The organism is Micromonospora thermarum (assembly GCF_012034245.1).
Taxonomy (GTDB): domain Bacteria; phylum Actinomycetota; class Actinomycetes; order Mycobacteriales; family Micromonosporaceae; genus Micromonospora; species Micromonospora thermarum.
In genome coordinates, this window is record NZ_JAATEO010000035.1 from 1 (window position 1) to 54,148 (window position 54,148).

General features: G+C 73.5%; 46 protein-coding genes and 4 pseudogenes. 36 read left to right on the forward strand and 14 right to left on the reverse strand.

Translation table 11 applies throughout. The features are described 5' to 3' along the window. The first annotated feature begins 325 nt into the window (after positions 1-325). Together HCJ94_RS24885 and HCJ94_RS24890 are read left to right on the forward strand one after the other, a co-directional pair. Positions 326-1,024: a CBS domain-containing protein gene (locus HCJ94_RS24885; protein ID WP_168003474.1), complete on the forward strand. Its 699-nt coding sequence runs from the start codon at positions 326-328 to the stop codon at positions 1,022-1,024. A gap of 162 nt (positions 1,025-1,186) precedes the next feature. Next, a complete protein-coding gene (locus tag HCJ94_RS24890; protein ID WP_168003475.1) occupies positions 1,187-2,161 on the forward strand; it encodes a TerC family protein in 975 nt (324 codons plus the stop codon). Here HCJ94_RS24890 and HCJ94_RS24895 read toward each other — a convergent pair. Next, positions 2,142-2,873: a helical backbone metal receptor gene (locus HCJ94_RS24895; protein WP_168003476.1), complete on the reverse strand. Its 732-nt coding sequence runs from the start codon at positions 2,871-2,873 to the stop codon at positions 2,142-2,144. The two genes, HCJ94_RS24890 and HCJ94_RS24895, sit on opposite strands and share 20 nt — an antisense overlap. 216 nt (positions 2,874-3,089) lie before the next feature. On the opposite strand from HCJ94_RS24895, the gene HCJ94_RS24900 reads away from it, so the two are divergent. Together HCJ94_RS24900 and HCJ94_RS24905 are read left to right on the forward strand one after the other, a co-directional pair. After that, positions 3,090-3,959 carry a PDDEXK family nuclease gene (locus HCJ94_RS24900; protein WP_168003477.1) on the forward strand — a complete coding sequence of 290 codons (870 nt, stop codon included), beginning with the start codon at positions 3,090-3,092 and terminating at the stop codon, positions 3,957-3,959. 295 nt (positions 3,960-4,254) lie between these two features. After that, positions 4,255-5,553, forward strand: coding sequence for a hypothetical protein (locus HCJ94_RS24905; protein ID WP_168003478.1), 1,299 nt, complete (start codon positions 4,255-4,257; stop codon positions 5,551-5,553). 243 nt (positions 5,554-5,796) lie between these two features. Here HCJ94_RS24905 and HCJ94_RS24910 read toward each other — a convergent pair whose 3' ends face one another. Beyond that, complete coding sequence (locus tag HCJ94_RS24910; RefSeq protein WP_168003479.1) at positions 5,797-6,141, reverse strand: histone-like nucleoid-structuring protein Lsr2; 345 nt, start codon at positions 6,139-6,141, stop codon at positions 5,797-5,799. Positions 6,142-6,491: 350 nt separating this feature from the next. Between HCJ94_RS24910 and lon the strand changes: the two genes are divergently transcribed. Further along, positions 6,492-8,831, forward strand: a complete 2,340-nt coding sequence (gene lon / locus HCJ94_RS24915) for an endopeptidase La (protein ID WP_168003480.1) — start codon at positions 6,492-6,494, stop codon at positions 8,829-8,831. A 139-nt stretch (positions 8,832-8,970) separates the two neighbouring features. On the opposite strand, the gene HCJ94_RS24920 is transcribed toward lon, so the two are convergent. Both HCJ94_RS24920 and HCJ94_RS24925 read right to left on the reverse strand, forming a co-directional pair. Next, positions 8,971-10,734 carry a DEAD/DEAH box helicase gene (locus HCJ94_RS24920; protein WP_240944493.1) on the reverse strand — a complete coding sequence of 588 codons (1,764 nt, stop codon included), beginning with the start codon at positions 10,732-10,734 and terminating at the stop codon, positions 8,971-8,973. A gap of 97 nt (positions 10,735-10,831) precedes the next feature. Next, positions 10,832-11,290 carry a hypothetical protein gene (locus tag HCJ94_RS24925; RefSeq protein WP_168003481.1) on the reverse strand — a complete coding sequence of 153 codons (459 nt, stop codon included), beginning with the start codon at positions 11,288-11,290 and terminating at the stop codon, positions 10,832-10,834. A 123-nt stretch (positions 11,291-11,413) separates the two neighbouring features. On the opposite strand from HCJ94_RS24925, the gene HCJ94_RS24930 reads away from it, so the two are divergent. The 9 genes from HCJ94_RS24930 (at position 11,414) to HCJ94_RS24970 (ending at position 20,786) form a co-directional block, all read left to right on the forward strand. After that, positions 11,414-12,577 (forward strand): sensor histidine kinase, encoded by a 1,164-nt coding sequence (locus tag HCJ94_RS24930; protein ID WP_168003482.1) that lies wholly within the window; start codon positions 11,414-11,416, stop codon positions 12,575-12,577. After that, the gene (locus tag HCJ94_RS24935) at positions 12,574-13,179 is read left to right on the forward strand and encodes a response regulator transcription factor (protein WP_168003483.1); all 606 of its coding nucleotides are present in this window, start codon (positions 12,574-12,576) and stop codon (positions 13,177-13,179) included. The genes HCJ94_RS24930 and HCJ94_RS24935 overlap by 4 nt, the downstream gene beginning before the upstream one ends. Before the next feature lie 138 nt (positions 13,180-13,317). Beyond that, positions 13,318-13,836 carry a 2'-5' RNA ligase family protein gene (locus tag HCJ94_RS24940; RefSeq protein WP_168003484.1) on the forward strand — a complete coding sequence of 173 codons (519 nt, stop codon included), beginning with the start codon at positions 13,318-13,320 and terminating at the stop codon, positions 13,834-13,836. Positions 13,837-13,880: 44 nt separating this feature from the next. Then, positions 13,881-14,720, forward strand: coding sequence for an ABC transporter ATP-binding protein (locus tag HCJ94_RS24945; protein ID WP_205801881.1), 840 nt, complete (start codon positions 13,881-13,883; stop codon positions 14,718-14,720). Then, positions 14,717-15,604 carry an ABC transporter ATP-binding protein gene (locus tag HCJ94_RS24950; RefSeq protein ID WP_168003486.1) on the forward strand — a complete coding sequence of 296 codons (888 nt, stop codon included), beginning with the start codon at positions 14,717-14,719 and terminating at the stop codon, positions 15,602-15,604. Before HCJ94_RS24945 ends, HCJ94_RS24950 begins: the two co-directional genes overlap by 4 nt. Beyond that, positions 15,601-17,493, forward strand: a complete 1,893-nt coding sequence (locus HCJ94_RS24955) for an AMP-dependent synthetase/ligase (RefSeq protein ID WP_168003487.1) — start codon at positions 15,601-15,603, stop codon at positions 17,491-17,493. The genes HCJ94_RS24950 and HCJ94_RS24955 overlap by 4 nt, the downstream gene beginning before the upstream one ends. Then, positions 17,490-18,374, forward strand: a complete 885-nt coding sequence (locus HCJ94_RS24960; RefSeq protein WP_168003488.1) for a branched-chain amino acid ABC transporter permease — start codon at positions 17,490-17,492, stop codon at positions 18,372-18,374. The genes HCJ94_RS24955 and HCJ94_RS24960 overlap by 4 nt, the downstream gene beginning before the upstream one ends. After that, positions 18,371-19,471 (forward strand): branched-chain amino acid ABC transporter permease, encoded by a 1,101-nt coding sequence (locus tag HCJ94_RS24965; protein WP_168003489.1) that lies wholly within the window; start codon positions 18,371-18,373, stop codon positions 19,469-19,471. Before HCJ94_RS24960 ends, HCJ94_RS24965 begins: the two co-directional genes overlap by 4 nt. A 16-nt stretch (positions 19,472-19,487) precedes the next feature. Continuing rightward, the gene (locus HCJ94_RS24970) at positions 19,488-20,786 is read left to right on the forward strand and encodes an ABC transporter substrate-binding protein (protein WP_168003490.1); all 1,299 of its coding nucleotides are present in this window, start codon (positions 19,488-19,490) and stop codon (positions 20,784-20,786) included. A gap of 51 nt (positions 20,787-20,837) precedes the next feature. Here HCJ94_RS24970 and HCJ94_RS24975 read toward each other — a convergent pair. Beyond that, positions 20,838-22,379: pseudogene (locus tag HCJ94_RS24975) on the reverse strand (family 43 glycosylhydrolase); the annotation flags it as partial. A gap of 47 nt (positions 22,380-22,426) precedes the next feature. On the opposite strand from HCJ94_RS24975, the pseudogene HCJ94_RS24980 reads away from it, so the two are divergent. From HCJ94_RS24980 to HCJ94_RS25000, 5 genes and pseudogenes are all read left to right on the forward strand, one after another. After that, positions 22,427-22,732: pseudogene (locus HCJ94_RS24980) on the forward strand (ArsR/SmtB family transcription factor); the annotation flags it as partial. Positions 22,733-22,740: 8 nt separating this feature from the next. Then, a complete protein-coding gene (locus HCJ94_RS24985; RefSeq protein WP_168003492.1) occupies positions 22,741-23,193 on the forward strand; it encodes an isocitrate lyase/phosphoenolpyruvate mutase family protein in 453 nt (150 codons plus the stop codon). A 114-nt stretch (positions 23,194-23,307) separates the two neighbouring features. Then, positions 23,308-24,276 (forward strand): DUF5715 family protein, encoded by a 969-nt coding sequence (locus HCJ94_RS24990; RefSeq protein WP_168003493.1) that lies wholly within the window; start codon positions 23,308-23,310, stop codon positions 24,274-24,276. 4 nt (positions 24,277-24,280) lie between these two features. Beyond that, positions 24,281-25,891 (forward strand): asparagine synthetase B family protein, encoded by a 1,611-nt coding sequence (locus HCJ94_RS24995; protein WP_168003494.1) that lies wholly within the window; start codon positions 24,281-24,283, stop codon positions 25,889-25,891. Between the two features lie 122 nt (positions 25,892-26,013). Beyond that, a pseudogene (locus HCJ94_RS25000) lies at positions 26,014-26,588 on the forward strand (GyrI-like domain-containing protein). Between the two features lie 75 nt (positions 26,589-26,663). On the opposite strand, the gene HCJ94_RS25005 reads toward HCJ94_RS25000, so the two are convergent. Next, entirely contained in the window at positions 26,664-27,002 is a 339-nt protein-coding gene (locus tag HCJ94_RS25005) for a winged helix-turn-helix domain-containing protein (RefSeq protein WP_309227421.1), read from the reverse strand. On the opposite strand from HCJ94_RS25005, the pseudogene HCJ94_RS31555 reads away from it, so the two are divergent. After that, a pseudogene (locus HCJ94_RS31555) lies at positions 26,929-27,756 on the forward strand (PfkB family carbohydrate kinase); the annotation flags it as partial. The gene HCJ94_RS25005 and the pseudogene HCJ94_RS31555 sit on opposite strands and share 74 nt — an antisense overlap. A gap of 216 nt (positions 27,757-27,972) precedes the next feature. Here HCJ94_RS31555 and HCJ94_RS25015 read toward each other — a convergent pair. Both HCJ94_RS25015 and HCJ94_RS25020 read right to left on the reverse strand, forming a co-directional pair. Further along, positions 27,973-29,418, reverse strand: a complete 1,446-nt coding sequence (locus HCJ94_RS25015; protein WP_168003496.1) for an LVIVD repeat-containing protein — start codon at positions 29,416-29,418, stop codon at positions 27,973-27,975. 142 nt (positions 29,419-29,560) lie between these two features. Further along, positions 29,561-30,982 carry an LVIVD repeat-containing protein gene (locus HCJ94_RS25020; RefSeq protein WP_168003497.1) on the reverse strand — a complete coding sequence of 474 codons (1,422 nt, stop codon included), beginning with the start codon at positions 30,980-30,982 and terminating at the stop codon, positions 29,561-29,563. Between the two features lie 139 nt (positions 30,983-31,121). Here HCJ94_RS25020 and HCJ94_RS25025 point away from each other — a divergent pair, with 139 nt between their 5' ends. Further along, positions 31,122-31,805 carry a DUF305 domain-containing protein gene (locus tag HCJ94_RS25025; RefSeq protein WP_168003498.1) on the forward strand — a complete coding sequence of 228 codons (684 nt, stop codon included), beginning with the start codon at positions 31,122-31,124 and terminating at the stop codon, positions 31,803-31,805. Positions 31,806-31,843: 38 nt separating this feature from the next. Here the strand turns inward: HCJ94_RS25025 and HCJ94_RS25030 are convergent, their stop codons facing one another. Further along, entirely contained in the window at positions 31,844-32,143 is a 300-nt protein-coding gene (locus HCJ94_RS25030; protein WP_168003499.1) for a hypothetical protein, read from the reverse strand. Positions 32,144-32,204: 61 nt separating this feature from the next. On the opposite strand from HCJ94_RS25030, the gene HCJ94_RS25035 reads away from it, so the two are divergent. Then, entirely contained in the window at positions 32,205-33,431 is a 1,227-nt protein-coding gene (locus HCJ94_RS25035; RefSeq protein ID WP_309227422.1) for an FtsX-like permease family protein, read from the forward strand. A gap of 58 nt (positions 33,432-33,489) precedes the next feature. On the opposite strand, the gene HCJ94_RS25040 is transcribed toward HCJ94_RS25035, so the two are convergent. Beyond that, positions 33,490-34,851 (reverse strand): serine/threonine-protein kinase, encoded by a 1,362-nt coding sequence (locus HCJ94_RS25040; protein WP_168003500.1) that lies wholly within the window; start codon positions 34,849-34,851, stop codon positions 33,490-33,492. Between the two features lie 532 nt (positions 34,852-35,383). Between HCJ94_RS25040 and HCJ94_RS25045 the strand changes: the two genes are divergently transcribed. From HCJ94_RS25045 to HCJ94_RS25090, 10 genes are all read left to right on the forward strand, one after another. Next, positions 35,384-36,016 carry an RNA polymerase sigma factor gene (locus HCJ94_RS25045; protein WP_168003501.1) on the forward strand — a complete coding sequence of 211 codons (633 nt, stop codon included), beginning with the start codon at positions 35,384-35,386 and terminating at the stop codon, positions 36,014-36,016. A 16-nt stretch (positions 36,017-36,032) separates the two neighbouring features. After that, on the forward strand, positions 36,033-36,785 hold the full coding sequence (locus HCJ94_RS25050) for a hypothetical protein (protein ID WP_168003502.1): 753 nt from the start codon (positions 36,033-36,035) through the stop codon (positions 36,783-36,785). 139 nt (positions 36,786-36,924) lie between these two features. Then, positions 36,925-38,160: an ergothioneine biosynthesis glutamate--cysteine ligase EgtA gene (egtA, locus tag HCJ94_RS25055; RefSeq protein WP_168003503.1), complete on the forward strand. Its 1,236-nt coding sequence runs from the start codon at positions 36,925-36,927 to the stop codon at positions 38,158-38,160. Beyond that, positions 38,157-39,494, forward strand: coding sequence for an ergothioneine biosynthesis protein EgtB (gene egtB / locus HCJ94_RS25060; protein WP_168003504.1), 1,338 nt, complete (start codon positions 38,157-38,159; stop codon positions 39,492-39,494). The genes egtA and egtB overlap by 4 nt, the downstream gene beginning before the upstream one ends. A gap of 13 nt (positions 39,495-39,507) precedes the next feature. Beyond that, the gene (gene egtC, locus HCJ94_RS25065) at positions 39,508-40,254 is read left to right on the forward strand and encodes an ergothioneine biosynthesis protein EgtC (RefSeq protein ID WP_168003505.1); all 747 of its coding nucleotides are present in this window, start codon (positions 39,508-39,510) and stop codon (positions 40,252-40,254) included. A gap of 35 nt (positions 40,255-40,289) precedes the next feature. After that, complete coding sequence (gene egtD, locus HCJ94_RS25070) at positions 40,290-41,255, forward strand: L-histidine N(alpha)-methyltransferase (RefSeq protein ID WP_168003506.1); 966 nt, start codon at positions 40,290-40,292, stop codon at positions 41,253-41,255. Positions 41,256-41,480: 225 nt separating this feature from the next. Then, entirely contained in the window at positions 41,481-42,068 is a 588-nt protein-coding gene (locus HCJ94_RS25075) for a TMEM165/GDT1 family protein (RefSeq protein ID WP_168003507.1), read from the forward strand. Between the two features lie 40 nt (positions 42,069-42,108). Further along, complete coding sequence (locus tag HCJ94_RS25080) at positions 42,109-42,462, forward strand: DUF1622 domain-containing protein (RefSeq protein WP_168003508.1); 354 nt, start codon at positions 42,109-42,111, stop codon at positions 42,460-42,462. After that, positions 42,459-42,779 (forward strand): hypothetical protein, encoded by a 321-nt coding sequence (locus HCJ94_RS25085; RefSeq protein WP_168003509.1) that lies wholly within the window; start codon positions 42,459-42,461, stop codon positions 42,777-42,779. The genes HCJ94_RS25080 and HCJ94_RS25085 overlap by 4 nt, the downstream gene beginning before the upstream one ends. After that, a complete protein-coding gene (locus tag HCJ94_RS25090) occupies positions 42,776-42,973 on the forward strand; it encodes a hypothetical protein (protein ID WP_168003510.1) in 198 nt (65 codons plus the stop codon). Before HCJ94_RS25085 ends, HCJ94_RS25090 begins: the two co-directional genes overlap by 4 nt. A gap of 116 nt (positions 42,974-43,089) precedes the next feature. Here the strand turns inward: HCJ94_RS25090 and nhaA are convergent, their stop codons facing one another. After that, on the reverse strand, positions 43,090-44,403 hold the full coding sequence (gene nhaA, locus HCJ94_RS25095) for a Na+/H+ antiporter NhaA (RefSeq protein ID WP_168003511.1): 1,314 nt from the start codon (positions 44,401-44,403) through the stop codon (positions 43,090-43,092). Positions 44,404-44,698: 295 nt separating this feature from the next. On the opposite strand from nhaA, the gene HCJ94_RS25100 reads away from it, so the two are divergent. Next, complete coding sequence (locus HCJ94_RS25100) at positions 44,699-46,156, forward strand: tyrosine-protein kinase domain-containing protein (protein WP_168003512.1); 1,458 nt, start codon at positions 44,699-44,701, stop codon at positions 46,154-46,156. Here the strand turns inward: HCJ94_RS25100 and HCJ94_RS25105 are convergent. After that, positions 46,137-46,691: an arsenate reductase/protein-tyrosine-phosphatase family protein gene (locus tag HCJ94_RS25105; RefSeq protein WP_168003513.1), complete on the reverse strand. Its 555-nt coding sequence runs from the start codon at positions 46,689-46,691 to the stop codon at positions 46,137-46,139. The genes HCJ94_RS25100 and HCJ94_RS25105 overlap by 20 nt on opposite strands. 132 nt (positions 46,692-46,823) lie before the next feature. Between HCJ94_RS25105 and HCJ94_RS25110 the strand changes: the two genes are divergently transcribed. From HCJ94_RS25110 to HCJ94_RS25120, 3 genes are all read left to right on the forward strand, one after another. Then, positions 46,824-48,032, forward strand: a complete 1,209-nt coding sequence (locus HCJ94_RS25110; RefSeq protein ID WP_168003514.1) for a glycosyltransferase family 4 protein — start codon at positions 46,824-46,826, stop codon at positions 48,030-48,032. A 178-nt stretch (positions 48,033-48,210) separates the two neighbouring features. After that, complete coding sequence (locus HCJ94_RS25115; RefSeq protein ID WP_168003515.1) at positions 48,211-49,995, forward strand: DUF4012 domain-containing protein; 1,785 nt, start codon at positions 48,211-48,213, stop codon at positions 49,993-49,995. A gap of 13 nt (positions 49,996-50,008) precedes the next feature. After that, positions 50,009-50,614 (forward strand): hypothetical protein, encoded by a 606-nt coding sequence (locus HCJ94_RS25120; RefSeq protein WP_168003516.1) that lies wholly within the window; start codon positions 50,009-50,011, stop codon positions 50,612-50,614. An 89-nt stretch (positions 50,615-50,703) separates the two neighbouring features. On the opposite strand, the gene HCJ94_RS25125 is transcribed toward HCJ94_RS25120, so the two are convergent. Both HCJ94_RS25125 and gdhA read right to left on the reverse strand, forming a co-directional pair. Beyond that, positions 50,704-52,074 carry a hypothetical protein gene (locus HCJ94_RS25125; protein ID WP_168003517.1) on the reverse strand — a complete coding sequence of 457 codons (1,371 nt, stop codon included), beginning with the start codon at positions 52,072-52,074 and terminating at the stop codon, positions 50,704-50,706. Positions 52,075-52,202: 128 nt separating this feature from the next. After that, positions 52,203-53,540, reverse strand: a complete 1,338-nt coding sequence (gene gdhA, locus HCJ94_RS25130) for an NADP-specific glutamate dehydrogenase (RefSeq protein ID WP_168003518.1) — start codon at positions 53,538-53,540, stop codon at positions 52,203-52,205. Between the last annotated feature and the right edge of the window lie 608 nt (positions 53,541-54,148).

A 54,148-nucleotide genomic window follows, 5' to 3' on the forward strand; every position in this document is an offset into this window, starting at 1 on the left:
CGCGAACACGTACCGGGCGGCGCGCTCCCGGGTCGTCTCGTGCCGGATCTCCGCCGCCGGGGCGATGGCTTCTGCCGTCTTCCGCTCGATCGTCGCGGCCATTGTCTCCACGTCCCTTCTGGGTCTCGCACCGCGCTTCCCGGTGGCATCTCCATTGGACGGCCCGGCCACGCCCGCCGGTCAGGGTCGACCGGGCCCCACCGGACCGGGACCTTGGACCCCTTTCCGCCCGGTCCGCATGGCGGTGGAGTCCCGGTCTCGCGGCCCTGCCCCGACCGGCCGACGCGGCCATACCGTCCGAGGTGGAGACGGCAGGGAGGTCGTGATGAGGACATGGCAGGTGGGCGACGTGATGACCCGGGACGTCGCAGCGGTGGGGGAGGAGACCCCGTACCGGGAGATCGTCGACGTGCTGGTCCGTCGGGGCATCAGCGGCGTGCCGGTGATCGACGGGTTTCGTCGGGTGCTCGGGGTGGTCTCGGAGGCGGACCTCCTGCACAAGATCGAACGGGCCGGCCACCCGGACCAGCGGCGGATCTTCGAGGGACGGCGGCACCGGAGCGCCCGGGAGAAGGCGGACGCGCTGCTGGCGCGTGACCTGATGACCAGCCCGGCGGTCACGACCTGGCCTGAGGCCACCATCACCGCTGCGGCCCGGCTGATGGAGCACGAGTCGGTGAAGCGGCTGCCGGTGCTGGACGACCTGGGCCGCCTGGTCGGCATCGTGGCCCGTGGTGACCTCCTGCGGGTACATCTGCGGACCGACGCGGAGATCCGTGAGGATGTCGTGCAGGAGGTGCTGCGCCGGGTGCTCGCGGTACGGGACGGGCTGGTCACCGTCCAGGTCCGCGGCGGTGAGGTGACCCTGGACGGGCGGCTGGACCGGCGCAGCGCGGTCGAGCTGGCGGAGCGGCTGGCCGGGCAGGTGAGCGGCGTGGTGCGTGTGGTCAGCACCATCGCGTACGACGTCGACGACACCGGCCTGGTCGAGCTGGAGGCAGGCCAGGTCACCCCGGTCGCCTGATGAGTCGTGCCGGGTTCGGCGGAGCACCGCCGGACGGCAGGCCCGCCGCCTAGGCTCGGGGGCGACGACGTGGTCCGGTCCCCCCGCCGGGTACGGGGCGGAGCGGTCCTGCCCCCGTAGCCGGCGCCGGGGACGAGGCGTCACGGATGCGGGGGGCGCCGGGTGGACGGAGCGACGTTCGCCGTGCCGCTGTGGGGCTGGGCGGCGGTCGGCGCGGTCATCGCCGTCATGCTCGCCGTCGACCTGCTCTCCCACCGGGACAACCACCTCATCGAGCTGCGCGAGGCGCTCGTCTGGTCGGCGGTGTGGATCACCGCCGGTCTCGCGTTCGGCCTGGTGGTCCTGTTCTGGCTGGGCGGCGAGCCGGCGGTCGCCTACTACTCCGGCTACCTGCTGGAGAAGGCCCTCTCGGTCGACAACATCTTCGTGTTCGCACTGCTGTTCGGCTACTTCCGCGTCCCCGACGAGTTCCAGCACAAGGTGCTGTTCTGGGGCGTGGTCGGGGCCCTCGCGTTCCGGCTCGCCTTCATCTTCGCGGGTGCGGAGTTGCTGAATCGGCTGGCCTGGGCCGGGCTCGCCCTCGGCGCGTTCCTCGTCTGGACCGGCTGGCGGCTCGCCGTACGCGGCGAACCGGACGTCGATCCCGACCGCAACCCGGTCGTCCGGCTCTTCCGCCGGCTGGTGCCGACCGATCCGCGCTACCACGGCAGCCGGTTCACGGTCCGCGTCGACGGGCGCCGAAAGGCCACGGTGCTGCTGGTCGCCCTCGTCGCGATCGAAGGCACCGACGTGGTCTTCGCGGTCGACTCGGTGGCGGCGATCCTCGCCATCACCAGGGACACGTTCCTGGTCTGGACCGCGACCGCCTTCGCGGTGCTCGGTCTGCGGAGTCTCTACTTCTGCCTGGCCGGCCTGCTGCGGCACTTCGAGTACCTGCGGTACGGCCTGGCGGTCGTGCTCGCGTTCGCCGGGATGAAACTGATCCTCGCCGAGACCCCGGTGAGGGAGGTGCCGGTCTGGCTGACCCTGGCGGTGGTGGTGCTGGCGCTGGGCACCTCGATCGCCTGGAGCATGGTCGCCGCCCGGCGGGGACGCCGCCGGGCCCGCCGGGGACGGATCAGCCCGCCGGGTGGGTGACCGGCGCGGCCAACTGGGCCGCCAGGAGGGCGGGAGCCTCGGCGAGTGACGGTCCGTACCAGGTCAGGTGTCGACCCGACACCAGGGCGCACGGCGTTCCGGGGAATGCCTCCGGCCCGTCGGTGGCGGTGAACCGGTACGGCTCGTCGGGCAACACCACCAGCTCCGGCGCCCGCCCGCGCAGTTCGTCCAGGGTCGGCCGAGGGTACCGCTCGGGGTGGTCGGCGTACCGGTTGGTCACGCCCAGCCGGCGCAGGACGTCACCGGCGAACGTGTCGCGGCCCAGCACCACCCACGGCCGACGCCAGACCGGCACCACCGCCGGGCGCGGTGCCGCGTCGGCCGGCAGCGCCGCCCAGGCGCGGCGGGCCGCCACCAGCCAGTCCGGCTCGGCCGGCGCGCCCAGCTCGGTCAGCAGGTCGGCCAGCTCGGTGAGCGCCTCGTCCACGGTCCGGGGGTAGGTGGCCCGCACCGGCACCCCAGCCGCCGCCAGCGCGTCGGCGTCCTCCCGGCGGTTCTCCTCGACGTTGAGCAGGACCAGGTCGGGGCGCAGCGCGCGGACCCGGTCCAGGTCCGGGTACTTGGTGCCGCCGACCCGGGGAACGTCCAGCCCGGCCGGGTGGGTGCACCAGTCGGTCGCCCCGACGAGCAGGCCGGGCAGCGTGGACGCCACGGCCTCGGTCAGCGACGGCACCAGTGACACGACCCGCACCGGCCCACCTCCGTTCCCGTTCCGTCGATCATGCCGGGTCCGACGGCGGCGGGCCGGGTCAGGGGGCGTACCCGACGTCGCCGCGCTCGGCGCCGTCGAATCGGTGCGACCGACGGTCGGGTCCGCCGTACCGCCGACGTGCCGGCCATGATCGACCGCCTACACTCGGCCGGTCGCCGGTAACCCGGTGACGGGACGGCGAACGGAACGAAGGCGATGACGAGCGGCGGTGGCACGGACGGCGGCTGGCTCCGGGCGCTGCCCGCGGACGGCGGGCCGGCCCCGGTGCTGACCCGGGACGATCAGGTCGCGTACGGGCCGCGCCGGCTCAGTGACCTGGTGCACCGGCGGCCGCCCGGCGTCACCGGTCACCAGTGGACCACCGCCCTGCGGGAGAGCTACGACCTCGTGGTCTGCGCGGCCGGGACCGGACTGCCCACCGTCGCGGTCGAGATCGGTCCGCCGCCGGCCGCCGGGTCGCCGGCGCAGCGCGTCGCACGGCTGAAGGACGCCGTCGCCGCCGCGGTCGGCCTGCCGGTGCTGCGCATCGGGTCGCCGACGTTGCGGCCCGCCGACCACGGGCCCGGGATCGTGGCGTACGTCCTCGACGCGCACGCCTACACCAACCGGTGGGCGGGGGAGCCGGGTGTCACCGGGTTCCGGGACATCGTCGGACGGCTCCCGGACGGGCGGACCGGGCCGGTCAACGACCTCGGGGCGCTCACCCGCTCCACGGCCGTCGAGGCGTACGTGGCGCGGCGGCTGTCCGACCCGATCGTGCGCGGGCTGCACGTGCGGTGGTCCGGCGGCCCGGCCGAGGGCTGGAGCTGGGTGGAGGTACGCCCTGGCGCGGTCCTGGTGGAGCGGGTCACGGTGGCGGAGCAGCGCTTCACCTGTGGGGTCGACCCGGCGCGGCTCGCCGAGGATCTCGCCGCCCTGGCGGTCGGTGAGCGGCTGCGCACGCTGGACAGCTCCGAGCCGCCCCTGACGTCGCGGGACGACCTGCGGTCCGGGATCCGTGGGCTGGCGGCGCGCCGTGCCGAATTGGTCGACGGCTTCGCGTTCGACCACCTCTGCGTCGACTGACGTTCGACCACCTCGCGTCGACTGATCGGCGCGCCCGCGCGCCCCTTCGAAACCCGCGGGAAATTTCCCTCGCGCCGCTTGAACCATCGCCGCAGCCGTTCCGTACTCATGCGGGAATGGACAGGATCTCCCCGACCGCGTCCCCAGACGTGGAAGACGGTGCGGAAAGGGCATCGTCGGTCATCGACGTGCCACCGGTTACGGCCCGACGGTAGACGCCGGGGCGTGCCACCTCAATTCCGTCGGTCCGCCGAGGTCTCGAATCAACTACCGGATCGAGAAGGAGAGCAATTCGATGCGCAGGTCCACACGGGCGCGCCGGTCATCCGGTAACGCGCGGAGCAAGCGGGTGCTGGCTGTGGTCGGCACGCTCGCGGTCTTCGGTGGCATCGTCGCCGTGACCCAGATCTCGTCGGCCGAGGACCGGCGGTCGAACCGGACCCGGCCCGCTGCCGCCGCCTGCGTGGAGCCCAGCCCGGGTGCGACCGCGCCGAGCGGGACCGGCACGACCCGTACCTGGCAGAACGGCCGCTGGGTGCGCAACCACTGGGGAGACGGCCAGCAGTCGGTCGAGGAGTGCCAGGAGACCCGGGACGGCCAGGCTCCGGCGAACAACGGCGGCTCCGCCGTGGCCTGCCCGGACGTGGCCAGCCGGCTGCCGCAGGTGCCCGAGCGGGCCCGCGGCGAGGTGGACCGCAACCTTGCCCTGCTGCAGACCCAGATCACCGAGGCTGACCGTCGGCTCGCCGCCGAGGGGCGCCGCGGTGAGGCGTTCATCCGCAACTCGATCCTGGCCCCGCTGGCCAGCAAGCGACGGGCGACGCTGGACCGCATCACGATCGCGATCGACCGGTTCGGTCCCCGTCCCCGCGGTCTGTCCCAGCTCGCCGAGTGCCAGGTCGCGCCGACCGGAAACACCAACGACGGAAACAACAACGGCGGCGACAACGACAACGACGGCGACAACAACGACGGTGGTAACGACAACGGCGGAAATGACAACGGCGGAAACGACAACGACGGCGGAAACAACGCTCCGGGCGCCGGGCTCGGTGTGCTGGCGAACGATTGCGACGACAGCCAGCTCCAGCCGCACGACGGTTTCCAGAACGGTAACCGGTGCGTGAGCACGGCCTTCGGCGAGGTCGGCGCCGCCGCGAACAACCCCTCCCTGCTGATCACGGACTTCCCGCAGGAGGTTCAGGCCAACCAGCCGTTCACGCTCCAGGTGAGCACCCGGAACCTGGTCCGGGACCGGTTCCTCGCCGCCGGCCAGGGCGGGTACTACGTGGAGAGTTCGCTGCTCAACGGCGACGGCCTGGTGCGCGGCCACTTCCACACCGCCTGCCGGATGCTGGAGAGCACCGACGAGGCCCCGGCCAACCCGGAGGACGTGCCGGCGTTCTTCGTCGCCACGGAGGACAGCCGGGGTGGCCGGGAGGCCGACGAGGTGACCATCCAGGTCCCGGGCATGCCGGAGTCCGGCATCGCGCAGTGTGCGGTCTGGGCCGGTGACGGCTCGCACCGCGTACCGATGATGGAGCGGGCCAACCAGACTCCCGCCTTCGACGTGGTGCGGATCGAGGTCAACTGACCGATCACGGTGACGGGGCCGTCCGGGCGCACCGGGCGGCCCCGCGTCGTGCTGAGTGCGTATGTGAGGAGTGCCGGCTCGACCGACACCTCTCACACACGCACTACGCCGCGACCGTCACCGGCGGAGCCGCCGGCGCCGTGCCGGTCAGGATCCCGGCCGCCGGGAATGGTGCGGCCCGCAAATGCCGGCGGGGTCGCGCCGTTTTCGGCACGACCCCGCGCGCGGGCGGGCCCGCTCGACTCAGCGGTTCTTGTAGGCCTCCACGACCTCGACCGGGATCCGGCCCCGCTCGGAAATCTTGTAGCCGTTCTTCGCGGCCCATTCCCGGATCGCGCGGTTCTGCTCCCGGTCCATTCCGGCGCCGGATCCGGCTCCCCGTCGGGGCGCCCGTGCCGTTTCGACGCCGCCGCGGCCCATCCGCCGGCCGGCGCTGATGTACGGGTCAAGCGCCTTGCGCAGGACGCCCGCGTTCTCGTCGGACACGTCGATCGTGTACGCCACGCCGTCCAGGCTGAACTCGACGGTCCGATCGGCCTTTCCGCCGTCGAGATCGTCGGTCAGAACCGTGATTACTTTTCTGGCCATCGCCGATTACTCCCTGTGTGGGGGCGGGGTGTGTCCAAAGTTTGACGTATCCCGTGGCATAACCGCAAGAAAACGCGTCCTCCTCATTTCGGCGAGTCGGGGGAATCCCTCGCCGAAATCGACGCGCGACCGGTCGGAAACTGCCGTGCGATCAGTCCGCGAGCAGACCGGTGTGGCCAGCCAGCGCCGCGGCCTCCGCCCGGCTCAGACGCGCAGTTCGCGCAGCGACGGCCGGCAGCGAGGTCAACAGCTCCTCAGGTTCGACGTGGCTTGGGTCACACTCCGGAACAAGGGGAACGATTTGTTACTTGAGCTGGACACGCTCAACTCAACGCGATAGCAGGTGTTCGATGGCAACTCTTCCGGTCCTTCCCCTGACCGACACCGTGCTGCTGCCCGGCATGGTCATCCCGGTGACCCTCGACCCGACCACCCAGGCCGCCGTCGACGCGGCCCGCGCCACCGGCGACCGCCGGCTGCTCGCCGTGCCCCGCATCGACGGTGAGTACGGTCCCGTCGGCGTCGTCGCCACCATCGAGAAGGTCGGCCGGCTGCCCAGCGGCGAACCGGCCGCCGTCGTCCGTGGCCTCACCCGCGCCCGCATCGGCTCCGGCGTCCCCGGACCCGGTGCCGCCCTCTGGGTCGAGGCGGCCGAACTCACCGAACCCGCCCCCGCCGGCCGCGCCCGGGAACTCGCCCGCGAGTACCGGGCCCTGATGACCTCGGTGCTCCAGCAACGCGGAGCCTGGCAGGTCATCGACGCGATCGAGCGGATGACCGACCTGTCCGAGCTGGCCGACTCGGCCGGCTACGTCTCCTGGCTCAGCCTCGCCCAGAAGACCGAGCTGCTCGCCGCGCCGGACGTCACCGCCCGGCTGGAGCTGCTGGTCGGCTGGGTGAAGGACCACCTGACCGAGCAGGAGGTCACCGAGCAGATCAACACCGACGTCCGCGAGGGGCTGGAGAAGTCCCAGCGCGAGTTCCTGCTCCGCCAGCAGCTCGCCGCGATCCGCAAGGAACTCGGCGAGGACGAACCGGACGGCTCCGCCGACTACCGGGCGCGCGTCGAGGCCGCCGACCTTCCGGAGAAGGTCCGTGAGGCGGCGCTCCGGGAGGTCGGCAAGCTGGAGCGGGCCAGCGACGCCTCACCGGAGGCCGGCTGGATCCGTACCTGGCTCGACACCGTCCTCGAGATGCCGTGGAACACGCGTACCGAGGACAACACCGACCTGGCGGCGGCCCGCGCGGTGCTCGACGCCGACCACGCCGGCCTGGCCGATGTGAAGGACCGCATCCTGGAATACCTCGCGGTGCGCAACCGGCGCGCGGAGCGCAACCTCGGCGTCGTCGGCGGCCGCGGCTCCGGTGCCGTGCTCGCCCTGGCCGGCCCGCCCGGCGTCGGCAAGACCAGCCTCGGCGAGTCCGTCGCCCGGGCACTCGGCCGGAACTTCGTCCGGGTCTCCCTCGGCGGCGTGCGCGACGAGGCGGAGGTCCGCGGCCACCGGCGCACCTACGTCGGGGCGCTGCCCGGCCGGATCGTCCGTGCGCTGCGCGAGGCCGGCTCGATGAACCCGGTCGTGCTCCTCGACGAGGTGGACAAGCTGGCCGTCGGCTACTCCGGCGACCCGGCCGCCGCCCTGCTGGAGGTGCTCGACCCGGCGCAGAACCACACCTTCCGGGACCACTACCTGGAGGTCGACCTCGACCTGTCCGACGTGCTCTTCCTGGCCACCGCCAACGTGGTGGAGACCATCCCCGGCCCGCTGCTGGACCGGATGGAGCTGGTCACCGTGGACGGCTACACCGAGGACGAGAAGGTGGCCATCGCCCGGGACCACCTGCTGCCCCGGCAGCGGGAACGGGCCGGGCTCACCGCCGACGAGGTGACGGTCGCCGACGAGGCCCTGGCCCGCATCGCCGGCGAGTACACCCGGGAGGCCGGCGTCCGGCAGCTCGAACGCGCGCTGGCGAAGATCCTGCGCAAGGTGGCGGTCGCGCTGGCGACCGACCCCACGCCGGTACGCGTGGACACCGGCAACCTGGCCCGCTACCTGGGCCGGCCCAAGCACACGCCCGAGTCGGCGGAGCGTACGGCGGTGCCCGGCGTGGCCACCGGCCTGGCGGTCACCGGCGCGGGCGGCGACGTCCTCTTCATCGAGGCGACCAGCATGGAGGGCGAGCCGGGGCTGACCCTGACCGGCCAGCTCGGCGACGTGATGAAGGAGTCCGCGCACATCGCCCTGTCGTACCTGCGGTCGAACGGGCGGCGGCTCGGGCTGGACCCGAACGCCCTCGCCGGGCGGCGGATCCACCTGCACGTCCCGGCGGGAGCCGTGCCGAAGGACGGCCCGAGCGCCGGCATCACCATGGTCACCGCCCTCGCGTCCCTGGCGAGCGGCCGGCCGGTCCGCCCCGAGTTCGGGATGACCGGCGAGGTGACCCTCTCGGGCCGGGTCCTGCCCATCGGCGGCGTCAAGCAGAAGCTGCTCGCCGCTCACCGGGCCGGCCTGACCGAGGTGATCATCCCGAAGCGCAACGAGCCGGACCTCGACGACCTGCCGACCGAGGTACGCGAGGCGTTGACCGTCCACACCCTCGCCGACGTTGCCGACGTGCTCGCCCTGGCGCTGCGCCCGGCCGACCTCGACACGGAGTCGCTGGACGGGCCGGCGACGCTGACGGCCGCGTAAGTGAGAGGAAGGGCCCCCTGCACGACGCCTCGGCGTCGTGCAGTGGGCCCTTCCCCATGCCGGCTGGAGCGCAGGCGGGGGCCCTGCCGCCCGTCTCGACAACGGGAGGCGTGACGAAGGGCTCTCGCCCCGCCATCCCTCAGGGGCGCTGCCAACTGCGGTCGCGGCGCTCGCGGCGGTCACCGTCGTACCGGCGCTCACCGCCGCCGTCGGTGTCGCGGTCGCGGCGGACCGTCGCCTTGCGGCCCTTGATCGTGCTGGCGCGAAGCCCGGCGATCACCGCGTCGGCAACCCCGACCGGCACCTCCACCAGGGAGAACCGGTCGGCGATCTCGATCGAGCCGATGTCCCGTCCACTGACCCCGGTCTCGCCGGTGATCGCGCCCACCAGGTCCTGCGGCCGGACACCGGCCCGCCGGCCCAGCCCCACGAAGACCTGCGTCGTACCGGCGCCGCGGGGACGGCCGCCGCCGCGCCGGTCGCCGCGGCCCTCGTACCCCGGCCGGCCCTCCCGTGTCGGGCGGACCGCGACCTGCGGGATCTCCTCCTCCTCGTCCGCGGTGCCCGGCAACGTGGCCTCGTGCGCCAGGCGCACCGCCGCGAGCGCCACCTCCATCAGGTCGAACTCGTCGCTGAGCGACTCGACGATGGCCCGGAACGGTTCGAGGTCGTCCTCCAGCAGGCTCTCCCGCAGCGCCGCCTGCGTGAGCTCCAGGCGGCGGGTCCGCAGGTCCGCGACCGTGGGGATCTTGTCGACGGTGATCCGCTGGCCGGTGACCCGCTCGATGGTCTTGAGCATCCGGTGCTCGCGCGGCTCCGCGAGGGTGATCGCCACCCCCTCCCGCCCGGCGCGGCCCACCCGGCCGATCCGGTGCACGTACGACTCGGGCGCCGACGGCACGTCGTAGTTGACGACGTGGCTGAGCTGCTCCACGTCCAGACCACGGGCCGCCACGTCGGTGGCGACGAGCAGGTCGGCGGTGCCGGCACGCAGCCGGCCCATCACCCGGTCACGCTGCTCCTGGCTCATTCCGCCGTGCAGCGCCTCCGCCCGGTACCCGCGGCCGTTCATCGTCTCGGTGAGCCGGTCGACCTCCTCCCGGCTGCGGCAGAACACGATCGCCGCGGTGGGGGACTCCACGTCCAGCACCCGGCCCAGCGCCGCCGGCTTGTGCGCCCGCGACACCAGGTACGCGCTCTGCCGCACCCGGGGCGCCTCGCCGGCCACCGGCTGCTCGCGGGCGATGAGGATGCGCACCGGGTCGGTCAGGTGCGCCCGGGCCATCCCGTCGATGCGGCTCGGCATGGTGGCCGAGAACAGCACCGTCTGCCGCTGCTCCGGCGCGTGCTCCAGGATCGCCTCGATGTCCTCGGCGAAGCCCATGTCCAGCATCTCGTCGGCCTCGTCCAGCACCACCGTGCCCAGATCCCCCAGGCGCAGCGTGCCCCGGGCGATGTGGTCCAGCGCGCGGCCGGGGGTGGCCACCACGACGTCCACCCCGGCGTCCAGGGCGCGCAGCTGCCGGCCGATCGGCTGGCCGCCGTAGATCGGCAGGACGCGGGTGCCGAGGTCCTTGCCGTACCGGTGGAAGGCCTCCGAGACCTGCACCGCCAGCTCCCGGGTGGGCACCAGCACCAGCGCCACCGGGTCGCCGCCGGGACGGTCGTCCGGCATCCGTTGCAGCAGGGGCAGCGCGAACGCCGCCGTCTTTCCCGTACCGGTCGCCGCCTGCCCGAGCAGGTCCCGCCCGCCCAGCAGGGGAGGGATCGCCTCCCGCTGGATGGGGGTGGGCTCCTCGTAGCCGAGCGCCGACAGCGCGGCCAGCAGCTCGGGGCGCAGGCCGAGGTCGGCGAAGGCGGGCGGGTCGGTGGATGGCGCGGACGGTTCGGGCGTGGAACTCATGGGTCAAGCCTTTCATCACGCCCGCGCGCCCGTCGCGGCGACCACCGGAACCACCGGGTCGGGCTCCGCCGCCACGTGCCGGCGGAGCCCGATCCGGTCAGCGGGCGACCACCGCCAGGATGATCGTTATCCCGACGACGGCGTCGAGGACGCCGCACCACTCGGCGTAGCCGCGCGGGACGACCCGACCGGTGCGGTGGTGGACCAGGTCCCACCCGGCGTGGGCCAGCCAGCCGAGGCCGACCAGCCAGTGCGCCAGGGTGCCGCCGACGGTCGCGGCGACCACGGCGAGCGCCGACCAGCCCACCAGCCCGGCCAGCTGGAGTCGCAGGGCACCCGGCACGCTCCACTGCCGGCGGAACGTGCCGATCACGAGGTAGCCGGCGGGCAGGACCAGCAGCGTCCAGGCGGAGAGCAGGGCGGGTGAGGTCCAGTTGTCGGCCGTCATCAGCAGCGCCAGCCCGGTCGGCCAGCGGTGTGCGAGGGCGGTGAGAAGGGTCCGGCGGCGCCCGCTTCCGGGCGTCGCGACGATCTCCGGCGAAGGCTTCACTGTCATGGCCCGAGCGTCACCCGTCGGCGGCGCGGGCCACACCCGCGCGGAATCACCGGCCCGCCGGGCGGAACGCCCGGCCGTCCCGGGCGTTTCACGGGTACGGCGTCCGCGCCGCCGCGGCCTACCATGCGAGGCGTGACGAGCGATCCGGCGGTTCCCCCGGCGGACCGGCGGCTGCGGCAGGCCCGGCTCGCCACCGCGGTCTCCCTCTCCGGCGGAATGGTGGCCGCCCTGCTGCTGCCCGCCGCCGGCCTCACCCGGGAACCGGACCCCTGGCGCGTCGCCGGGGGAGCGGCGGGCCTGACCGCCGTCGCCGCCGTCCTGGTCGTCGCTCTCCGCGCCGCGGTCGGCCCGCCGGCCGACCCGTCCCGACGGCGGATCATGTCGGCGCTCGCCCTCGTCACCGCGGCCAGCGTGCCGCTGGTCGGCCCGGTCGCGGCCGGCGCCTGGCCCACCTGGGCCTGGCTGGGCGCGGTGATCGTCGGTGCGGTGCCGCTGCTCGCCCCGCCCCGCGCGCTCGTCCCGGCGGCGGCGCTCGTGCTCGCCACGTCCGCTGCCGTCGCGGCGGCCACCGGTGGTCCGGTCGGTCGGGCGCTGGTCGTCACCGGGACGGTCGGGCTGGGCATCGCGGCCGTCAACGGCTTCCAGACCTGGTTCTGGGACCTGCTGGTGCAGGCGGCGCGTGGACGCGCGGCGGAGGCCCGGTTGGCCGCCGCGCAGGAACGGCTCCGGTTCGCCGGGGACGTGCACGACCTGCTCGGTCACCACCTGACGGTGATCGCGCTCAAGGCGGAACTCGCCGCCCGGCTCGCCGGCAGGGACCCCGAGCGGGCCGGTCGGGAGGCGGCGGAGGCGCAGCGGCTCGCCTCCTCCGCCCTCGGCGAACTGCGCCGCACCGTGCACGGGTACCGCCGCGTCGACCTGGCCGAGCAGGTCGGCGCCGTGGGACAGGTGCTGACGTCGTCCGGCGTCCGGTGCACGGTCGTGCCGCCCGCGGGCGAGCTGCCCGACGAGGCGGCCACGCAGCTCGCCGCCGTGCTCCGCGAGGCCGGCACCAATGTGCTGCGCCACAGCCGGGCCGGCTGGTGCCGCATCGAGATCAGCCAGGAGGCGGACGTGGCGAGGATGACCGTGACCAACGACGGCGTCGTGGGCGGCGCCAGGCCCGACCGGCACAGTCACGGCCTACGGGGTCTCGCCGACCGCCTGTCGGCGGCCGGTGGGCAGTTGCGCACCCGCAGCGAAGGCGGAGTGTTCACCGTCGAGGCGATCGTGCCGACGGCGTCATGATCCGGGTGCTGCTCGCCGACGACGAGGAGCTGATCCGTACCGCCCTCGCCGCCCTGCTCGACCTCGAACCCGACGTCGAGGTCGTGGCGCAGGCGCCCGACGGCGCGGCGGCGGTGGCGGCGGCCCTCGCGCACCGGCCGGACGTCGCCGTCGTGGACCTGGCCATGCCCCGGCTGGACGGCTTCCAGGTGGCGGCCGAGCTGGCCCGGGCGCTGCCGACCTGCGCGGTCGTCATCCTGACCGGTCAGGGACGGCCGCCACACCTCGCCCGGGCGCTCACCGCGGGGGCCCGGGGTTTCCTGCCCAAGGGCGCGCCCGGCGGCGCGCTGGCCGACGTGATCCGTCGCGTGCACGCCGGTGGCCGGTACGTCGACCCGGCGCTCGCCGCGGACGCGCTCACCATCCCGCCCTGTCCGCTGACCGCACGCGAGCTGGAGACGCTGCGGCTGGCCGAGGACGGCTCCCCGGTCGCCTCGATCGCCCGCCGCGCCCACCTGTCCAGCGGCACGGTCCGCAACTACCTCGCCATCGCCGTGCAGAAGCTGGGCGTCGACAGCCGGGCCGAAGCCGTCCGTGTCGCCCGCGAGAACGGCTGGCTCTGACGGTGCTCACTTGATCGACTCGACGCCCCGGCATCGTGCTGTCCCGGCGCCCACGACCCCCGCCGTGCCGCCGACATGGAGTGGATCATCGTCGCCGCCGAGGGCCGCGTGGCCGGGTCGTCGGGCTAGCCTGGCGGCGTGCGTACGGTGGAACTGGCCTGCTCCCCGGAGCTGGACACCGCCGTGCGGGCGGCGTGGGGCCGGCTGGCCGCGGCCGGCCTGCCGAGCCTCGCCCGCAACACCCACCCCAGCAACCGTCCGCACCTGACGCTCGCGTCGGTGACCGGGTTTCCGCCCGGCGCGGCGGCCCGCCTGGCCGCACTGTTGGACGCGGCCCTTCCCCTGCCGGTGCGCCTCGGGGAGATCGCCGTGCTGGACGGCAGCGCCCCACTGGTGTGGCTCGTGCGCCCCGACGCCGAGCTGGTCGCCCTGCACGCCGAGGTGTGGACGGTGCTCGCCGACGCGGACGGGCGCAACCCGTGGCACGCGCCCGGCCGCTGGACGCCGCATCTCAGCCTGGCGCTGCGGTTCGGCGGCGCGGACCGGGGCCTGGCCCGCGCCGTGGTCGGCTCCGGGCAGCCGACCGGCTCGTTCGTGGCCGCCCGGAGCTACGACAGCGCCGACCGGTCCGTCCACGTCCTGTCCGCCCGGCGCTGAATCCACCCGATCCGATCTTTTGCGGCGACGTCCCACGCGGTTTAATGCTCGGTAACTTGTGGCGCACGCCACAGGTAACCCTTGGGGGCGCCGTGCTGCAGGTACGGAATCTCGAGGTCGTCTACGACGACGTGATGCTGGTCCTTCGCGGCCTGAGCATCACCGTCCCGCCCGGCGCGATCGTCGCCCTGCTCGGCGCGAACGGCGCCGGCAAGACGACCCTCCTCCGCGCGATCACGGGCCTGCTCGACATCCACGACGGCGAGGTCGCCCGGGGCGAGGTGACCCTGGACGGCGAGCCGCTGCACCGGCTGCGGCCGGCCGCGATCGTCCGCCGGGGCGTCGCCCAGGTGATGGAGGGGCGGCGCATCTTCGGCGAGCTGACCGTCGAGGAGAACCTGCGCCTCGGCGGCCACACCGACCCGCGCCGGATCCCGGCCCGGCTCGACGAGGTGTACGCGCTGTTCCCGGTGCTCGCCGACCGGCGTCGCCGCACGGCCGGCTACCTGTCCGGCGGCGAGCAGCAGATGCTCGCGATGGGCCGCGCGCTGATGGCCGGGCCGCGGTACCTGCTGCTGGACGAACCCAGCCTCGGCCTCGCGCCCCGGCTCGTCGAACAGGTCCGGGAGCTGATCCTGCGGATCAACGCCGCCGGCACCGCGGTGCTGCTGGTGGAGCAGAACGCGACCATGGCGCTGTCGATCGCCGCCCACGGGTACGTGCTGGAGACCGGCCGGGTGGTGCTCGACAAGCCGGCCGCCCAGTTGCTGGCCGACGACGACGTCCGCGAGTTCTACCTCGGGCTGCACGCCGGCGACGGGTCCGCCCGGCGGTCGTTCCGGGACGTCAAGCACTACCGGCGACGGAAGCGGTGGTTGTCATGACCGACGAGCCGACCCGGACCGACGAGCCCAGCGGGACCGGCGACCGGACCCGGTCCGACGAGCCGAGCGCGACTGACGCGCCGGTCCGGACCGACACACCCACCCGGGCCGACGAGCCGATCCTGACCTTCGACGACGTGCGGCTGGCCTTCGCCGGGGTCCGGGCGATCGACGGGGTGAGCTTCACCGTCGGCCGCCAGGAGCTGTTCGCCGTGATCGGGCCGAACGGGGCCGGCAAGACGTCCATCTTCAACGTCCTCTCCGGCGTCTACCGGCCGCAGGCCGGCCGCGTCGTCTTCGACGGCGTCGACCTGATCGGCCGCCGTCCCCACGAGATCGCCGCCCTCGGCCTGGCCCGCACCTTCCAGAACGTCGAGTTGTTCGCCAACCTCACCGTCCTGGAGAACCTGCTGCTCGGGCGGCACCACCACATCCGCTACGGGCCGCTGTCGGCCCTGCTGTGGCGGGGACGGGCCCGCCGCGAGGAACTGGCCGCCCGCGCGGCGGTGGAGGAGATCGTCGACTTCCTGGAACTGGAGCAGTGGCGGCGCATGCCCGTCGGACTGCTGCCGTACGGGGTGCAGAAGCGCGTCGAGCTGGGCCGCGCCCTCGCCATGGAACCGAAGCTGCTGCTGCTCGACGAGCCGGTGGGCGGCATGAACCTCGAGGAGACCGAGGACATGGCCCGCTACATCCTCGACGTCCGCGAGGAACTCGGCATCCCCATGGTGCTCGTCGAGCACGACATGGGCCTGGTCATGGACCTGGCCGACCGCGTCCTCGTCGTGGACTTCGGCCAGCCGGTGGCCACCGGCACGCCCGCCGAGATCCAGCACCACCCGGACGTGATCCGCGCCTACCTGGGGGAGGTGACCAGGACATGACGACCACCACTGCGCCGTCGGGGGCCACCGCCGCGGACACCGCCGGCGCCGCCGCCACCACGATCGCCTCCCGGGTACGCGACCGCGCCCGCGCGACCCCCGACCGGGTGGCCATGCGGGAGAAGGTCCGGGGCGTCTGGTCGGAGCTCAGCTGGGCGTCCTACTGGGACACCGTGACCACGGTGGCGCACGGCCTGCTCTCCCTGGGCGTACGGCCCGGCGACCGGGTGGCCGTCCTCGCGGAGAACCGGCGGGAGTGGCTCTGGACCGACGTGGCGGCCGTGGCCGTCCGCGGCGCCACGGTGGGCCTCTACCCGACCAACCCGGCCGGCGAGATCGCCTACCTGCTGGCCCACTCGGGGGCGCGCGTGCTGGTGGCCGAGGATCAGGAGCAGGTCGACAAGGTCCTCGACGTCATCGACGACTGCCCCGACCTGGAGCACGTGGTCTACCTGGAGCCGCGCGGCGTCCGGGGCCGCTACAGCCACCGCGCCCTGCTGCACTGGGACGACTTCCTCGCGCTGGGCACGGCCCACCGGGTCGCCCACCCCGGCGCGGTCGACGACCTCATGGCCGCCGCCGCCGACACCGACCTGGCCACCCTCATCTACACCTCGGGCACCACCGGCCGGCCCAAGGGCGCCATGCTGACCAACGCCAACGTGGACTTCGCCGTGCGGACGGTCACCGACGGCGCCGGCCTGGCCGACCCGCCGCCCGGCCCGGGCGACCTGATCCTGTCGTACCTGCCGCTGTGCCACGTCGCCGAGCGGGTCTTCACCACCTGGAGCAACGCGGGCGCGGGCATGCAGGTCAACTTCGCCGAATCCATCGCCACCGTGCCGGCGAACCTGCGCGAGGTACAGCCCACGCTCCTGTTCGGGGTGCCCCGCATCTGGGAGAAGATCCTCGCCACGGTCACCACGCGGATCGCCACCGCCTCGCCGCTCAAGCGGGCCGTCGCCCGCTTCTGGCTGCGGGTCTCCGACCGGATCGGCGCCCGGCTCGTCGCCACCGGCGGCCGGCACACCCCGGCCACCCGGCTGGCGTACGCGATCGGCTGGCTCTTCTGCTACCGGGCGCTGCGCGAGCGGATCGGCATGCGCCGCGTCCGGTACGCGGCGTCCGGCGCCGCCCCGATCGCCCCCGAGGTGCTGCGCTTCTTCATGGGCATCGGAGTGCCGATGCACGAGGTGTACGGCATGACGGAGAACTCCGCCGTCGCCACCGGCAACCACCCCGGGCGGGTGAAGCTCGGCACCGTCGGCGAGCCGCAGCCCGGCGTGGAACTGCGCATCGACGAGGCGACCGGGGAGATCCTCACCCGCAGCCCCGGTGTCTTCGCCGGCTACCGCGACGACCCGGCGGCCACCGCCGCGGTGCTGGAGCCGGACGGCTGGCTGCACACCGGCGACGTGGGGGAGTGGGTGGACGGCACACACGTGCGGATCACCGGCCGGGCCAAGGACATCATGATCACGGCCGGGGGCAAGAACATCGGACCGGCCGGCATCGAGAACGAGCTGAAGGCGTCCCCGTACGTCAAGGAGGCCGTGCTCATCGGCGACCGGCGCCCGTACCTGGTGGCGCTGATCGGCATCGAGCCGGACACGGTCGGGCAGTGGGCGCAGGCCCGCCGGCTGGCGTACACCACCTACCGCGACCTGACCACGAAGCCGGAGGTGGTCGAGCTGGTCCGGACGGTCGTCGACGAGGTCAACCGCCGGCACCCCCCGGTCGAGCAGGTGAAGCGGTTCCGGTTGCTGCCCAAGGAACTCGACCAGGACGACGGCGAGCTGACCGCCACCCAGAAGGTCCGCCGGGAGGCCGTCACCCGTGCCTTCGCCGACCTGGTCGACGACCTGTACGGCCCGGGCGGTGACCGGTGACCGAGCTGATCGAGAGCCTGCTGCGCGGGCTCGGCACCGGCAGCGTCTACGCCCTGCTCGCGCTCGGCTTCGTCATCATCTACAAGGCCACCCGGGTGATCAGCTTCGCCCAGCCCGCGTTCATGCTCGCCGGCGTCGTGGCGGTCACCTACCTCACCCCGGCCGTCGGCTTCTGGGCCGCGGTGCCCCTGGCCGCGCTCGGCACGGCGCTGCTCGCGCTCGGCGTGGAGCGCACCGCCGTCCGCCCGATGGTGGGGCGGCCCGCGTTCGTCGTCGCCATCATCACCCTCGGCGTGGACGTCGCCGTCCGCGTCGTGGTCAACGCGTTCATCGGCCTGGACGTGCGGCACGTCGGCGACCCGTGGGGGCTGCGCACCCTCGCCCTCGGGCCGGTGGAGATGCAGCAACGGCACCTCGCCGCGGTGGTCGCGGCGGCCCTGCTGGTCGCCGGGTTGTTCGCGTTCTTCCGGTTCACCCGCACCGGGCTGGCGATGCGCGCCGCCGCGCTCGACCAGGAGGCGGCCCTCGCGCACGGCGTCTCCGTCGGGGCGGTCTTCGCGGTCAGCTGGGCGCTCGCCGGCGGGCTGGCCGCCGTCGCCGGGACGTTCGCCGCCGCCGGCGCCAGCGTGGACACCGCCCTCTGGCTGATCGCCCTGACCGCCCTGCCGGTGATCATCCTCGGCGGGCTGGACTCGCTGCCCGGCGCGGTGATCGGCGGGCTCGCCGTCGGCGTCCTCCAGGAACTCGTCGCCACGTACGCCAACGACGTCGCCTGGCTCGGCGGCAACGTCTCGGTCATCACCCCGTACGTGCTGATGCTGGTCGTCCTGCTGGTCCGCCCGTACGGGCTGTTCGGCACCCGGGAGGTGGAAAGGGTATGAGGGGCCGGCCGCTGCTGCGCACGTCGTACGCCGAGGAACTGGCGCTGCTCGACACCCCCGCGAAGCGGGGCTGGACCGCTGCGCTGCTGGTGCTGGCCCTCGCGCTGCCCTTCCTGCTCACCGACGACCTGCTGCAACTGCTCGCGGTGTGCTGCGTCGCCGCGATCGGCGCGATCGGGCTCGGCCTCGTCACCGGGTACGCCGGCCAGGTCTCCCTGGGGCACGCCTTCTTCCTCGGCATCGGCGCGTACACGGCCGCGGCCCTCAGCGGCGACCCGGACGGCCGGGTGATCGGCCTCGGTGTCACCGACATCGCGCTCTGGCTGCCCGCCGCAGGGCTGGTCGCGGCGGTGGCGGGCGTGCTGGTCGCGCCCCTCGCGACCCGGCTGCGTGGGCTCTACCTCGCCATCGTCACCCTCGGCCTGGTCTTCATCGGCCAGCACATCTTCAACGAGTGGTCGTCGCTGACCGGCGGCGCGGGGGTCGGCCGGCCGGCGGCCACCCTGGAGTTCCTCGGGCGGCCCCTCGCCGTCACCGACGAGATCGCCACCCGCGACCAGAAGCTGTACTGGCTGATGCTCGTGCTGCTGCTGGTCTTCGCCCTCGCCGCGCGCAACCTCGCCCGCTCCCGGATCGGGCGGGCGTTCACCGCGATCCGCGACCGGGACATCGCCGCCGGCGTGATCGGGGTGAACCTGCCCCGCTACAAGACCATCGCCTTCGCCGTGTCGTCGTTCTACGCCGGCTGCGCCGGCGCGCTGCTCTACACCGTCACCGGCTTCTTCGACCCCGGTTCGTTCAGCCTGCTGCTGTCCGTGCAGTACATCGCCATGGTGCTGATCGGCGGCGCGGGCACCATCTCCGGCGCCATCGCCGGGGCGTTCTTCATCACCCTGCTGCCCCGGCTCACCCGGGAACTGCAGGCGTGGGTGCCGTTCATCAGCACCCAGCCGAACGAGGTGCCGAACGTCTTCCAGGTGGAGACGATCCTCTACGGCGTACTCATCATCGTCTTCCTCATCTTCGAACCACGCGGGCTGTTCGGTCTCTGGATCCGGGCCCGCACCTACTGGAAGGCGTGGCCGTTCTCCTACTGAACCAAGCGAGGAAGCCATGAGAAGAGCGACGTCGCGGCTCGCCCTCGGGGCGGCCGTGGTCCTGCTGGCCGGCACCCTCACCGCCTGCCGGGGCGGTGACACCGAGAGCGACGCGTCCGGGCTGAAGACCGACGTGGGCGTGACCTCCGAGCCCTGCCCGGAGGCGGTGGACAAGAACAAGGGCTGCATCTACCTCGGCATCATCTCCGACCTCACCGAGGGCCCCTTCCGGGCCCTCGCCGTGCCGATCACCGACGCCCAGAAGGCGTTCTGGAAGCGGGTCAACACGGCCGGGGGGATCGGCGACTACGAGGTGGACGTCACCCGGTACGTGCGCGACAACAAGTACAACCCGCAGACCCACAACCAGGTCTACCAGGAGATCAAGCCGAACGTGCTGGCGTTGGCGCAGAGCCTCGGCTCGCCCACCACCGGCGCGATCCTCGGCGACATGAAGGCCAACAACGTGATCGCCGCGCCGGCGGCGTGGACGTCCGGGTACGCCTTCGAGGACGTCATCATCGAGTCCGGCGCCAACTACTGCGTCGAGTCGATGAACGCCCTGGACTACGCCCGGGAGGCGTACAGCCCGAAGTCGCTGATGGCGGTGCACCTGGCCGGGGACTACGGCGACGACGCCGCCGCCGGGGTGAAGCTCGCCGCGCAGACCCTCGGGATGACCTTCACCGACGTCAAGACCGACTCGGGCGCCGACAAGCAGGCCGGCGCGATCCAGGCCATCCTGACGGGCAAGCCGGACCTGGTGGTGCTCACCATGGGCCCGGCCGACGCGGCCACCATCGTCGGCCAGGCCGTCGCCCGCGGCTTCGCCGGCCGGTTCATCGGCACCAGCCCCACCTGGAACCCGGCGCTGCTGCAGAGCCCGGCCGCCCCGGCGCTGCTCGCCAAGTACGAGCAGTCGGCGCCGTGGAACTCCTGGAGCACCGACACCCCGGGACACCGGGCGCTGCGGGAGGCGCTGCCCGGCGTCACCCCCAACGACGGCTACACCGCCGGCTGGGTGTGGTCGTACCCGATGAAGGCGGCGCTGGCGAAGGCCGTCGAGGACGGCGACCTCACCCGGGCGGGGCTGCTCAAGGCGGTCAAGTCCCTGACCAAGGTGGACTACGAGGGCATGCTGCCGGACAATGCCGGCAACTACGCCGCCGGGCCCAACGACGGGGCGGTCCGGGTCACCGCCATCTACAAGCCGGACCCGGCCGGGCCGACCGGGGTCAGCCGGGTGCGGGACCTCTTCACCGGGCCGACCGCGCAGGCGTACACGCTCGACCGGCCCTGCTACGAGAAGCTCTGACGGATGTGCGGAAGGGTCCCCTGACAACGCCAGGGGACCCTACCCTTTCTCTCAGCGGTGGAACCGGAGGTAGTCGAACTGCGCGGTCACCGTAGGCTGCGCTCCGCCGTGGGCGATCAGGCCGATCCGTGGCGTGGTGTCGGCCGGGAACGTCCACACCCCACCCCACGTCCAGTTCCGGCCGTCCCGGCTGGAGCCGGCCCGGAACTCGTGTTCCCCGGTCGCCGGGTCCACCCGGTGGGCGAGCCGTAGCCACGTCGTGGTGGCGGGCGCGCCGACGATGTTGCCGCCGTACACGGGCTGGCCGGCGAAGGGCAGCTCGTAGCCGTACTCGACCTGGCGGGTGTTCCAGATCGCCACCTGCGCGAGCCGGGCGAACCGATCGTCGTCCACGTACGCCACCAGGCCGGCCTGCTGGTAGTTGCGCACGGTCTCCTCGCCCAGGTCCAGGGTCACCTTCGTCTCGACCACGTAGTCACCGGCCGGCGCGTCGCGCAGCAGCACGCTCGCCGTGTTGCCGGTGCCGACCAGGTCGCCGCCCTGCACCGGCCAGCGCAGCGCCCCGCCGGACACGGTGGCGGCCGGGTCCTCGCGCACCCACGTCCAGCCCGCGCCGAGCCCGCCGTCGAACTCCTCGGACCAGGCCGGGAGGAGCTGCCCGGCACGCGGCTCGGGCGCCGTCGTCCGGACCGGTCGGTGCAGCCGGGCGATGCTGGCGTTGTCGAACTCGGCGTCGCCGCCGGCCGCCGTGAGCGCGAGGCGGCCGACGACCGGGCGGTCCAGCGGCAGCGTCACCGCGGCGAGCTGGTCGCCGAGGCGTGCCGGGCTCAGCTCCGCGACGAGCTGGTGCCCGCGGACCTCGACGGCGAGGTTGCCCGGGTCGGTGGCGCGCCACGCGGCGGGCAGCGGGGCGGTGGCGGCCCGCGTACCGTCGCGGGCCACCAGCCGGCGGGCCGTGGCGTCCACCGTGACCTCGACCCGGTCGCCCAGGACGATCCCGGCGGACGCGGCGTCGGCCACCCGCAGGTCGGTCTCCGCGCGTACGTCCCCGCCGACGGTGGTACGGCTGGTGAGGGTGCCGCGGCCGACCAGCCGGCCGTCGGCGGCCCGCCACCCGTCCGTGCCCTGCCACCCGGCGAGGCCGGCGTCGAACCGGTCGTCGAGTCGCCCGGTGGTGACCGGCGCCGGCCGTGGCCCGTCCGAGGGGCCGGTGCCCGCGTTCACGGTGGGCCAGCCGTCGACCCAGTCCAGCCGGTCGAGCAGCATCGGCCGCTCGTTGATGCCGAACGGCTCGTCCAGGTACGGGTCCGCCCGGTCGATGCCGTGGTAGACGATCCAGTCCTGCCCGGACAGGTCGGTGACGAACCCGTTGTGCCCGACGCCGATCCAGCGGTTGCCGTTCTGCGTGAGCACCGGCGTGCCGCCGGCCCGGGAGGCGACCAGCGGGAGCCCGTCCCGGTCGACGAACGGGCCGCGCGGGCTGCGCGACCGGCCGACGTGGACGGAGTAGCCGGTGGCCGGGCCGGCGCAGCAGTTGGCCGTCGACGCGAACAGGTAGTACCAGCCGTCGCGCCGCAGCACGTAGCTGCCCTCGTGACAGGTCGGTGCCGGGCGAAGCGTCGCCGTGCCACCATGGGCGGATGAGCACCGCCGTCAGTGGTGGTCCGGCCCTGGCCCGGCTCGCCACCCTGCTCGCCGACGACACCCGGGCCCGGATCTGCCTGGCGCTGCTGGACGGGCGGGCGTGGACCGCGGGCGAGTTGGCCCGGCTGGCCGGGGTCGCGCCCTCCACCACGAGCGACCACCTCACCCGGCTGGTCCGGGGCGGGCTGCTCACCGAGGAACGGCAGGGGCGGCACCGGTACGTCCGACTCGCCGGCCCGTCGGTGGCCCAGCTCGTCGAGGACCTGGCCGCGCACGCTCCGGCCCCGCCGGTGCCGGTCCGCCGCCCGAGGTGACCGCCGCCAAGGTGGCGGCGGTCAAGGTCGCGGTGCCCGAGCTGTTCGTCAACGCCCGTACGGATACCTGGTGGCTCGGTGTCCCGGACCCGCTGCCGGCCACGCTCCATCGGGCACGGGTGTACCGGGAGGCGGGCGCCGACGGCGTCTTCGTGCCCGGCGTCCTCGACGCGCGGACCGTCGGGGTGCTCGTCGCCGGGATCGAGGGGCCGCTGAACGTGCTGTACCTGCCGGGCGGACCGCCGGTCGGTGAGCTGGGTGCTCTCGGGGTGGCCCGGGTCAGTACGGGATCCCTGCTGTTCCGGGCGGCGCTCGGCGCGGCGCTGGACGCCCTCGACGCCGCCGTCTCCGGCCGGCCGGCGCGGACCGAACCGCCCTCGTACGCCGAGGTGCAGCGGTTGAGCCCGGTGTCCGCGGGGGAGCCGTTCGCGCCCGGGAGACCGTGCTGATTCCGTGCGGGGGAAAATAGGAGGATTGTTCGGGCTTTGGCCGCCACGCGTGATTACGGTGTTACAGAGGGTGACGTACACCGCGATGCCGTGACGCGAGAGAGGGACCCGACCATGCGCGTGCCCAGTCGAAGCCCGGGACAGCAACCCGGTCCTCCCGTCTCGCCCGCCGCGCCGGCCCGGCGGCGCGCACCCGCCGTGTCGCTCCGCCGTACGCCGGCGACCGAGCCCGACCTGGACGCGTACCGGGCGGCCGTCGCCGACCTGCTGGTCGAGATCGGCGCGCTCGCCGACGCCTCCTGCATCGCCGCCCGGCAGGTGCTGGTCGACCAACGGCTGCGCGAACCCGCCCTCGCCGCGGTGCTCGACGCCACCCCGCAGGGGCTGGTCGGCGCCCGCGAGACGCTGCTGCTCGAAATGGCCCGGTACCAGCCGAACGAGCGCAGCTCGGCCGGTGACCTCGCCGCCCTCGTTCGGATCTACCTGCTGTCCCGCATCGACGTGATGTGGTGGCGGGACGCCCCCACGTACCTCACGGACAAGCAGGTCAACGGCAGCCCGGACCTCGTCGACCTGGAGTGGCTGCGCCGGCGGGACCTGCTGCGCTTCCGCTACCAGGAGCAGCCGGCCACGCTGCTCGGCCGGGGCGTGCGGGCGGTGCGCCGCCGCGTCCTCCCCGGCGCCACCCCGCGGACGGCCGGCCTGCTGTTCCGCCGGACCCGCCGGGAGGTCGTGGCGTTGCTCAACGACATCGGCCGAGAGTTCGCCGCCCGTACGCCGGCCGCCACCCCGCCGCTGTGGGTGACCAGCCTCGTCCGCAGCGCGGAGCACCAGCACCGGCTGCGCCGGCTGGGGTACGCGGCGATGGTGCCGAGCGGGCACTGCCTCGGCTGGGCGGTGGACGTGGAGCTGGAGTGGTTCGAGCGGTTCGGGGTCCGGGACACCCTGGCCGAGCTGCTGCTCGCCCGGCAGCGGGCCGGCGAGGTCAATGTCGTCGACGAGGGCCAGGCCTGGCACCTGTGCCTCGCGCCGGCGGCACGTCAGCGCCTGCGCCGGGCGTACGAAGCCGAGATGGGGGTCTGAGCCGATGTGCGGCATCACGCTGAGCATCGGCCCCGAGGCCGACCCGGCCATCTTCCGGGGGATGCTGGCCACGCTCGAGCCGCGCGGCGAGGTGACCGAGACCCGGTACGAGAACGGCCTGCTCACCGGCGTCCGCCGGCTGCGGGTGGTGGACCGCGACCGGGCCGTGCAGCCCTGGGTGTCCGACGACGAGGCGTGGGTGCTCTGCTACAACGGCGAGGTCTTCAACCACGACGAGCTGCGGGCGGAGCTGACCGCGCTCGGGCACCGCTTCCGCAGCCTGAGCGACACCGAGGTGGTGCTCGCCGCGTACCTGTGGTGGGGCGAGGGGATGGTCAGCCGGCTGCGCGGCGAGTACGCCTTCGCGATCGTGGAGCGGGCCAGCGGCCGTGTGTACCTGGTGCGCGATCCGCTCGGCGTCAAGCCGCTGTACTGGACGCGTACCCCCGGGTGCCTGCACGTGGCGAGTGAGGTCAAGGCCCTGGTCGGGTTCGGGACCCCGATCGGCGAGGTGCCGCCCGGCCACCACGGCTGGGCGGACCCGGACCTGCCGGTCCGGCTTCGCCCGTACGTCGACCTGCTCGCCCTCGGCGACGGACTGCCGCCGGTGGACGACCCGGACGAGGCCGCCCTGCTCGTCCGCGCCGCCCTCACCGACAGCATCCGCCGCCGGGTGGACACCGACCTCACCGTCGGGGTGGTGCTGTCCGGGGGCCTGGACAGCTCGCTGGCCCTGCTCCACGTGCGCGAGATGCACCCGGACTGTGTCGCCGTCACCGTCGGCGTCCCGGAGAGTCCCGACGTCGCGTACGCCCGGCGGCTGGCGAGGGACCTCGGCGTGCCGCACGTGGTGGTGGAGCTGCGCCCCCGCGACATCCGGCTCGCGGAGATCCGGGAGGCGATCCGCGTCTCGGAGCTCACCGAGTACGGCGACATCATCAACGCGGTGGTGTCGGTGCCGCTCTTCCGGCGGATGCACGAACTCGGCGTGAAGGTGGTGCTCACCGGCGACGGCTCGGACGAGCTGTTCGGCGGCTACCCCATGTACCACCAGGTCGGCCCCGAGGCGGCCCGCCGGCTCTTCCTCCACAAGATCCGCAACCTCTTCCGTACGGAGTTGCAGCGGGTCGACCGGACCAGCATGGCGTACGGGGTGGAGGCCCGCGTCCCGTTCCTCGACCTGAGCGTGGTCGAGCTGGCCATGCGCCTGCCGGTCGGGCTGAAGATGCGCGACGGGCAGGAGAAGTGGATCGTCCGCCGGGCGTTCGCCGACCTGCTGCCGGACTACATCCGACGCCGGCCGAAGAACCCGATGTCGTACTCCTCCGGCCTGCACGAGCGTGCCCGCCTGTACAAGCCGCTCTTCGCCCGGCTGCACCGGTCCTTCCGCTACGACCTGCTGGAGCCGGTGCGCCGCGACTTCGACAGCGTGCTCACCCGCTGCGGCAACGACCTGGACCGGGCGCTCGCCGCCGGCCGGGCCCGGCCCGACTACACGATCCTGGAGCACGCCCGGGACCTGGTGGGCGCGGCGAAGTGGAACGCGGTGCCGGTGGTGCGCCGGCTGGTCGGGCCGCGCCGCACCCGGGGGGACGGCGCGCCGCTGCCGGGGTGACGGCGTGCCATTGCCAGGGGGACGGCGCGCCGCTGCCGGGGTGACGGCGCGCGCCGCCTCAGGGTCACGCGGATCCGTGGGGTTGACTCTGACACCGTGTCAGGGCCGACCGTGGAGGGACCGTGTTCGCCATCGGAGACTTCGCCAGGCTCGGCCGGGTGTCGGTGCGGATGCTGCGTCACTACGACAGCATCGGCCTGCTCCGGCCGGCCGCACGGAGGGTCGCATGACCAGCCAGGACGTCGTACTCAAGGAGATCCCATCGGTCCGCGTCGCGGAGCTGACGGCGGTCGCGCGCAGCTACGAGGCCCCGGACATCGGCCCGGTGATCCAGCCGCTCTACCCGGCGCTGTTCCGGCGGCTCGAGGCGGCGGGCGTGCCGCCGGCCGGGCCGGGCCTGGCCTGGTACGAGCCGGCCGGTGACGGGGAGCAGGTCGTCGTGCACGCCGGTGTCGGCGTCGGGGTCGACCCGGACCGGGCCCGCGACTTCGCGATCGTCGACCTGCCGGCGGCGGCCACCATCATCCACCACGGGCCGATGGACGAGGTGGAGGGCACCATGCAGGTCCTGGCCCGCTGGATCGAGGAGAACGGCTGGCGGGCGGACGGCTACGCCCGCGAGCTGTACGTGGAGTACTGCGCCGACGACCCGTCCGGCGGCGTCACCGAGCTGCAACTGCCGGTCCGCCGGGACTGACCGGGGCGCGGCCCGCCGCGCCAACGGGGGGACGCGCCGGTCCCGGCCGTTCGTGCCGGGACCGGCGCGGGCGGCTCAGGCGTTGTCGGCGTCCCCAGCGGCGCGGATCCGGGCGACAAGCTGCTCCAGCGCGGCCACCTCCGCGCGCAACGCGGCGCGGCCGGCCCGGGTCAGCCGCAGCCAGGTGCACGGCCGACGTCCCTCGTAGCCCTTGACCACCTGGAGCAGGCCCGCCCGCTCCAGGATCTGCAGGTGCCGGTTGAGGTTGCCGTCGGTCAGGCCGAGCTCGTCGCGCAGGGTGGCGAACCGGCACTCGTGCGCCTCGCTGAGCACGGTGAGGATGCCGAGCCGCACCCGCTGGTGGACCACGTCGTCGAGGGCGGTCGCCGGGTGCGGGTGCTGCCCGTCAGTCACGGGCACCACGCCGGGTGGCGGCGAGGCTGACGGCGGCGGTGACCAGCAGCGGCAGGGCCATCAGCACAACCAGGCCGTCGCGCTGGCCCAGCTCGGCGCGGACGTGGGCCTGCTGGCCGTGGCCGGCGACGACGAGGTCGGCGAGCGGTTGCTCGCCCAGGCCCGGGCCGACGGGATCGACGTCGGCACGGTACGGCGGCGGCCGGGCGTCCGGACCGGACTGATCGTGGACGTCGTCGACGGGCGCGGGCACTGGCGCTACCTGGAGGACCTGCCGGACGACGTACTCGTCACCCCCGACGACGTGGCGTGGGCCGCCCCCTCGCTGCGTGCCGCGCGGGCCGTCCTGGTGCAGCTCCAGCAGCCACCGGTGGCGGCCCTGGCCGCGGCGCGTACCGCCCGCGACGGCGGGGCGATGGTCGTCCTCGACGGGGCCCCGTCCGACCCGGCCGCCACGGAGGACCTGCTGGCGCTCGCCGACGTGCTGCGCGCGGACGCACAGGAGGCCGAACAGATCACGGGCGACCGGCCGGAGGACGCGGACGCCGGGCTCGCCGCCGGCCGGGCGCTCGTGAGCCGCGGTCCCTCCCTGGCGGCGATCGAGGTGTCCGGCGTCGGCAACGCCTTCGTCTGGCCCGACGGCGAGCTGTTCGTGCCGCTGAGCGAGACACCGACCGTCGACAGCACCGGTGCCGGGGACGCCTTCGTCGCCGCGCTCACCCAGGCTCTACTGGCCGGCGAGGCGCGGGACCGGGCCGCCCGGCTGGCGGTGGCGGCGGCCGGCGCCACGGTGGGACACCCCGGCGGCCGGCCGGCACTGGACCCGGACGCTATCCGGGAGCAGCTCGACCGCATCCCCACCTGGACCCGGGGCGGCAGCCGTCGGTGCGGCGGGTCGCTCGTGACGGCGACGGCCGGACGCGACCGGGCCCGGCCCCGCGAGGGGAGCCGGGCCCGGTGGTACGGCTGGCTAGCCGCCCAGGTAGCTGGGCTGGGTCTGCACGTTCAGCTCGCGGTAGCGGACCAGGTTCGCCGTCCAGGTACGCCAGTCGGTGAGCTTGAGGACGTCCAGGCCCTTCACCATGTCGTTCGAGTAGATGTAGCCGTTGTACCAGTACGCGGACCAGGTGCCGCCGCCGGTGAGGCGCTCCGCGTTCAGCGGGCCCCGCTCCCAGTACGCGATCTCGCGGGGGTTGGCCGAGTCGGTGAAGTCCCAGACCGAGATCCCGCCCTGGTACCACGCCTGGACCATGATGTCCCGCCCGAACACCGGCACCAGCGAGCCGTTGTGCGCCACGCAGTTCTCGGTGTCGGCGTTGGGCCGCGGGATCTTGAAGTAGCTGCGGAAGACCATCGTGCGGTTGTCGCCGCGCCCGACGATGTCGTAGACCGCGTCGGCGCCGCGGTTCGGGCCGACGGTCTCGTTGCAGGTGGCGGCGCCGCCGCCACCCAGCTCGTCGGTGAAGACCACCTTGGTGCCGGCGTTGTTGAACGTGGCCGAGTGCCAGAACGCGAAGTTCACCGTGTCCCGGACGCGGTTGATTACCCGGGGTGCCTCCCGGTTCGAGATGTCCATCAGGATGCCGTCGCCCATGCACGCGCCGGCGGCCAGGTTCTTCGACGGGTAGACGGTGATGTCGTGGCAGCCGCTGGTCGCCGACTTCTGCCCCGGCACTCCCTCGAAACCGCCGTCGGGGAACAGGTTCGGCACGGCCACCACGGCGGCGTCGGTCGGCGACGTCACCGGCACCTTGATGATCGAGATGGAGTCGTGCGGCCGTGGGCAGCCGACGTACGTGTCCGACGGACCGTACGACGACACGTACACGTACACCGTGCGGCGGTCCTTGCCGGGCACGAGGGTGTGCGTGTGGGAGCCGCACGCGGTCTGCACGCTCTTGATGTAGCGCGGGTTGGCCTTGTCGCTGATGTCGAAGATCTTGATGCCCTCCCACCGCGTCTCGGTCGACGGCACTCCCGTGCTGGCGCAGGAGTCGTCGCTGCGGGGCGAGTCGGTGGAGAGGAAGAGCAGGTCACCGTGGACGGAGATGTCGTTCTGCGACCCGGGGCAGAGCACGCGCGACACGACGGTCGGCGCGGTCGGCGTCGAGATGTCGTAGACGACGAAGCCGTTGTAGTTGCCGGCGAACGCGTACCGGCTCTGGAAGGCGAGGTCGCTGTTGGTGGCGTCGAGCGGCGCCACCTTCGGCAGGTTGGCGACCTGCTTCAGGTTGGGACTGCTCCGGATCTCGTCGACACCCGGGATCGTGTCCGCGGTCTCGACGGTGCCGGACGGAGCGGTCGCCACCCCGGCGCTGCCCGGTGGGGCGGCGATCGTGCTGGCGAGGAGGAGACCGGCCGTGGCGAGGCTCAGGATGGTGAGCCGTCGGGACCGCGGCGAGGGGAATCTGATCATCGGCGGCGCCCTTCGCAAGGGGATGATGATAGGGCCACACCTTACCGTCGACTGACCGTCATCGATAGAGCTCGAACGCGACCGGGCCCGGCCCCACGAGGAGGGCCGGGCCCGGGGTGCTCCGGTCAGCTCCGCCGGAACATCAGTAGCTCGGCTGGGTCTGCACGTTGAGCTCGGTGTAGTGGTGCGTCTTCGCGCCCGGGATCGACTCCTGGTCGATCTCGATGACGTCGAAGCCCTTCTGGATGTCGCTCGAGTAGATGTGGCCGTTGTAGTAGTACGCCGACCAGGAACCGCCGAGGATCCGCTGGGTGGCGGAGAGCGGGCCCCGCTCCCAGTAGCCGATCTCCGTCGGGTTGGCCGAGTCGGTGAAGTCCCAGACCGAGATGCCGCCCTGGTACCACGCCTGGACCATGATGTCGCGGCCGGGTACCGGGATCAGCGAGCCGTTGTGAGCGACGCAGTTCTCGGTGCTGGCGTTCTCTCGCGGGATCTTGAAGTAGCTGCGGAAGACCAGCTTGCCGTCCACGATGTCGTAGACGGCGTCCGCACCCCGCTTCGGCCCGATGGTCGGGTTGCAGGTCGCGCCACTGCCGCCGCCGAGCTCGTCGGTGAAGACGACCTTGGTGCCGGTGTTGTTGAACGTCGCCGAGTGCCAGAAGGCGAAGTTCACCGTGTCCCGGACCGAGTGGACGACCTTTGGCGCCTCCCGGTCGGAGATGTCCATCAGGATGCCGTCACCCATGCAGGCGCCGGCGGCCAGGTCCTTCTCCGGGAACACCGTGATGTCGTGGCAGCCGCTGGTGTTCGTGTACCCGCCCTCGGGGAACAGGTTCGGCATCGCCACCACGGCCGCGTCGGTCGGCGACTTCACCGGCACCTTGACGATGGAGATCGAGTCGTGCGGCCTGGCGCAGCCGACGTACGTGTCGCTCGGCCCGTACGAGGAGACGTAGAGATAGACCGACTCCTTGTCCTCCGCCGGCACCAGCGTGTGCGTGTGCGAGCCGCAGGCCGTCTGGACGGACTTGACGTACTCCGGCTTCACCGGGTTGCTGATGTCGAAGACCTTGATGCCCTCCCACTTGGTCTGGCTGGAGGGCACGCCCGTGCTGGCGCAGGAGTCGTCGCTACGGGGCGAGTCGGTGGACAGGAACAACAGGCTCCCGTGGACGGAGATGTCGTTCTGCGAGCCCGGGCAGCGCACCGTCGACATGATCTTCGGTGCGGCCGGGTTCGCGATGTTGTAGATGGTGAAACCCTCGTAGTTGCCCACGTAGGCGAACGGTCCGCTGAACGCGATGTCGGTGCCGAACGCCGCCTGGGTGTCGAACGGCGCCTGCTTCGGCAGGTTCGCGATCAGCCGCATGTTGTCGCTGCTGGAGATCTCGTCGACGGCGAGCTGGGCGGTGACGGCCTCCACAGTGGCCGCCTGCTCGGCCGCGACGTCGTCGGGTGCCGCCTGGGCGCCGGGGGCGCCCGCGACGGTGGCCACGAGGAGACCGGCGGCGGCCACGCCGGCGAGGCGGCGTCGGGCCGGTCTGGGTACGGAGACACGGATCATCGGCGAGTCCCTCCGGAAGGGGATGATGATTCACATCACACTACTGTTTGCTAGAGCAACTTCTATGTGAACCAGATCACATTTTGCGTCCGTCGCCAATGGATACGATCGCCATGGCCTCGACCTTCAGGGGGTATCGATGACCGTGCGAGGCAGATGGGTGCTCGCAGCCGTCACAACGGTGGCTCTCCTCCTGGTCGTGGCCGTCGCATTGCTCCGGTCGGGGTCCGGCGCGGACCGCACGCCACCTGCGCCGAAAGCCGCGACCGCATCGAGCGACAGCGATGGGCCGTCGGTCGTCGTGCCCGGTCGGCCGGGGGAGTCCGCCCAGGTGCGACCCGCCGACGAGGTGCGGGCGACCGCGTCGCCGGCGCACAACACGATGGACGCCTGGTTCGTCCGGATGATGATCCCGCACCACGCCCAGGCTCTGGAGATGGCCGCGCTGGCCCCGGAGCGGGCCGCCGATCCGCAGGTGAAGGCCCTGGCGGACCGGATCCGGGCCGGGCAGGGACCGGAGATCGACTACCTGCGCAGTTGGTTGCAGGCCCGCGGGCTTCCGGCCGAGGTCGCCGGTCACGACCACGGCACCATGCGGGGCATGCAGTCGCCCGAGGCGATGCGACGGCTCGCCGACGCCCGGGGCGCCGACTTCGACCGGCTCTTCGTGCGGATGATGAGCGACCACCACGCCGGGGCGGTCGAGATGTCGACCAACCTGCTGAAGGTCGGAGCCGAGCCCATGCTCCAGGAGTTCGCGAACTCGGTCGCCGTCGAGCAGAACGTCGAGATCAACCGGATGCGGGAGCTGCTCGCCTCCTGACCCCCGGCCGCCTGATGGGCCGGCCGGGCCGCGGGACGTCACCGCGTCGGCACGCGAACGGGCCCGGCCCCGTGCGGGGGCCGGGCCCGTTGTCGCCTCCGGTCAGTCCGGTACGCGTACTGGGTCTGCGCGTTGAGCTGGTTGACGCGCCGCGACTTCGCGCCGGGGATCGACTCCTCGTCGATCTCCAGGACGTCGAAGCCCTTCTGGTCGCAGGAGTAGACGTGGCCGTTGTACCAGTACGCCGACCAGGTCCCGCCGAAGGTCAGCTGGACGTCGGAGGCCGGACCCCGCTCCCAGTAGCCGACCCTCCGGGCCGGGTGGCTCCGGCTGGCCACCGGCGCACTGGTCCTCGCCGCCGGGATCGCCGCACTGGTCGCCGCGGCCCCCGCGGTCCAGGTGCCGCTGGTCGCCGCGGGCGGAGTGCTCAGCTTCTTCGGCATCGTCCTGTTCGGACCGGTGCTGGTTCCCGCCCTGGTCCGGGTGTTCGGTCTGCCGGCACGCCGGCTGTTCGGGGCGACCGCCGGTCTCGCGGTGGCGAACGCCGTCGGCAACCCGCGCCGGATCGCGGCGACCGCGACCGCGCTGGTGATCGGCATCGGACTGGTCTCCGCCTTCGTGGTCGGCGCGCACAGCACCAAGGCCGGGATCGAGCGCAGCGTGGACGCCGAGATCGGCGTGGACTGGCTGGTCACCGGCATCGGTGCCCCGTTGCCCGCCGCGGTCGTGGGCGAGCTGCGCGCACGGCCGGAGCTCGCGGTCGTCCACGAGCAGCGCAGTGCCCTGTGGTCGGACGTGGAGGTGCGGGCCGCGCATCCCGCGCTGGTCGGCCGGACGCTGACCGGCGTGCTCGCCGGCGACCCGGACCGGCTCGGGCCGGGCATGGCGCTCGTCGGCCGGGAACTCGCCGAGGCGCGGGGGTGGACGGCCGGTACCGCCATCACCGTGCGGGACCGGCCGCTGCGGGTGGCCGCCGTGGTCACCGACGACGGGCCGGCCTTCGCGGGCAGCCCGGTGCCGGCCGGTCACGTGGTCCAGGTCGTGGACGCCGACTTCACCGCCCTCTTCCCCGACGTGCGGGGCGTCCTCGCCGAGATCGACCCGGCCGACGGGATCACGCCGGACCGGGCGCGGGCGGCGATCGAGGCGGTCGTCGTGCGGTACCCGACGGTCAACCTGATGGACCAGGGCGCGTACAAGAAGATGCTCACCGGCACGGTCGACATGCTGCTCGCGATCGTCACCGGGCTGCTCGGCCTCGCCGTGGTGATCGCGCTGGTCGGCGTCGCGAACACGCTGTCGCTGTCGGTGGTCGAGCGGACCCGGGAGAACGCCGTGCTGCGCGCGGTCGGGCTGACCCGCGGACGGATGCGGGCGATGCTCGCCGTCGAGGCGGTGCTGATCTCGCTGGTCGGCGCCGTGCTCGGGGTGGGCCTGGGTGCCGCCGTGAGCGCGGCGGCGATGGCCCTGCTGAGCCGGATGAGCGACGGGTTCTCGCTGGTGCTGCCGCTGGGCCAGCTCGGGCTGATCCTCGGCGTGGCGGTGGTCGCCGCGCTGGCCGCCTCGGTGCTGCCCGCCCGCCGGGCGCTGTCCCGGCCGGTGGTGGAGGCACTCGGCGCCCAGTGACGCCGCCGCGCTGGCACGAACCTGGTCGGCGGTGCCGTCACGTGGCGGCACCGCCGGGTCAGGTGGCCGGCTTCGCCGGCTCCGTGGTGGTCGGGTTCGGGAGCGGCGGCGTCGTCGTGGGCGTCCCCGGGTCGCTCGTGGTGGGGTCGGGATCGGGCGTCGCCGGGTCGGACGTCGGGGCCGGGGTGGCCGGCTGCTCGGCGGTGGGGCTCGGGTCGCCCGTCGGCGTCGCGGTCACCGACGGCGACGGGCGGCCGGTGGACCCGGCCGGCCGGTAGGGGCGCTGCGGAGCGGAGGACGTGGTCTCCGCCGGCAGCACGGGCACCGCCGCGTCGCCGGTCCCGTCGTCGGCCGGCGTCGTGGCCTCCGGCACCTTGACCGCCGGAGCCTCGGCGGCCCCGCTGATGCCGAGCGCCGCGGCCAGACCGGCGGCTGCCACCAGCACGGCGGCGGCCGCGCCGACCAGGGGGCCGCGCCGGCGTGCCGGCGTCGCGGCGGCGGGTGCGTCGGTGCGGGTGGTCGGCCCGGCGTCGCGCAGTGCCGCCGCGCCGACCGTGCCCGCCGCGGGCACCAGCGCGGTCGCCGCCGACGGGTCCGACACGGCGGCGCGGGCCGCCGCCGCCATGGCCGCGCCGCTGCTGAACCGGTCCGCCGGGTCCTTGGCCAGGGCCCGGGCGACCAGCGCGCGGACGGCCTCGGGGATGTCGTGGGGCAGCTCCGGGGGCTCGTCGTCGAGGTGCCGGACGGCGACCTGGAGCGGGTTGTCACCGGTGAACGGCGGGCTGCCGCTGAGGCAGCAGTACGCCACCGCACCCAGCGCGTAGATGTCGGTGGCCCCGGAGACCGGACGACCGGCGGCCTGCTCGGGCGCCATGTAGAGCGCGGTGCCCGGGACCGCGTTGGTGCTGGTGATGCTGGTTACGTTGGTCGAGCGGGCCACCCCGAAGTCGACCAGTACGACGCTGCCGTCCTCCTGCACCAGCAGGTTGCTGGGCTTGACGTCGCGGTGCACGATGCCGTTCTTGTGCGCGGCGTGCAGCGCCTGCGCGACCTGCGCCACGATCGACATGGTCTCGGCCACGTCGAGGCGGCCGGCGGCCTCGATCCGTCGCGACAGCGGCTCGCCGGTGACGAATTCCATGACCAGGTAGTCGGCGCGGCTGCCGTCGTCGAGCTGGTCCTCGCCGTAGTCGAAGACCTGGACGATGCCCGGGTGCCGCAGCGCGGCCATGATCCGCGCCTCCGCCCGGAACCGGGCGATGAAGTCGGGATCGGAGACGAGCGCGGGCAGCAGCACCTTGACCGCCACCTGCCGGCCCAGGACCAGGTCGGTGGCACGCCAGACGTCACCCATGCCGCCCGTGGCGACACGCTCGTCCAGGCGGTACCGACCGCTGAGCACGACCTCCGATGACAACACAGCAATACCGTACCCAGACTGGGCACGGTCGGCTCGCCGTGGCCGGCGGGCGCCGCCGGCCACGGCGACGATCACGCAGCGCCGGGTGAACGGCCGGCTCCGATACGCTGTCACCGGCCGGCTACCGTGGGTCACGGCAATCGGGCCGTCATTGCTTTACGCTGGGCAAACGTCACCTTCGCCCGGTCCTGTTGCAGGGGGAGCGTCTGCGGGGGCCATGGCGTTACGGCGACGCGCCAGCTGATCGTCTTGATTATTCTCACTCTTTTCCTGACCTCGGGCGACTTGTCCGATCGGCCCACGACTCCTAGCGTTGGCCCGACTCGGGCCCACATGACGTCGTCGGCGGCGGTACGCCGACGGCCGGGCCGTCCTGGTGGAGGCCAGGGGAAACGGTCGGGCCGTCGCGGCCCTGGTGTGATCAGGTCAGCGGGGGGCTGAGGGTGCGGGATCAGGTCCGGCTGCCGGACCGGGTTGAGGTCGCGCGCACGGGCGTGTGCCGGCTCGGTGCGGCCGAACGGAAGCGGGCGGCGTGACCGGTGAGCTGAACGAAGCCGTCGTCGCGGCGCAGGCCGGGGACGAGCAGGCCTTCCGTTTCCTCTACCGCAGCCTCCAGCCCGGTCTCCTGCGCTACCTGACCGCCCTGGTCGGGGCGGACGCCGAGGACGTCGCCTCCGAGACGTGGCTGCAGGTCTCCCGCGACCTGCCCACCTTCACCGGCGGCGAGTTCCGTGCCTGGACGGTCACCATCGCCCGGAACCGGGCGATGGACCACCTGCGCCGGCAGCGCCGGCGTCCCTCGCTCCCCGTCCCCGTGCAGGCGTTGAGCGACCTGGCCAGCGACGCGGACACGGCCGAACGGGCCGGCGAGTCCATCGGCACCGAGGCGGCCCTCGCGCTGATCGGCACGTTGCCGCCCCGGGAGGCGGAGGCCGTCCTCCTCCGGGCCGTCCTCGGCCTGGACGCCGAGACGGCCGGGCGGGTGCTCGGCCGGCGCCCCGGCGCCGTCCGGACGGCGGCCCACCGGGGACTGCGCCGGCTCGCCGCGCTGATGGAACGCCGTGGCGAGGGAGGGCCGGCAACCGCCGCCGACGACGCGACCCCACCCCGCCCCCGAGACGTGCGGCGTCGGCAGACGCCGCACGCTGAACCGGCGGACGGTTGACGTGAGGGGATTCAGGATGTTCTTCCGCCGCTCCGCGCGGGCCGACCGGGCCGCGCTCGACCGGCTCCTCGACGCCGCCGCGACCGACCATGTCCCGGGTGCCGGCACGGAACCGTTGGCCCGGCTCCTGTCCGCCGCGGCCGCCCCGGGACGGCCCGACGAACTCGCCGGCGAGGAGGCCGCTCTCGCCGCCTTCCGCGCCGCCCGTGCCACCCCGGCCCGTGCGCCGGAGCCGACGCGGCGGCGCCGGCCGGTCACCGCCGGGGTGGCTGCCTGGGCCGCCGGGGTGGCCGTCACCGCGACCGCCGGTGTCGCGTTCGCGGCCGTCGCCATCGACCGTCCCGACGCCCCGCCACCCCGCCCGAGGCCGACCACCGGCGCGAGCGATCCGGGCGAGACCGGCGGCCCCGGTGGCACCCCGGGCGGCGGTGCCAGCACCGGCGCGTCGAGCGGGACGCCGTCCGGGCCTCCGGCGCCCACCACCGGGCCTCCGGCGCCCACCGCGGGGGCTTCCGCGACCCGCCCCGGCTCACCGTCACCCAGGGAGCGGGCCGCAGAGTTGGACGGGCAGTGCCGCGCGTACCTGGCGATGCCGCCCGCCCAGCGGGAGAGGGCGCTCGACACGCCCGGCTTCGCGGATCTCGTCACGGCCGCGGGCGGCCGCGCGCAGGTGACCGACTACTGCCGGGATCGGGTCGGCGAGCCGGAGCCCCCGACGACGAGGGAGCCGAAGTCAGGGCCGACACCGGCGGCGTCGGCCACCCCCTGAATCCGGTTCGCGTTTCCGCCGGACAGGGGACGTTCGTCTGCTAGACAGAAGGAGGTCGGCCCGCCGGGGCCCGCCGATGTCGGTGGGTCGCGTTACGGTGGCACGGACCGGACGTCGGGCGGCGAAGGGGGCCGAACCTGTGGTGACGTCTCCAGAGGTGGATCGGGCAATCGTCCTGTCCTCGTCCGCCGCGGCCGCGGTGCACCTCGCCCGGATCTGCTTCAAGACCGGCCCACCCCGCCACGTCGGAGTCGAGCTGGAATGGACGGTGCACGACGCCGTCGACCCCGCCCGCCCGGTCGACGCCGACCGACTGCGGGCCGCGCTGGGGCCGCACTGCCCCCGCACGTTGCACAGCACGAGCCCCGCCCAGCAGCTCCGGCACGGCAGCGCCGTGACCGTCGAGCCGGGCGGGCAGGTGGAGATCTCCACCGCCCCACGCACCTCGATCGCCGCGCTCGTCGATGCGACGGACGCCGACATCGCCGAGCTGTCGACGCGTCTCGCGTCGGCCGGGCTGGTTCTCGGCCGCGACGGCATCGACCCCCACCGGCCGCCCCGCGCGGTGATCGAGACCCCGCGTTACCGCGCGATGCGCCGCGTGTTCGACCGGCGCGGTCCGGCCGGGCGCACGATGATGTACAGCACCGCCGGGCTCCAGGTCTGCCTGGACGCCGGCGAGGCCGAGCAGCTCCCGGCCCGGTGGGCCACCGCGCACGCGATCGGTCCGCCCCTGCTCGCCGCCTTCGCCACGGCCGGCCGCCACGCCGGGCGCGCCACCGGCTGGGCGTCGGCCCGGATGGCCGCCTGGCTCGCCATCGATCCGCCACGCACCCGCCCGGTGTGGACGCCGGAGCAGGGCGACGCGGACCCGGTGGCGAGCTGGACGGAGTACGTGCTCGCCGCGCCGCTGCTCTGCCTGCGCGCCGCCGGTCCGGACTGGACGCCGCCGGCCGGCGTCACCTTCGCCGACTGGCTCGCCGGCGCGCTGCCCCGACCGCCGACCACCGACGACCTCGACTACCACGTGAGCACGCTGTTCCCGCCGGTGCGCCCTCGCGGCTACCTGGAGCTCCGCTACCTGGACGCGCAGCCGGGCCGGGCGTGGACGGTGCCGGTGGCGGTGGTCGCCGCCCTGCTGGCCGACCCGGCCACCACCCGCGCGGCGGGGGCCCTCGCCCGCCCGCAGGCCCACCGGTGGTCGGCCGCGGCCCGCCACGGCCTGCACGACCGGGGCCTCGCGGGCGCCGCCGCCGACCTGTTCGACCTGGCGCTCGTCGCGCTGCCCCGGCTGGGGCTGCCGGCGGCGCTGCACGACGAGATCGACCGAGGCGTACGGCGGCGGCGCACGGCCGCCGGGAGGAGGCTGCGGTGACGGAGACGACGACGGACCGGCGGGACGGGGAGGCGTTACGGGGGCGGATCGCGGCGGAGCTGGCCCGTACCCGCGCCCGCACCGCCGCACTGACCGACGCGGTCGACGACGAGGATCTGATGCGGCAGCACTCGCCCCTGATGTCCCCGCTCGTGTGGGACCTTGCCCACGTGGGCAACCAGGAGGAACTCTGGCTGGTCCGCGACGTCGGGGGCCGCGCACCGGTCCGCCACGACATCGACGACCTCTACGACGCGTTCAAGCAGCCCCGTCGGGACCGGCCGGCCCTGCCGCTGCTGCCGCCGACCGAGGCCCGCGCCTACGTGGCGACCGTCCGGGACAAGGTCTTCGACCTGCTGGACCGCGTGGCCTTCACGGACCGGCCGCTGGTCGTCGACGGATTCGCCTTCGGCATGATCGTCCAGCACGAGCAGCAGCACGACGAGACCATGCTCGCCACCCACCAGCTGCGCGCCGGCGCGGCCGTCCTGGACGCTCCGCCTCCGCCCGAGCCGCGCGCCCGGGGCGGCGGGGAGGTGCTGGTCCCGGCCGGCGAGTTCACCATGGGCACCGACACCGACCCGTGGGCACTGGACAACGAACGCCCCGCACACCGGGTGCGCCTTCCGGCGTACGTGATCGACGCGGCGCCGGTCACCAACGGCGCGTACGCGGCGTTCATCGCCGACGGCGGCTACGACGAGTCCCGCTGGTGGAGCCCTGCCGGATGGGCGCACCGGCAGGAGGCGGGGCTGACCGCCCCGATGCACTGGCGCCGCGACGGCGACGGCTGGGCGTACCGCCGCTTCGGCCGGTGGGCGCCGGTCCGCGCCGACGAACCGGTGGTGCACGTCTGCTTCCACGAGGCGGAGGCGTACGCCGCCTGGGCCGGTAAGCGGCTGCCCACCGAGGCGGAGTGGGAGAAGGCGGCCCGCTGGGACCCGGCGACCGGCCGCTCCCGCCGCTACCCCTGGGGCGACGAGGATCCCACGGCGGCCCACGCCAACCTCGGCCAGCGGCACCTCTGGCCGGCGCCGGTCGGTGCGTACCCGGCCGGGGCGTCGCCGCTGGGCGTCCACCAGCTCATCGGCGACGTCTGGGAGTGGACCTCGACGAGCTTCCGCGGCCACCCGGGCTTCACCGCCTTCCCGTACCGGGAGTACTCGGAGGTCTTCTTCGGCGACGACTACCGGGTGCTGCGTGGCGGGTCGTTCGGCACCGACCGGTCGGCCTGCCGGGGCACCTTCCGCAACTGGGACTACCCGATCCGGCGGCAGATCTTCAGCGGGTTCCGCTGCGCCCGGGACGCCACGCCCGAGGAGGCCCACGCGTGAGGGTGGGCGCCTGATGTGCCGCCACCTGGCGTACCTCGGGCCACCGGTCAGCCTGCGGGAGCTGCTGTTCGATCCGCCGTACTCGCTGGTGCGCCAGTCCTGGGCGCCGCGCGACATGCGCGGCGGCGGGACGATCAACGCCGACGGTTTCGGCGTGGGCTGGTATCCGGGCGACGGTGAGCCGGTGCGCTACCGGCGGGCCCAGCCGATCTGGAGCGACCCGACGATCGCGCAGCTCGCCGGCGTCACGTCCGCCGGCGCGGTGCTCGCGGCGGTGCGGTCGGCGACGGTCGGCATGGCGGTGCTGGACTCGGCCGCCGCACCGTTCGCCGAGGGGCGGTGGCTGTTCAGCCACAACGGCGCGGTGCGGGGCTGGCCGGACAGCCTGGTCCCGCTCGCCGCCGCCCTGCCCGTCCGCGACCTGATCACCCTGGACGCGGCCACCGACTCGGCGCTGCTGTGGGCGTTGGTCCGGCACCGGTTGCGGTCCGGGATCAAGCCGAACCGGGCCGTCGCCGAGACGGTCGTCTCGGTGACCCGGACGGCGCCCGGGTCGCGGCTCAACCTGCTGCTCACCGACGGGCACACCGTGGTGGCGAGCGTGGTCGGGCACGCGCTGTCGATCCGCACGACGCCGGCCTCGGTGCTGCTGGCGTCCGAGCCGCACGACGACGACCCCGGCTGGCAGGAGGTGCCGGACGGGCATCTGGTGGAGGCCACCGCCGCCGGGGTGCGGGTCCGCGCCCTGACGGAGGCGTGACCACCCGCCGACACACCTCGACAGGAAGGGCAGACATGGGCGCGGAGCCGTTGGAGATCCACCTCGAGGAGCAGGACCTGGGACGCAGTCTGCGGGAGGACGTCCGCACCGGGCTGACCGCCGAGGAGAAGTGGTTGCCCCCGAAGTGGTTCTACGACGCCCGGGGCAGCCAGCTCTTCGAGGAGATCACCCGGTTGCCGGAGTACTACCCGACCCGGGCCGAGCGCGCGGTGCTCGCCGAACGGGCCGGCGACATCGCCGCCGTCACCGGGGCCAAGACGCTGATCGAGCTGGGCTCGGGCTCGTCGGAGAAGACCCGGTTGCTGCTGGACGCGTTCACCCGACACGGCGACCTGGGCACCTTCGTGCCGCTGGACGTGTCGGTGAGCGCACTGCGGCAGTCCACCGCCGAGATCGCGGCCGACTACCCGGGCCTCCGGGTCCGCGGCATCGTCGGCGACTTCACCCGGCACCTCGACCGGCTGCCGGCCGGTGGCCGGCGGCTCGTGGTGTTCCTCGGCGGCACGATCGGCAACCTGCTGCCGGCCGAGCGCGCGGAGTTCCTGGCCCAGATGCGTGCCGCCCTGGAACCGGGGGACTGGCTGCTCGTCGGCACGGACCTCGTCAAGGATCCGGCGGTCATCGTGCCGGCGTACGACGACGCGGCCGGGGTGACCGCCGAGTTCAACCGCAACGTGCTGCGGGTGATCAACCGGGAGCTGGGCGCCGACTTCGACCCCGAGGGGTTCTGCCACGTGGCGTGCTGGGACGCGGAGCGCGAGTGGATCGAGATGCGGTTGCGGGCACTGCGCCCGATGCGCGTCCGGGTGCTCGACCTCGACGTGACGTTCGCCGCCGGGGAAGAGCTGCGCACCGAGGTCTCGGCGAAGTTCCGGCCCGAGGGAATCGCGGCGGAGCTGGCCGGGGCGGGCTTCACCGCCCACGACTTCTGGACCGACCCCGGGAGCCTGTTCGGCGTGACCCTCGCCCGGGCCGACTGAGCGGGTGAGGCTGTTCACCCCCCGCCGGTCACCGGCGGGGGTGAACCGTTAAGGTGGACGGCGCGAAGGGGAGTAGCCCCCAATGTCGTGGTCGACACACTGGTGCGTTCCGCACCCGGCCACGCGGCCCCGTTATGACAGGGCGGGCGAGACCTTCGACCCAGGCTGGTGCAGCCGGGTCGAGGGCGCCCCGTACCTCCTCCCGGCCTGATCCGAGAGGATGTCATGGAGGGTTTCCTCGTCGCGCTGGTGGTCAGCTTCGGCGTCATCTTCGTCGCCGAGTTGGGCGACAAGTCCCAGCTGATGGCCCTGACCTTCGCCACGCGCTTCAAGCCGATGCCGGTGCTGATCGGCATCACCGTCGCCACGGCCGTCGTGCACCTGGCGTCGGTGGCGATCGGCTACGGCCTGGGCGCCGCGCTGCCCACCGAGTGGATCTCCCTCCTCGCGGGTGTCGCGTTCCTCGGCTTCGGCGCGTGGACGCTGCGCGGCGACACACTCACCGAGGAGGAACGGCGTAAGGCGGAGAAGAGCAGCAAATCGGCGACCGTCGCGGTCGGGGTGGCCTTCTTCCTCGCCGAGCTGGGCGACAAGACCATGTTGGCCACCATCACCCTGGCCACCCAGTACGGCTGGTTCGGCACGTGGATCGGCTCCACCGTCGGCATGGTGGCCGCGGACGCCCTGGCGATCCTCGTGGGCCGGCTGCTCGGCCGGAAGCTGCCCGAGAAGACCGTGAGGTACGGCGCCGCGATCCTCTTCGCCATCTGCGGGCTGTGGCTGATCCTGGAGGCCGGCAGCCAGTTGACCTGACGAGTCGACTACCCGCCCGCCCGCCGGGTATCGCCGGCAGGTGGGGGACATCCTGCGGGACGGCTACGAGTTCCTGGTCGCCACGGTGGAGCTGGCGGGTGCGCTGATCATCTTCGTCGGGGCGGCCTGGGCGACGGCCCGCTTCGTGGTCGAAGGGCTGCGGCACCGCACCGCCGAGGTGTTCACCCCGATCCGGCTCTCCCTGGGGCGGTTCCTCACCCTCGGGCTGGAGTTCCTGCTCGCGGCGGACATCCTGCGGACGGCCGCGTCGCCGACCTTCACCCAGATCGGCCAGTTGGCTGCCATCGCCGCCATCCGGACAGCGCTCAACTACTTCCTCCGTCGGGAGATCCGCGAGGAGCAGCGGCAGGTCGAGGGGCGGGACGGGCCGTGATCCACGCCCTGGCCACCGTCACCACGGCGCTCGCCGCCGTGGCGGGGTTGGCCGCGCTGGTCGGTACGGGCTCCGGGCGCGCCGCCCTGCGGGTGCTGCTGGACCTGCTCATCGCCGCCGGCCTGCTCCGGCTCACGGTCAGCCAGGGCTGGGTGGATCTGGCCGGGGCCGCGGCGATCGTCGCGCTGCGCCGGCTGCTCTGGTCGGTCCTGACCACTTCCGGGCGACTATCCGCACCCCGTCCGGGGAAAGACGATCACGGACCGCCGCTGACGGTGGGCGGTGGAAGCGGACGTTCCGGGAGGTTGACCCCATGAGCAGGCATGACGAGCCGAACGAGTACGGCTTCGCCGGCGAAGGCACGGCGCCCGAGCCGCCGCCCGGCGGCCGGGCCGACGAGCAGGACCGGGCGGAGGAGGTGGCGGTGCCGGGCGACGACTTCCTGGAGCCGGTGACCGATGCGCTCGCCGACGAGCAGGAGGAGCGCCGGCGTACCGAGCGGCGGGCCTGAGGACCGGCGGCGGATGCCGGGCGGCCCTCCGCCCGGCCCGCCGCGGCGCCCTCAGGTGTGCCCGCGCGGTCCGTCGGCGCCAGCCCCCGCCTCGGGCCCGGGGTGGCGCGCGCCGGTCAGGCGTCCGGGCGCTGGTAGACGTCGGGGATGCCGTCGCGGTCCGTGTCCACCCGTTCCGCCTCGGCGATCCGCCGGTAGGCGGCGTTGCGACGGAGCAGGACCGTCGTGGCGAGCAGCGCCGAGATCACCGAGCCACTCAGAACCGCCGCCTTCACGTTGTCGTCCGCCGGGCTGCCGGCGCCGAACGCCAGCTCGCCGATCAGCAGTGACACGGTGAAGCCGATGCCGGCCAGCAGGGCGACGCCGAGCAGATCCGACCAGGTGATGTCCTCGTCCAGTTGGGCGCGGGTGAACCGGGCCAGCAGGAACGCCGAGCCGAAGACGCCGATCGCCTTGCCGAGCACCAGGCCGGCGACGATACCGATGACGATCGGGTCGGTCACCACCGCACCCAGATCCGCGTCGCGCAGGGAGACCCCGGCGGCGAAGAACGCGAAGACCGGCACGGCGAATCCCGCGGACACCGGCCGCCACCGGTGCTCCAGGTGCTCGGCGAGCCCGTGCCGGTCGCCCTTCGCCGCGCGCAGCACCGGAACGGTGAAGCCGAGCAGCACGCCAGCCACCGTGGCGTGCACGCCGGAGGCGTGCACGAGCGCCCAGGCCGTGACGGCGAGCGGGATGAGGGCCCACCACCACGTCCGGCGGCGCTGCACCAGCAGCCCGAAGACCGTGATCGGCACGAGCGCGCCGAGCAGTGGCAGCAGGCTGAAGTCGTCGGTGTAGAAGACGGCGATGATCGTGATGGCGAAGAGGTCGTCGACCACGGCGAGGGTGAGCAGGAAGGCCCGCAGCCCCTGGGGCAGGTGGGAGCCGATCACGGCCAGGACCGCGAGGGCGAAGGCGATGTCGGTCGCGGTGGGGATCGCCCAGCCGCGCAGTCCCTCGCCGCCCGCGGCCAGGGTGACCCCGACATAGATCAGCGCGGGCGCCGCCATTCCGCCGAGCGCGGCGACCACCGGCAGGGCGGCACGTCGCGGGTCCCGTAGCTCACCGGCGACGAATTCCCGCTTGAGTTCCAGGCCGACCACGAAGAAGAACACGGCCAGCAGGCCGTCCGCGGCCCACGTCGCCAGCGTCAGGTCCAGGTGCAGGGCCGAGCCACCCGGCCAGGGCACCCACCTGGTGAGCGCGGTGTACGCGTCCCCCCACGGCGAATTCGCCCAGGCCAGAGCCACGACCGCGCCGAGCAGCAGCAGACCGCCGCCGACCGTCTCGGTGCGCAGCACGTCGGCCAGGAACCGCGCCTCCGGCCAGGAGGTACGCGAGAACAGGCGACGGGAGCGGGCGGGCTGCGGGGTGCGGTCGGTCACGGGCGATCCATCCGGAAGCGTCGAGGGCAGCAGGAGTCGATCGCCGACCAGGCTTCCCGGCACACCACCCGCAACCCTATCCAGCCGGACGGTCGACCGCGAACGGAGATGACGTGACCTCGCCCGCGCCGTTCCGTTTGTCCCTGAGGAAATGTGCGCCCGGCTGATAGTCGAAAATGCATAACTCCGGACATAAGACGCACGAGCCGCTTTAATGGTTTCACGCGATTAAGACGACCTTGGGGGTTTTCGTGAAGTTCTTTGGCGTTACCGGCCTGGTACGGAGGCGCGCCTGATGGACCTGTACCGCCACCTCCGCCTTGTGCGCCGGCACTGGTGGATCGTTCTCCTCACGCTCATGGTCGCGGTGGGCGTCACCGCCCTGGTCACCGTCCGGGCCCAGCCCCGGTACGTCGCCTCGGTGACCTTCTTCGTCACGACGCCCAGCGCGGGGGTGACCGACGCCTACCAGGGCGGTCTGTTCCTCCAGCAGCGCGTGAAGTCGTACGCGGAACTGCTGACCAGCGACCGCCTCGCGCAGAGCGTGGTGGCCGACAACCCGGTCGGCCTCACCGCCGAGCAGATCCAGCGGCGGGTGAGCACCTCCACCGAGACCGGTACCGTCCTGCTGCGCGCCTCGGTCACCGACACCGACCAGACCCGCGCGCTGCGGGTGACCGAGGCCCTGTCGGCGAAGTTCGTCGAGCTGGTGCAGAAGGTCGAGACCACGCCGGACGGCAAGGCCGGCCCGATCAAGATCGAGGTGGTCAGCGGGCCACGGGTCAGCCCGACACCGGTCTCCCCGCAGCCGGTCCGCAACTTCACGATCGGAGCGCTGATCGGCCTGCTGGCCGGCGTCGGCCTGGCGATCCTGCGCGGGCTCGCCGACGTCCGGCTGCGCGACGCCGCCGGCCTCCAGCGCGCCACCGGCAGTCCGCTGCTCGGGGAGATCCCGTTCGAGAGCACGGCGAAGGCGTCCCCGCTCATCGTCGGCGAGGCCGCCACCTCCGCCCGGGCCGAGGCGGTCCGGAAGCTGCGGACGAACCTGCGCTTCGTCGACGTGCACGAGCCGGCCCGGGTCATCGCCGTCACCAGCGCGTTGCAGGGCGAGGGCAAGACGACCCTCTCCTGCAACCTCGCCATCGCGCTGGCCGAGGCCGGCTGGCGGGTGCTGCTGGTCGACGCCGACCTGCGCCGCCCGAAGGTCGGCGACTACCTCGGGCTGGACAACGGCGTCGGGCTCACCGACGTGCTGGTCGGCGACGTGCAGGTCGGGGACGTCGTCCAGCGCTGGGGCGACAAGTCCCTGCTGGTGCTGCCCAGCGGTTCGGCGCCGCCCAACCCGAGCGAACTGCTCGGCTCGAAGGCGATGGCCGACCTGCTGCTCGGGCTGCGCGAGTCGGCCGACATCGTCATCATCGACACCGCGCCGCTGCTCGCCGTCACCGACGGCGTCGTGGTCGCCGTCCAGGCCGACGGCGCCCTGCTGGTGACCCAGCAGGGCCGGACGTCCCGCTCGCAGGTGGCCACCGCCGCCCGGTCGCTGCACTCGGTCTCGGTGCGGATGCTCGGCTGCGTCCTCAACATGGCCAAGGTGCCGAAGGCGGAGGCCTACCAGTACGAGGCCTACCGGGTGGTCGCCGCCGCCGAGCCGCCCGCCGTGCCGGCCGAGCGGGTCTCCGGTCCCCGGCACGCCGAGCAGCCGGGCGTGGTCAGCGACCACACGCAGGAACTCACCCGGCTGTCCCGATGAGCGCCGCGAGGGGTCGCAGCGACCGTTCGATCTCCTCGGCGCAGCGTCGGAAGTCGGCGGCCGTACCGCCGATCGGGTCCCGCAGGTCATCCGCGTCGGGGGCGGCTGGTTGCAGCCGCCCCCGGGCGCGGGCGGCGGCCTCGATCGCGGCGCGCAGCGGGTCGACGGCCGGCTCCGGCGCCGGCTCCGCCGCGGCGGCGAGCCGCCCGAACTGGCGCAGGGTGAACGTCCGGTGCAGCACGGCCGGCGCGAGGGTGGTGCACACCGAGCGCTGGCGCCGGGTCGCGGTCAGCACCAGCGTCGCGCCGACCAGGTGCTCGCGCGACAACCGGCGGGTGCGGAACCCGGCCGGGTCCGCGCCGGTCCCGGCCGCGACCTCCGCCGCGTACGGGTGCATGGACCGGTCCTCGACGGCGTCGGTGCCGGCGCTGGCCACCTCGACCCGGCGGTCGGCCAGCAGCCGTCGGGCCAGGTACTCGGCCATCGGTGACCGGCACAGGTTGGCGTGGCAGACGAACAGCACCCGGTCGATCATCAGGACCCCTCTTACGGACACGGAGACGGTGGGCGTCCGGCACGGGCGGCCGGACGCGGAGGGGTTGCCCGCATCGTACGTGGGCACCCGCCGGGCGCGTCAGCATGCCGCGCCGAGCGCCGTGGAGTCCCGATGAGGATCGGCATCCTGTCGTACCACTTTCCGCCGGAGCCGGCCTTCATCCCCGGCAGCCTCGCCGAGGAACTGGCCCGGCGCGGCCACGAGGTGCGGGTGCTGACCGGCTTCCCGGACTATCCCGGTGGCCACGTCTATCCCGGATGGCGCCAGCGCTGGCACCACGAGACCCGCAGCGAGCGACTGACCGTACGCCGGGTGCCCCGCTACGCCGGGGGAGACGGATCGGTCCGGAGCCGGATGGCCGGATACCTGTCGTTCGCCGGCAGCGCGTCCCTGGTCGGCCGTCGCTTCCTCGCCGGCGTCGACGCCCTCTACGTCCACCAGCCGCCGGCGACCGCCTTCGCCGCCGCCGCCCTGCTGCGGCTGCTCGGCCGGGTGCCGACCGTCCTGCACGTCCAGGACGTGTGGGCCGAGGAGGAGCCCGCCGCCGGTGAGCACGGCCGCTGGGCGGGCCGGATCGCCGGGGCGATGGCGCGGACCTACCGGGCGGCCGACCGGGTGGCGGTCGCGGCGCCGTCGATGCGCGAGCTCGTGGTGGCCGCGGGGGCCGACCCGGCCCGGGTCGACGTGGTCCTCAACTGGACCGACGAGCGGATCTTCCAGCCGGCCCGGCCGAGCCCGGCGGCGCGACGGCTGGTCCGCCGCGACGACCGGTGCGTGGTGATGCACGCCGGCACCATCGGCGCCCGGCAGGGCCTGGAGACGGCGGTACGGGCGGCCGTGGCCCTCGACAGCACGATGGATCTGGTCCTGGTGGGGTCGGGCGAGCAGGAGCGGCGGGTGCGGGGGCTCGCCGCCGAGTTGCGTGCCGACAACGTCCGGTTCGTCGAGCGTCGTTCGCCGCTGGACATGCCGGAGCTGTACGCCGCCGCCGACTACCAACTGGTCATGCTGCGGGACCTGCCGGAGCTGCGCAGCACCCTGCCCGGGAAGCTCCAGGCGGCGCTGTCCTGCGCGGCACCCGTCGTCGCCTCGGCCGGCGGGGACACCGCCGAGCTGGTGGAGCGGGCCCGTGCCGGGCTGTCCTGCCCGCCGGAGGACTGGGCGACGCTCGCTGACCGTTTCTGGCTGGCCGCCACCATCCCGCCGGGCGCCCGGGCCGACATGGGCCGCCGCGGCCGGGAGGCGTACCTGCGGCAGATGTCCATGCCGGCGGGCGTGGACCGGATCGAACGGCTGCTGTACGACGCCGCCGCCCGCTGAGCTGATCCCGCGTACCAATCGCGACGCCGCGCCCCGACGGGCGCGGCGTCGCGTTGTCGTGTGAGCTTCACTCTCATAACGGTCAAGACCGTCAATTCCCCGCCAGGTCGGTCGTTACGTGTTAAGAACGACGGAGAAATCGCCCCGAGTGTCCGATTTCCAGGGAACGGAGTGTTGTGTGAGGGAGAGCGAGGCACCGCGCCGACGGCGCGGTCGATCCCGTCGGCGTCGGCATGCCCGCCTGCGCCGCGCGCTGCTCGCCGCCCTGGTGGCCGGTTCGGTGCTGCTGGTCTCGGCCGGCTGGGTGGGCTTCCGCGGCTGGCAGGCGCGCGCCCACCTGGTGAACGCCGCGGGGCTCGCCCGTGACCTCAGCGCCCAGGTGGTCACCGGGGACACCGAGCGGGCCCAGCGCACGCTCGCCGCGCTGCAGGAGCAGGCCGCCGCCGCCCGCGCGGCCACCGGCGACCCCGGTTGGTGGCTCGGCCGGCAGGCCCCGTACGCCGGGGACAACCTGGTGGCCGTCCGGCAGATCGCCGTCGCCATCGACGACCTGGCCCGGGAGGCGTTCCCGTCGCTGCTCCGGACCGACCTGAGCACCCTGTTGCCGAGAGCGGGGCGCCTCGACGTCCAGCGGCTGCGCGCCCTCTCGACCGAACTCCAGGTGATCGACGCCACCGTGCGGCAGAGCCGGGCGAGCCTCGCCGACGTGCCCACCGCCGGCCTGGTCGCGCAGGTCCGGGCGGCCCTGGCCGACCTGCGGGGAGAGATCGACCGCCTGGCCGCCCTGACCGCCGCGGCCGGCCAGGCCACCCGGCTGTTGCCGCCGCTGCTCGGCGTCGACGGCCCGCGGCGGTACCTCCTGGTCTCCCAGAACCCCGCCGAACTGCGGGCCACCGGCGGCCTCATCGGCGCGTACGCCCTGTTGCACGCCGAGGGCGGGCGGGTGCGGCTCGGCCGCCAGGGCACGAGCGCCGAGCTCGGCCACTTCACCAAGCCGCTGAAGGTCCCCGAGGACGTCCGCGCCCTCTGGGGTGACCTGCCGGGGATCTTTCCGGCCGACGTCAACCTCAGCCCGCACTTCCCGACCGCGGCCGCCCTCTACCGGGAGATGTACCGCCGCAGGACCGGGACGGCTGTGGACGGCGTCCTCGCCGTCGACCCCGTCGTGCTGTCGTACCTGCTGAAGGCCACCGGCCCGGTCCTGGTCCCCGGCGGCGTGCCGCTGGCCGCCGACACCGTGGTGCGGACGCTGCTCAGTGAGGCCTATCAACGCCTCGGCCTCCGTGAGCAGGACGAGTACTTCGCCACCGCGGCGGCGTCGGTCTTCAACACGCTGTTCACGAAGAATGTCGACCAAATGGGGTTATTGTCCGCTTTCGGCCGTAGTATCACCGAACGCCGGATATTGTTCTGGAGTGCCCGACCGGAAGAGCAGCGGACGCTCGGCGACAGCCGGATGGCCGGGGTGCTTCCGGAGAAGGACACCGTGCCGACGGTCGGCGTGTTCCTCAACGACGGCAGCGGCGCGAAGCTGGGCTACTACCTCCGGCCGGAGGCGACCCTGACGGTCGGCGACTGCCAGGACGACGGGAGCAGGGAACTGCGGTTGCGGGTCACCCTGCGCTCGACGGCGCCGAAGAGCGGGCTCAGCGAGTCCGTGCTCGGCCTCGGCCTGGCGGGCGACCCCTACACCGTCCGGACGCTGGTGTCGGTCTACAGCCCGGCCGGCGGCGGCGTGCAGGACGCCCGACTCGACGGCACCGACCTTCCGGTCGGAACCGGTGCCGAGCGGAAACGGCAGGTGGCCACGGCGAGCGTGGAAGTGGCACCGGGAGCCTCCCGGACCGTCGAGGTGACCCTGCACACCGCGAAGACCGGCAGTGGGACGGCCGAACTGTGGCTCACCCCCACCGCCACTCCATGGACCACCCAAGTAGTTACCGCACCAAGCTGTGACCAGTAGGAGGGAACCAATCATGCGGCTATCCCGCATCATCATGGCGCTTACGGTCGGTCTGGCCGTGGCGGCCATGCCGACCGCGGCGGGGGCGGCGCAGCCGCAGCCGACGCAACCGCCGGTGTATCCACCGGGTGGGGTCGAGCTGTCCGTGGGCGACCCCCAGATCGTCCTCGGCGAGACCATCACGCTGTTCGGACGGGGCTGGAACCCCGGCGAGCGCATCGTCATCCGCGTGTCGTCGAGCCCGCTGGCCAACGCCATGTCGGCCGTACGCGGGAGCACCGGCGACCGGGTCGCGATGACACCGGTCGCGTACCGGCCCAGCCGCCACGAGCCGGACATCGGCCCGTTCAGCGCCCGGGCCGACGGCACCTTCGAGGTGACCTACACGCCCCGCCACACCGGCCACTACCTCTTCGAGGCGGTCGGTGAGTCGGGCCGCACGGCCACCGCGCGGGTGACCGTCCTCGGGAAGAAGAAGCACCGGCTGCCGGTGACGGGTGCCAGCACCAGCACCCCGATGAAGGTCGGTGGCGGTCTGGTTGGTGCCGGTGCCGTCCTGCTGCTCATGACGTTCGCGTGGCGCCAGCGGCACCGCTTCAACACGCGGAGCCTCCGCTGACGTGACCGTGCTCCGGGCAGGGCCCGGACATCTCGTGGGCGGGCGCCCGCCGGGTCGATCTCCCGGCGGGCGTCCGCCCCGTGGTGCTGTCAGCAGGCGGGGTAGAGGCGGCGGGTGCCGACGCCCGCGGCGTACGCGGCCCGGTCGCTGAACCGGCAGCCGTAGTCCGCCGCGGCAACCACCGCCGGGTCGGTGACGGTGTCGCCGGGCGGGCGCTCGCCAGTGCGTACCCAGGAAACCAGGTCGTCCCAGGCGGCGCCGGCCTCCGCCGGGGTGAACTCGCAGTGCTGCGCGGCCCGGACCGCCCGCTGGACCACCAGCCGGCTGCGGCCGTGCTTCGCGACGTCGCGGGCGTACACCTGCTCCATCGAGAACGGTACGAACAGGTCGCCGAGGTTGTGCAGGCTGAGCACCGGCGCGGTGGGCCGGCCGGCGATGCGGGGCACCTCGGTCAGGGTCGGGGACAGCCGCTGCCGCAGGTTCTCCGGGGCGACCCGCCGCACGGTGGCGTCGACGTCCACCGGGCTGTTCGGCGCGTACCGGGTGAACAGGTTGGTGGCGAGCTGCCCGGGCCGCTCGGCGGGGGAGTCACCACCGTTGGTCACGCTGATCCCGAACAGGAAGTCCTTCCAGATCGCGAACGTGATGTCGGCGCCGGGACGTGGCCCGCCCGAGCGGTTGATGGTGATGTCTCGGAGCTGGCGACCCCGCTCGTTGGTGATCCCCGGGCTGGTGGGCGTGACCCCGGTCAGGCCGAGCGCCACCTGGATCCGCGGCACCACGGTGGTCAGGTAGTCGGCCGGTACGGGGTAGGCGTCGACCCCGGCGAGGGCCTGCGCGACCAGGTTGTAGTCGAGGAAGAAGTCCAGCAGCGTCTGGTCGCCGAGCACCCCGCACAGCGGCAGCGCACCCGCGTAGAAGCCGGGGTACTGCTCCAGCGAGCGGGCGATCACGTAGCCGCCCATCGACGCGCCCGCCAGGTACGTCCGGTGCGGACGCCGCACCTCCCGGCGGACGTGGTCGGCCAGGTCCTTGGTGCTCAGCACACCGGCCCGGATGTCGAAGCCGTTGCGGTAGTACGAGGAGGACGCCCACGCGTACCCCTGCTCCAGCAGGCGCTGCCGCAACCCGAACCCGGGCGGCTCCGGGGACAGCACCGTGGTCTGCCCGCGGTAGCCGTGCGCCCACAGCACCAGGTCGCCGTTCCACTTCTCCGGGACCTCGACGATGTAGCCGGAGTGGCGGTGGACGCCCTGCCGGACCGTGGTGGGCGCGCCGTCCACCACGAGCGGGGCGAGCGGCGGATTGCTGATCGTGTAGCCCGGCAGCGGCTGCGTGCCGTCGCCGTGGCGGTCGGGGGCGGCGGTCGCGGGCCCGGCGCCGGCGAGCCCGACCGTCAGGGTCAGGGCCACGCCGGCGCCGAGAAGGCGTCGAAGGATACGGGCGGTCGAGGACAGCATCGGCGCTCCCTCTGGGACGGTGGCCGCCCGGTGGTGGAGCCGGGCGGGACGGTGGCTACCGGCCGGTAGGGACTGAACGTAGGCGCGCCGTTCCACCGATGTCAATGGACGACTGACCGGCCGGTTAGTCAGACCACCCCGTGCGCCAGCATCGCCTCCGCCACCCGGCGGAACCCGTTGATGTTCGCGCCGGCCACGTAGTCGCCGGGCAGCCCGTACTCCTCGGCGGTCGCCCAGCAGCGGGCGTGGATGTCCCGCATGGTCTCCCGCAACCGCTGCTCCGACTGCGCGAACGTCCACGAGTCGCGGCTGGCGTTCTGCTGCATCTCCAGCGCGCTGACCGCCACCCCGCCGGCGTTCGCCGCCTTGCCCGGAGCGAACCGCACGCCGGCCCGCCCGAGGATCCGTACCGCCTCCGGCGTGGTCGGCATGTTCGCCCCCTCGACCACCGCGACGCAGCCGCCGGCGACGAGCTCCGCGGCCTCCGCGCCGCCGATCTCGTTCTGCGTCGCGCACGGCAGGGCCACGTCGCAGGGCACCTCCCAGACGGTACGGCCGGAGACCGCGACCGCGTGCGGCACATGGCGTACGTAGTCGTCCAGGCGGGTGCGACGCTCCTCCTTCAACTCCCGCAGCAGCTCCAGGTCGATGCCCTTCTCGTCGAGCACGTACCCGGTGGAGTCGGAACAGGCGACCACCGTCCCGCCGAGCTGGTGCACCTTCTCGATCGCGTAGATCGCCACGTTGCCCGAGCCGGAGACCACCACCCGCTTGCCCTCCATGCCGTCCCCGGTCTGCTTCAGCATCTCCTCGGCGAAGAAGACCGCGCCGTACCCGGTCGCCTCCCGGCGCACCTGCGCACCCCCGTACGCCAGGCCCTTTCCGGTGAGCACCCCCGACTCGTAGCGGTTGGTGATCCGCTTGTACTGCCCGAACAGGTAGCCGATCTCCCGGCTGCCCACCCCGATGTCCCCGGCCGGCACGTCCGTCTGCGCGCCGATGTGCCGGTGCAGCTCCGTCATGAAGCTCTGGCAGAAGCGCATCACCTCCCGGTCCGACCGGCCCTTCGGGTCGAAGTCCGCCCCGCCCTTGCCGCCGCCGATCGGCAGCCCGGTCAGGGCGTTCTTGAAGATCTGCTCGAAACCGAGGAACTTGACGATCCCCAGGTACACCGACGGGTGGAAACGCAGCCCACCCTTGAACGGACCGAGCGCGCTGTTGAACTCGACCCGGAAGCCCCGGTTCACCCGTACCCGGCCGTGGTCGTCCTCCCACGGCACCCGGAAGATCACCTGCCGCTCCGGCTCGCAGATGCGCTCGATGATCCGCGCCTCGACGTACTCCGGGTGCCGCGCCAGGGCCGGCCCGATGCTCTCCAACACCTCCCGAACCGCCTGGTGGAACTCCGGCTCACCCGGGTTCCGGGTGACCACCCGGGCGAACACCGTCTCGACGGTCTCCGGCATCCCGACACGTCCCTTCGATCGCTCCGGCGGCCCCGTTGCCGCCCGCGTCGGCGACTTCGCCGAACCGTCCCCGGATACGTAGCGTCACCCCTGTCCGGTTCATCCTTCGCGGTCGCTCTGGTCGCGGTCGGTCGGGCCGCTTGGGTCTTTTTGTGGTTGCGGTCAGGGGTGTGGCCCGCCGTGTCCGGCTTCGGGCGGTCAGGCTTGATCCCTGCGCCGGTCACGGCGGGCCACACCCCTGACCTGGTCCCGGTCCGCCCGGCCCCGCCGGCTCAGACCGGAAGCGCGGCGGGATGTTGGCGGGAAGTGGCCGTTGGAGGGGCCGGATTCCTCCGTGACCTCGCTGTGTCGGCTGTGCTGTCGTGGTCCGCGTGTCCGGTTTCGGTGTCACGTGGTGGGCTGTGTGTCGGGTTTGGGGGTGTGATCGGGGGCATCGTGGGGGTGGAATCGTGGCGGTGCCGGGGTCGTTACATCACCTGGACGATCGAGCAGCGCCCGCCTTCGTGGCAGGGTGAGCGGCCCCCGGAATGATGGCGGCCGGCGGTCGTTGCATCTGGACCCGGCACCACGAGGCCCCCCGGCCTGGGGCGCCGGTCCTTGCGGTCACG

What these genes read in the sequence shown, in the direction of transcription:
- HCJ94_RS24885 (WP_168003474.1), top strand. Translation starts at nt 326, where the DNA reads ATGAGGACATGGCAGGTGGGCGACGTGATGACCCGGGACGTCGCAGCG.
- HCJ94_RS24900 (WP_168003477.1), top strand. Translation starts at nt 3,090, where the DNA reads ATGACGAGCGGCGGTGGCACGGACGGCGGCTGGCTCCGGGCGCTGCCC.
- HCJ94_RS24905 (WP_168003478.1), top strand. Translation starts at nt 4,255, where the DNA reads ATGCGCAGGTCCACACGGGCGCGCCGGTCATCCGGTAACGCGCGGAGC.
- HCJ94_RS24910 (WP_168003479.1), bottom strand. Translation starts at nt 6,141, where the DNA reads ATGGCCAGAAAAGTAATCACGGTTCTGACCGACGATCTCGACGGCGGA.
- lon (WP_168003480.1), top strand. Translation starts at nt 6,492, where the DNA reads ATGGCAACTCTTCCGGTCCTTCCCCTGACCGACACCGTGCTGCTGCCC.
- HCJ94_RS24920 (WP_240944493.1), bottom strand. Translation starts at nt 10,734, where the DNA reads ATGAGTTCCACGCCCGAACCGTCCGCGCCATCCACCGACCCGCCCGCC.
- HCJ94_RS24925 (WP_168003481.1), bottom strand. Translation starts at nt 11,290, where the DNA reads ATGACAGTGAAGCCTTCGCCGGAGATCGTCGCGACGCCCGGAAGCGGG.
- HCJ94_RS24930 (WP_168003482.1), top strand. Translation starts at nt 11,414, where the DNA reads ATGCGAGGCGTGACGAGCGATCCGGCGGTTCCCCCGGCGGACCGGCGG.
- HCJ94_RS24935 (WP_168003483.1), top strand. Translation starts at nt 12,574, where the DNA reads ATGATCCGGGTGCTGCTCGCCGACGACGAGGAGCTGATCCGTACCGCC.
- HCJ94_RS24945 (WP_205801881.1), top strand. Translation starts at nt 13,881, where the DNA reads ATGCTCGGTAACTTGTGGCGCACGCCACAGGTAACCCTTGGGGGCGCC.
- HCJ94_RS24950 (WP_168003486.1), top strand. Translation starts at nt 14,717, where the DNA reads ATGACCGACGAGCCGACCCGGACCGACGAGCCCAGCGGGACCGGCGAC.
- HCJ94_RS24955 (WP_168003487.1), top strand. Translation starts at nt 15,601, where the DNA reads ATGACGACCACCACTGCGCCGTCGGGGGCCACCGCCGCGGACACCGCC.
- HCJ94_RS24965 (WP_168003489.1), top strand. Translation starts at nt 18,371, where the DNA reads ATGAGGGGCCGGCCGCTGCTGCGCACGTCGTACGCCGAGGAACTGGCG.
- HCJ94_RS24970 (WP_168003490.1), top strand. Translation starts at nt 19,488, where the DNA reads ATGAGAAGAGCGACGTCGCGGCTCGCCCTCGGGGCGGCCGTGGTCCTG.
- HCJ94_RS24990 (WP_168003493.1), top strand. Translation starts at nt 23,308, where the DNA reads ATGCGCGTGCCCAGTCGAAGCCCGGGACAGCAACCCGGTCCTCCCGTC.
- HCJ94_RS24995 (WP_168003494.1), top strand. Translation starts at nt 24,281, where the DNA reads ATGTGCGGCATCACGCTGAGCATCGGCCCCGAGGCCGACCCGGCCATC.
- HCJ94_RS25015 (WP_168003496.1), bottom strand. Translation starts at nt 29,418, where the DNA reads ATGATCAGATTCCCCTCGCCGCGGTCCCGACGGCTCACCATCCTGAGC.
- HCJ94_RS25020 (WP_168003497.1), bottom strand. Translation starts at nt 30,982, where the DNA reads ATGATCCGTGTCTCCGTACCCAGACCGGCCCGACGCCGCCTCGCCGGC.
- HCJ94_RS25025 (WP_168003498.1), top strand. Translation starts at nt 31,122, where the DNA reads ATGACCGTGCGAGGCAGATGGGTGCTCGCAGCCGTCACAACGGTGGCT.
- HCJ94_RS25050 (WP_168003502.1), top strand. Translation starts at nt 36,033, where the DNA reads ATGTTCTTCCGCCGCTCCGCGCGGGCCGACCGGGCCGCGCTCGACCGG.
- egtC (WP_168003505.1), top strand. Translation starts at nt 39,508, where the DNA reads ATGTGCCGCCACCTGGCGTACCTCGGGCCACCGGTCAGCCTGCGGGAG.
- egtD (WP_168003506.1), top strand. Translation starts at nt 40,290, where the DNA reads ATGGGCGCGGAGCCGTTGGAGATCCACCTCGAGGAGCAGGACCTGGGA.
- HCJ94_RS25075 (WP_168003507.1), top strand. Translation starts at nt 41,481, where the DNA reads ATGGAGGGTTTCCTCGTCGCGCTGGTGGTCAGCTTCGGCGTCATCTTC.
- HCJ94_RS25090 (WP_168003510.1), top strand. Translation starts at nt 42,776, where the DNA reads ATGAGCAGGCATGACGAGCCGAACGAGTACGGCTTCGCCGGCGAAGGC.
- HCJ94_RS25100 (WP_168003512.1), top strand. Translation starts at nt 44,699, where the DNA reads ATGGACCTGTACCGCCACCTCCGCCTTGTGCGCCGGCACTGGTGGATC.
- HCJ94_RS25105 (WP_168003513.1), bottom strand. Translation starts at nt 46,691, where the DNA reads ATGATCGACCGGGTGCTGTTCGTCTGCCACGCCAACCTGTGCCGGTCA.
- HCJ94_RS25110 (WP_168003514.1), top strand. Translation starts at nt 46,824, where the DNA reads ATGAGGATCGGCATCCTGTCGTACCACTTTCCGCCGGAGCCGGCCTTC.
- HCJ94_RS25120 (WP_168003516.1), top strand. Translation starts at nt 50,009, where the DNA reads ATGCGGCTATCCCGCATCATCATGGCGCTTACGGTCGGTCTGGCCGTG.
- HCJ94_RS25125 (WP_168003517.1), bottom strand. Translation starts at nt 52,074, where the DNA reads ATGCTGTCCTCGACCGCCCGTATCCTTCGACGCCTTCTCGGCGCCGGC.
- gdhA (WP_168003518.1), bottom strand. Translation starts at nt 53,540, where the DNA reads ATGCCGGAGACCGTCGAGACGGTGTTCGCCCGGGTGGTCACCCGGAAC.